The sequence below is a fragment of the Mucilaginibacter boryungensis genome (assembly GCF_015221995.1).
Taxonomy (GTDB): domain Bacteria; phylum Bacteroidota; class Bacteroidia; order Sphingobacteriales; family Sphingobacteriaceae; genus Mucilaginibacter; species Mucilaginibacter boryungensis.
The window spans coordinates 346,027-403,697 of sequence record NZ_JADFFM010000002.1 but is presented as its reverse complement, the minus strand read 5'-3'; the positions used below and the strand labels follow the sequence as shown (position 1 = coordinate 403,697).

Sequence of the window (57,671 nt, the reverse complement as noted above, 5' to 3'; positions counted from 1 at the left end):
CGGGTAATTTGCATTTAATGTAAAAGTTGAATTAGCTTCAGAGTTATTGAACACCGGATGACAGCCTGTTGTGAATAACACTTCGCTTTTGCCGTTGCCGGGATGGGTGATTTTAATAATATCTAAAGTTTTATCATAAGGTTTCGCCAGGTTGTTAGCGCCACGGCGGTTTTCGCCAATATTGGTTGTGCCGCGTGCAAAAGATATTTGTGCGGGGCCAAGGTTATCCAAAGCCTGTTCAATGGAACGGATAACCGCTTTTTTAACAATGCGGTTTAAATAATTGCTATCGGGGGTATGATAAAAATCGCCCCAGGCACTCCAGGCTTGAGTGACGGGGGCAAAGTGGGTATGACTGGCATTAATTAATAATGCGGCTTCAGGCAGTCCCCTTCTTTTAAATATCTCGGCTTTTATAGTTTTAATAAAAGTGTAGTTGAAACCGGTAACGTCAAGCGTGGTTATTACTGCGGTTTGCCTGCCCTTTTTCACTGCCAGCGAACGTACGGTAAGATCGCCTTTGGTACTGTGGTGTGCCAGGTAAAGTTTATTATCTTTTGATACGGCATATAACCGGCCATTAAGCACCAAAATATGTTTAATATGAATATTAAACGTAAACGAATTATGCCGGCCAATCTCGCGCCACTGATTATATGGTTGTCCGGGTTTGCTAAACCACAAGGTATCACCCGAATTAATATAATACACCCGCTCGCCATCATTGGCCATGCCAAGTATTCGATAAGCTTGCCCGGTATTAACCCACGTTAATTTATTTTTCCAAATAACCCCCGTTAGCAAACCATTGCTGCTGTTAGCTGCATACAATTTACCATTGATACCGGTTAGCCCGGTAATGTTATTGCTTTTGCCTATATGCAGCCAAACGATACCGTTCAAACTTAATGTTCCCTGTAATAAATCGCCTGTTGTCGTCGCTGCATATAATTTACCATTTAAAACGGTTAAGCATGTAACCGGGGCTTTATTTTCAAGGATTTTCCAGGAGATATGATCGTGTAAAAGGACGCCTTCCATTATTTCGCCGTCTTTACCGGCGGCATATAATTTGCCGTTTAGTGTAGTAATGGCTGCCGTTTCAGGTATATCGCTTATCAGCTTCCACGTAATGCTGAAACGCCCTTCGCGCGGGGCACCATACCCGGCAATCGCTACAGAATATATGCTGCTATCGGGTTCTATACTTACTACCGAACTACCTGTTAAATATTCCTGACTATAAGTGGCAGACAAACTACACAGTAATAGCGCGAGAACAACTTGGAATTTCCTGATCATGAGCATGACATTAATGCGTATTTGTAGCAGATAAGTGATCCAATGCTTTTTTTACGCTCCCTTTTTCAAGCAACAATTGTTTGGTTTGCTGGTAATCGGTTAGCTTGGCTGTTTCCATTAACATTTTTACAGCACGGTCGGTAATTTTATCGTTTATTAGCGCTACGTTCACCATTTTGTTGTCCTCAACCCGACCCAACCTAACCATGGTTGTAGTACTGATCATATCGAAGATCATTTTTTGTGCAGTAGCACATTTCATGCGGGTGCTGCCCGATATAAACTCCGGGCCGGTAATTACTTCAACAGGGAAGTCCGCCAGTGCAGCAATCGGCGAATCGGGGTTACTAACAATACAGCCAGTTGCAATGTGGTGTTCCCTGCATTTTTTTAATCCCGCTAAAACAAAAGGTGTAGTGCCACTGGCCGAAATTCCAATTACAATATCTTTTGGTGAGATGCTTGCCTCGCTTAGTTTACTCCAGGCTTCTTCGGTATCATCCTCTTTTTCTTCCAGCGCCTCTATTAAATGTTCGGCTCCGCCTGCTAATATCGAATTTACCTGACCTTTAGGGGCGCCATATGTAGTGGGGAGTTCAATAATGTCTAATACAGAAAGACGGCCGCCGCTGCCCGCCCCAAGGTAAAACATCCGTCCCCCGTGGCTAAGTTTAGTTACAACGTTGTGGATCAGTAAATTGATCTGCGGCAGGGCCTGCTCAATAGCAAAAGCTACAGTTTTATCTTCCTTGTTAATGTTAGCCGTCAATTCTTCGATAGACATTTTTTCTAAATGACGGTATTTAGATGGCTGCTCTGTAATTTTAGTCATGATAATAGTGCTGTTGAAATGAGCAATAATTTAGCTGTATGTTGTTATTTATATTTATAGGCATAGTCAGTTTCTACCTGCCGGATGCTTTCGGAAAATGTTTTTTTAGCAGATGTATATTGACCGGGGAATTCTCTTTCGAGATCCAATTGTACTTTTTTCAGATAAGCGATGTAGGCATCGGCAACCGGGCGCGAAAAAGGTGCCGACATGATACGCTTTGCATTTTCCACTACCTGGTTAAATGCAACATTGCGAACGATATTACCTGAATATAGCCGGGTGAACTCCAACAGCGCCTGCTGTTGCTTAATATTATCGGTTTGGTGCACAATAGCTTGGCCAATAGAAGTTTCGGGGTTATAGCTGATGGGATCATAAGCATAATCGGCTATGGTGAACAGGGGGATCCGGTTAATATCATTTTGCATAAAATGGGGATTTGCCATATAGCCATCAACAACGGTAGACAGCAACCGGTCACGGCCGGTCAATGGCTCCAGGTGCAGTGTTTTCCAGGCGTCGTTTACCGGATAATTATCCCATAGTATCACCCTGTGTTTAACCATACTTTTAAATTCTTCCGCATCGGCAACGGTAATGGTTGTAGGTAATACCGATTTCCCCGTCCAGAAAACGTAAACATCCTTATCAAGTATTTTGGCCACACCTTCCAGGTAAGCTTTTTCTTTAGGCACCTTGGCATCGGCATGGTAGTAAGTTGGGCAAAATATCATTTGTGCGTCCTTGTCCTTTTCGCGCAGGCGAGACAATATTCTGTTTACAAACCGCGCATGTTCTTCGCCGCTTATCCTGGTGTCCTTTTCGTTTACATCATCCAACGGTACCGAAAACCAGTGTATGCCCTTGCTTTGGGCCCAGGCATAATGCTGCCATATTGCCTCAAAATCCTTATCGCTGGATAAGTTTGCCGGCCGGGGAGAAGCTAATTGTGCATGTACTCCAAAACAAAAGGATATGCCGTATTCCCGGGCTTTTGCAAATACTCTTTCGTAGGCTTTCTTTTTAGCATCAGGGATAGGCAGCCACCATTCATTTTTTGTAGTTGTTAATTTCCAAAGGCTGTCTGCAGGCAGGGGGTGACTGAACATCGAGATATAGCAATTCATCATGAAGTTCATTTTGTATTTGGCCAGCACAGGTATCTCTGCCAGGTATTGCTCTGGTGTCCACGACCAGCCTTTGGTACCGCGAATTTTGAACCCGGTTGGGTCGGCACTCATTTCGGCTTTCTCTAAAAAAGAGTTTTTTGTTTTAGGCAGTCTTACCGGAACCTCTTTAATTGCAGGTAATGAATCCTGCATTTGCGCATATTTTAGGTTTGTTTGTTGATTATTAAACGCAAATAACCGCACGTAGCTACATGTTAGTATAACCAAAAAAACGATACGTTTTTTAGTGAACAGGTGTTGGCCCATCATAATTAAGAAGATAAAATACGATAAATAATGCTGAACGTTTACGTACACAAATATATAAAAATATATATTATCGCAAAATGTATCTAAAAAAACAGGATGAGAAAACTGTTGAGTAATTAAAATTGGAACACTAAAGATTAGCTGTAAGTCGGCGCAAATTCTTAGATCAGATGTGTGAAATTTGAAGGGATGGAATAAAGTTTGTAATAGTTTAACGTTCTAAAGGTTTAAATTATTCAAATACTTCATATGGAAACCAAGTATTATATCGACCTGCACATTAAAACTCCCCTGGGTTTCGAAACATATGGTACCTTTTATTTGGGTAACAACCGGGAAAAGGCAATAGCGATTTTTAGCCAGTTAAAAGGGACCGATTCGGTATCGGAAAAATCAATTTTACATATGGACTTTACCGAAATGAGGAATGGCATCCCGCTACCGATCCAGATATTACATTGTACCATCGATGATATTGCTATTAACGGCCGTATTATTACGCGGGATGTGTTTAAAAACCTGGCGCTTGAAGGTGGTTAAGCGCTGAAAAATTGACACCTGACTGAAAATTTTTCACTTGGGAGCTGTCGATTTTTCCTCTAAGCTGCCATATTAATCGGTGACTGAGATTTGGCATACGACTTGTAAAAAGTTAACTGGACATCAATCCAAAATTTAATAAATTCATTGTTCAATTATTTTTTAGAAATTTTTTTAAGGAGAAAGGCCATGACATTGGTTAAATTTAACAACAAAGCCAACAACGCATTATTGCCAGGCTTTAATGACGTTTTTGAATCGATTTTTAACGACACATTCTTTAACGACCGGATGGTGACCCGCGTACCAGCGGTGAACATCAGCGAATCGGCAGATCATTATCATATTGAACTGGCCGCACCGGGATTGAAAAAACAAGATTTTAAGATCAGTGTGGATGACAACCAGCTAAATATTTCTGTAGAGCAACAAGTAGAGAACAATGACCGTAAGTACAATAAGCGGGAATATAGCTACAGCTCTTTTGTCCGCTCATTTACCCTGCCCGAACTGGCTGATCAGGCGAACATCGAAGCAGCTTACGAAGATGGTATCCTGAAAATTGATGTCGCAAAAAAAGAAGAGGCCAAGACAGTGAGCCGACAGATCGAATTAAAATAATAATAATAATAACGAAATTTCAACAAAAAGACCGCCATTTATTGGCGGTCTTTTTGTTTTACGACTATATTAAAATTAGGATTAAATAAATAAAAACCCGGTTTGAATTACAAACCGGGTTAACTTATAGTTTATACGGTGGTCGTGTCGCCCCTGATGAATCCAAGGATCAGCGAAATGATCGCGATTACCAATAAAACATGTATTAAACCGCCTGCTGAATAGGCGAAAGTTCCGATAGCCCAGCCTATGATCAGGATGACAGCTATGATATACAGTAATGATCTCATATGCTTTTCTTTTTTAATGGTTAGCAGATGTTTAATTACCTGCAAATTGAATACCATAACGATATGAAGCTAAATTATTAGACCATCAGCCATATAAACCTGTATAAAAAACAAGATTTAGCGCATTATTCAGGACAGTAATAATGTCCTGTTGTTTCTTTTAAGTTAAAAATAGGATATATTCTATTAACAGGTTTGGGAAGTATAAAAGCAAACAGTAGGTAGATATTATTGTATTAGTTAAGTAAACTATAAAAACATGACCACTGCAAATAATATCCAAAGAGACGGAGAAAATGAAAGCGCCTGGCAGGCAGGTTTGAATGCAAGTATCTCCAAGGTTTATGACAATAAAGCAGATATTTTATATGATTGCCTGATAGTAGGCGGCGGGATCACCGGCCTGACTGCTGCGTTATTGTTGCAAAACGCCGGCAAGAAAACCATCATTGCCGAGGCCCATAGTGTTGGTTTCGGGACAACGGGCGGGACAAGTGCCCATATCAATACGTTTGCCGATACTACCTATAAACAGGCGGAAAGTGCCTTTGGCGAAGAAGGCGCCCAGCTGTTTGCCGATGCTATTAACGAGGGTTTCGCCCTAATCAAATCGAATATTGACGATTATCGGATCGATTGCGATTACGAAAGCAAACCAGGCTATATATATGCCGAAGATGAAAAGCAGGACCAGCAGCTGGATGAAATATATGAAGGTTCGCTTAAGGTTGGTATTGCCGTTCAGTATGCCGAACAGGTACCGACGCCTGTACCCTATACCCGAGCCCTACAATTTGACGGACAAGCCCAATTTCATCCTTTAAAATACCTGCAGGGATTACAAAAAGCCTATCTGGCAGCTGGTGGCATTATTATGGAAAATACCAAAATAGAAAAACTGGATAGCGGGGATGGCATTCATGTTGCTGAAGCAGCGGGTGTTAGTGTTCGGGCTAAAAAAGTGATCTACGCTACACATATGCCACCCAATATCAATGTGTTCAATTTTGAATGCGCGCCTTACCGCAGCTATGTTATGGCGGTTAAATTAAAGAGCGGGAAATATCCTGATGCCCTGATCTACGACATGCAGGACCCGTACCATTATGTTCGCACCCATACTATTGAGGGGCAGCAATTGCTGCTTGTAGGCGGCCTGGACCATAAAACCGCGCATGAGGATCCGGAAAAGGCTTTCGCCGATCTTGAAAAATATATCCGTAAATATTATCAGGTTTCCTCGGTTAAATACCAATGGTCATCTCAATATTATATCCCTGTTGATGGCTTGCCCTATGTTGGGCAAATGCCCTTTGCAGCTGATGGTGTTTACTGTGCAACCGGCTACAATGGTAACGGAATGATGCTGGGCAGTGTGTCGGCTAAAATACTAAGCGACCTGGTGCTGGGAAAAGCAAATGCCTATGCCGATCTGTTCAGCCCTTCCCGCCTGAAACCGATAGATGGTTTTAGCGAGTTTGTGAAGGAAAATGCCGATGTGGCCTATCATTTTGTGGCTGACCGCATTAATATCCATGAAACAGATTCATTACAAAGGATTAAACCGGGTACGGGCAAAGTAGTGGAAGTAGACGGCGAAAAAATAGCCGCCTATAGGGACGAAGACGGGGTTATTCATGCTTTGAGTCCGGTTTGCACGCATGCCAAATGTATTGTGAATTGGAACAGCTCCGAGAAAACATGGGACTGCCCTTGCCATGGTGCCCGCTACGATATTGACGGTACCGTGCTGACTGGTCCCGCAACCAAAGGCTTGCCAAAAATTACAGGATAGGTACGCACCTTATCGAATAAAATGAATAATTATTAATAATTATAACGCCTTTTTGCGGCTTTTTTCGAGTTTTTAAGAATTTTTGGCGCCCCTTTTTCATCTGGTTTAGCAAGTGATCGGGCGTATCCCCGGCTGGCAAATTTCCATCAGGATATTCCGGTTTTGTTACAATGCAGTTACCCCATCGGCCACAGCTCACGGGTTTTTTGTGACGTTTAGTGCCCGTCTAATTTAACTTTTGGTTAAATGCATTATTGACCCGGCAGAGCCATCTGCCCGGGAGCCGGTCGTGTCCGAAAAGTTATGATTTTCGGTGATAAATCTTCCCGGTTGTGAAACATAAATTCAGGATTAAGGTATTATATAGAGATTATTTTTCTAATTAAATATATAGCCTATTAGGAAATTTTATCGATAACAGACACTTATATGAATGCAACATCACCATGGATTTTAAACACAAACGCGGCGTTAAACGTCGCAAACAGGAAACCTATTTTTGAACAAGCAGCAATTGGCTATTCGTTTAAGATATATCATCTTGAGGAATCGTGCTGGCTGGTGGTCGCCTGGCCGAAAGGCAGCCGGATTGCTTTCAGGCTGGCGTATTCGCCGAACGACAAGCTTGATGTGCAGTTCCGCGAGTCGAACGGACAGGTTACATTCAAAATCAAATGCTTGCTGGGCGATTACGAAGTAAAACTGGTGCTACCCACGGAAGAACAACCGGTGTTGCGCTATACAACTACCTTAAAACCAAAAGCGCCATTGCTATTTCCGTTTTGGCCGCGGGACATTGTGCCGCTGGGGGCAGTAGGCAGCGACATACTGGCGGAAGGAAAAGTGATAGCCAGCCAGGTAGGCGCGCGTTCGGGCCAATTGTACTTTCACCTGACCAGGCCGAAGGCAGGGGCCGTCTTCTACCTGCAGAACCTGACAGCACTGGCCGACTACAACCAGCAGACAGAAACTTCTGCAGCGGATACCGTAGGGGGCGAATGGCCTGAAATTGGTTTTGCACTGCCGCCAACCATAAAAAACAAAGCGCTGGAAGCTGGCAAGGTGTATACGCTAAGCGATGCTTTTGTGGCCTTTGACGAAAACGTACCGGATAATGAGGCCGCGATGATACAGCAGTACTTAGACCTACTGGCAACCATTTACCTGGCCATGCCAAAGCCCGATACTACTTACAAGCATTGGCCGGATATCCTGCAAAAAGGATTAGATGACCTGATGGATAGTCCCGGCTGCTGGGCGCAGGTAGATGGCAACCACTATTTCAACGCCTATGTGTGCGACTATGCCACTCCGCCCGAGATTATGGTGCAATTAGCGGTGTTATTGCCGCTGGTGGATTACGTAGAATGGAACGAGTCGCAACTGTCGGTTATGAAAAAGGTAAAAGATGGTTTGCCCGCTTTTTATTCGGAGAAATACGGCACTATTATGCGCTGGCATCCTAAAACAGCCGATCAGATGAAGGGGGAGGAGGAGCATAAGAAACCGCTGGTCATGGATTCGTGGTACCTAAACCACCCTTTGCTTAACTTGTCAAGGTTGGCGCTGAAGGGGGAGAAGACGGCCGAAAAATTGTTCCTTGATTCTTTGGAATTTGCGATAAAAGTGGCTAAGCATTTTGATTATACCTGGCCGGTATTTTACAAAATGGATACCTTGGAGGTAATAAAGGCAGAAACGCAACCGGGTAAAGGGGGCGAAAAAGATGTGCCGGGACTATATGCCCACGTGATGCTGCAGGCCTGGGAACTGACAGGTAATAAACGCTACCTGGCCGAGGCGGAAAGGGCGGCGCAAAAATTACAGGGACTGGGCTTCGAACTGTTTTACCAGGCCAATAATACCGCTTTCTCTGCCGGGGCCTTATTGCGCTTATATAAAATCACCAAAAAAGAACTTTATAAAGAACTGAGCTACCTTTGCCTGGCTAATGTATTTAAAAACACCAAGCTATGGGATTGCAACTACGGCCACGGGGTAAATTTCCCAACGTTTTTTGCTTTGTATCCGCTTAGCGACGCGCCTTATACCGCGGTTTATGAAGAAGAGGAAGTTTTCTGCGCTTTCCACGATTACCTGCGGCATGCCGAAGGGCAGGAGATCCTTCCGTCTGTACGCCTGCTGATGGCCGAATATATCCGTTATGTGGTAGAACGGGCCGTGTACTATTATCCACCAAAATTACCAAAGGAAATGCTATCGGAAAACGTGAAGACCGGCGAGCTTGACCCTAACCTGTGGATAGCTTTGGAGGATATGCATGATGGCTGGGAAAAGTCGGGCGAGGTGGGACAGGAAGTGTATGGCGCGGGTAACGCGTTCGGTATACTGCCGCGACATTACATGCAGGTGCCTGGCGAGCCGTTTATGATCTATACCGATTATCCAACTTATGGGTTTTCCCCTAAAAAACATCGCCCGGTCAATTTTACACTGGCGGGCGATCCACGGCAAACCTGCCGTTTGATGCTGGTTAAAACTGACAAAGGGAAATTGCCGGATTTTACGGTGACGATTAAAGGAAGCAACGAAAAGCTGACCGGCAAAAAGCTGAAAGATGGGCACCTGGAATTTACGGTGGCCGGCGACAGCCAAATTCATATCGATTGGAAATAGGCTTGGTTCTTATATACAGGTATCCCGGTAACGGGATACCTGTAATAATAATTACTTAGGAAAATGCTAAGCCGCCGTTAATATCAATATTAGTTCCCGTAATAAACGATGAGGAATCTGATGCAAGGTAAGCCACTAGGTCGGCTACTTCCTCGGCGGCGCCTTCGCGGCGTAATGGTGTAGCGTTGCTGGTATTGGCGCGACCTTGTGCCGAACTGAAAACATCATGGAAAGTAGTGGCTATCAATCCTGGCGCTACCGCGTTTACACGGATACCTTCGGGGCCCAATTCTTTGGCTAATGACCGGGTGAAAGTCATGATAGCGCCTTTAGAGGTGGCATAAGCGCTTGCTCCCGGCCCCCCGCCATCGCGCCCAGCCAACGATGAAAAGTTAATAATAGTTGATCCCTTAGGCATAAAAGGCACCGTGGCTTTGCAAGCCAAAAAAACCGATTTAAGGTTAAGGTTGATCACCTGGTCCCAAAAATCCTCGTCCATTTCCAGCAGTTTTTTGCGGGCCACCAGTCCCCCGGCAACATTTACCAAAATGTGTATTTCCTCGCCATAAGCCTCTTTTGTTTTGGCAATAAGGTTGGCTACATCGGCAGCCAGGGTCATGTTACCGTACACTATGGTGGCTTCGCCGCCCTCGGCTTTAATAAGGGCAAGTGTATCTTTGGCCTTCTCTTCATCGTTAAAGTAATTCACTACTACTTTAGCGCCCTCGCGGGCCAGCTGCAGCGATACCGCCCTGCCTATATCCCTGGCGCCACCGGTTACAATGGCAACTTTGTTTTTTAAACGCATATTAATTTTATTATTGATTGATTTTTATTTTAGAACTCATAAACTTTACACACAGCCATGCTATAGGCACTAAAACCGCGCCCAGCACAAAAAATGATACATAGCTTGTTTGGGTAATTACCGGTACCAGCCAGGTGGTTAACAGTGTCCCGGCAACGGCTGCCGTACCGCCCATTCCCGCAACGGTGCCCACATTTTTACCGTTAAAATAATCGCTTGGCAGGGTTTGCAGGTTGCCAATTAAAAACTGGAAGCCAAATAGTACGGTGCCAATCAGTCCCATGGCCAGTATGGGGTTATCTTTTAACGACGACAGCGTGTAAACTATCCCGCCAAGGCCAATAAGCATAAATACGCAGCCAATGGTGATACCCTTTTTACGCGCGGCCTCGGGGTCGACGCCCCGTTTTATTAATTGTGAAGAGTAAAAGCCACCCAGCAAACTGCCAATAGCGGCACATAAATAGGGAGCCCAGGTAAAAGCGCCTATCTGCTTAATATCAAAATGAAACTGTTCTTTTAAAAACGTAGGCAGCCAGGTTACAAAAAGCCACCATACCGGGTCTATAAAAAAGCGGCCTAGTATAATGCCCCAGGTTTGTTTAAATGCCAGCAGCTGTTTCCAGGTTAAAACCGTGGTGTTGGCGGTTTGGCTATCCGCTGCTTGCTGGTCCGATAAGATATACTGCCGTTCCTCGTCGCTAACCCAGTTATGTTTATCGGGTGTGGCTTTGTTAATTATAAGCCAGGGGATAACCCAAAGCAAGCCCAAAGCGCCAATCATTATAAAAGTAACCTTCCAGCCAAAGGCAACGAACAGCAGGGCAATAATGGGCGCCGATATAACCGAACCTAACGATGCGCCCGCACCAAATATCCCCTGTGCAATGGCCCGTTCCTTAGCCGGGAACCATTCGGCATTGCTTTTGGTCGCGCCGGGCCAGTTCCCGGCCTCAAAAAAGCCCAGGCAGAACCGGAAAATATTGAACGAGAATATAGACCGCGCAATGGAATGGAGCGCGATGGAAATACTCCAGCCGGCAATAGATACTGCCATACCCCTGCGCGTACCAATGGAATCCATCAGCTTGCCGGTAAAGGTTTGCCCCAGCGCGTAGGCTATCATAAAAAAGGTAGTGATGAGTGCCAAGGTTCTTTTGTTGTCAACATCCGCAATACCAAACTGGTGGTAAATGTAGGGCCACATAATATTAATGGCGCTGCGGTCTATATAATTAATAACCGTAGCCAGCCCAATTAGCCCAATAATAAACCACCTTAACCCTTTTATTTTCATGTGTGATAGATGTTACTTATTGATGGATGCCTGCACTTTTCAAAAACTCCATGATCTTAGCGCTTACTACTTTCTTTTGATCAGGATCAAACTTGCCGTGCTGGCCGCCGGGCACTGTTAAAAAGTCCGACTTTACGCCCATGTCCTGGAATTTCTTATACAGATCTACCGACTGCTGATAGGGTACCACCGGGTCCGCATCGCCATGCACAATAAGGGTTGGCGGACTTGTTTTCTTTACATAAGAAATGGGCGATACCGACTGTGCGAAAGCCTGGTCCTTAGCATGCGCGCCCAGCCAGTTAACGGCCGATTTACTGGTGATATGTGTGCCGTAGCCCCAATCCCAAACATCGGCAATGCCGTATTGGTCAATAATTGCGGCTACTTTAATGGTTTTGTTGGTGGGGCAGTTGGTATCAAAGCGATGGTCGTTCTCTAACAAGCCGGCCATTAACGCCAGGTGTGCACCCGCCGAACCGCCCATGATCACAATTTTATTTACATCCACATTCAGTTCATTAGCATGTTCAATAATGTAAATAAGCATGCATCGGGTATCCTCAATGGCAGCAGGGGCGGGTGCCGCCTGTACCAGGCGGTATTCCATATTAGCCACGGCGTAACCCTTTTTAAAAAAACTTCCAAAACCGGTTTGCTCTTCTTTTTTACCATGGTTCCAGCCGCCGCCATGAATGTTAATTACCATAGGCGAGGGGCCTTTTTCCTTGGCGGGAAGGTAAAGGTCGGCCCTGCCCTCCCAACCATTGACCCGCGTATAAACCACATCAATTTGCGCGCTATAACCAGCCGGAAGAATAACCTTAGCGGGCACCTTGGCTGTATCCTGCGCAGTGGCCGCTATGGTTATCAATACCGGTAATATCATGCTTAATAATCTTTTCATCTGGAATAATTCTTTAATTGATTTGTATAAAATTGCTTTTATCGTGATAGTTGATAGTAATGGTATAAGGCTTTTCCTTCACTTTGAAAGAGAAGATGGTTTTATTTTGATCGGGTGAGATGACCGATAAACCGCTGACCGAGCTTTTTGCGCCCGACGTGGTTTCGGCAATAGGGTCAACATTTCCGTGGTTTTCTGTTACCGATACAAAGGTTTGGTTATTAGCCCTGGCCTGCGAAAGCATAAAAGCCTTCCCCTCCAGCAGGTTCATCTGCGGGTCGTTAGCGCCTATTGAAACCAGCTTAACACTAAATGGCGAGCTGCCCGCGAAGCTGGTGGTATAAAAGCTTTGGCCCTGCATTACCGTAATGTAACCACTTGCCTGCGGGATATTGTTTTGGCTGTTTAACCATAAGTGCTGGTAGCCGTAGTTGCTGCCTAAAGCTTTCAGGTTATCCTTAACAGCCTCAATTTTAAACGAGGCATCAATGATATTGCCCAGGTACCAAAAAGGCAGATCGTACTGGTGGCTGGTAGCCGATGCCGCCGTAACCACATCAACCAGTAAGGGTTTTTGTAGTTCCGCCACTTTAATTAAAGCCGATGTACGCACCATTTGCACACCGGGATAGGCATTATTTTCTTTAGCGCTCACTACCTGTATAGCGGCAGTATTGCTGAAGTATACCAACTCGGGGTGATATTTTGATGCCTCTTTTACGTTCGCTTTAAAGTCGGAGGTTTCATCTACTACCAGCGTATTGTGCGCTACGGTTTGTTTAGCCCAGCTGGTATTCTCGGGCAGGTAACCGCCGCCTCCTTTGGTTTCAATATTGATGAAGCGAGCGGCGCCATAATCAGGGAAAACCTCGCCGCCATTATCATAATACAAAATGTTCAGCCGGTCAAAATGGCCATGGCCCATGCCCTGGGCTGCTGCCTTCAATACCAGACATTGCTGCTTTTTACCTGCACCATAACGCAGGATACCGATGCCGCCCTCATCGCCGTTTTTGCCATCGCTCATCCACATAGGTTTGTAGCTGAAGGGTTGGGTTAGACCCGCGGCAATATCTTTGGCCACTTTTAAGCCGGCATCAGATACGATCACCTTTTTTTGCCGTACCGCTACATCCAGGAAACCTTTATCGCTGCTGATATCGGCGTAAGCAATGTCCACCGCGCTGATAAGCTCCGAGCTTTCAAAGGTTTTGTCCTTCATCGCATCATTAACAGGGAAGAACGCACCATTACTGTAAGTACCTTGCAGGGCAATGTTGACCGCTTTGGCCAGTAACCCGTTACGGTATTTAAATATTTGCACCTGCGGTTGGTACCGGCTGATGGCTTTAGCAAAGATCATGAAAGGTAACAAGGCATAGCGCTGATAATAAAAGCCCTCGGTATAATAGCCATCCGGCGAGAACAGCTCGTCAATCTGCTTCATAAAGCCCGTGTTGCCGCTTTTGTCCGATCCCTTTAAAGCCATTTGTACATACTCCGGTTTGTTTAAAACGTAGCCGGTTAAGCCCACAGCAGCCACCGCCCAGGTGCCATGATTATGTATCCGGTCGAACGTTTCCTTTGAATCCTCGGTAATGTATTTAACAATGGGGATAAACAAATGCTCCTCAATAGTTTTCCTGTCCGCAGCGGGAATGCCGTTATAAGCCATATCATAGCCTTGTATAGCGTTTACCTGCCAAACGCAATCGTTCAATATCTGCCAGAACATTTTGCCCGGCGGGTTGCTGTTTTCGCGTTTGGGGTGCACAGGCCATTTCTCGTACTGGGCAGCATAAGCCAGCAATATATTTTTTACGTAAGCAGCGTAGCGCGCATCCTGGGTAATGGCGTAAGCCGTGCCGCAGGCCAGTATATACTGATAATTGCGTTTGTGCTGCTCGTGCGTGAACCCGCCCCCGCCATCCTTTGGCACAGGTACGCTGATGGGATTTTTTAAAGCGTTATCGGCCTCCTGCTTCACTTCCAAATACGAGCTTTTAAGTAGCGGATAGCTATTTACGCCGCTGCGCACGGCCGGCAAATTTTGCTGGCTTAGCATAATGTTTGGGTGTACCTGTGCTTGTATCAAACTGCTGCAGCATACACAAAACATTAACATTACCACTTTTTTTAAGTAGTTCATTTTGGATTATATTTAAATTACGGCTGTGCTTAAATTGGTTAAGCCGGGTTATGTTGGTTTATTATACTTTCTAATTTATGGCCGGTCCTGCTCACTTGCAGTATATCATCAAGGTGACTGGCCATGGCGTTTTCAACCGCGTCGATATCGCCGGCATTTATGGCGTTATATATGGCGCGATGTTCGGCAATGGCTAATTTGCCACGGTTTTCACCACAAATTTTGTTCTCGGTAATGGTTTTGATCAAGTCGGGTATCAGGATCAGGATCATCGATTCGATAATCGAATTATGCGAAGCGCGAGCAATCATCATATGAAAAAGCATATCATCTTCAACCGCATCCTGGCCTGACATGGTTTTTGTTTCGTATTCCAGCATGGCCTGCTCAATAGCTTTCAGGTCTTCATCCGTCCTGCGTTCGGCAGCAAGCTTAACGGCATCCAGTTCCAGGTAGTAACGGGCCTCTATCAAAGCGCTAAAATCGTCCTTATTAAACTTAATGATATCGGTTATCAAATTATCGATCACCTTAATGCTCAGCCCCGATACATAGGTACCGCTTTGGGGATTAGTTTTAAGTAACCCGTAAAACTCCAGTTTCAAAATAGCCTCGCGTACATAGCTGCGGCCAACGCCAAACCTTTCAGATAAATGACGTTCGGCAGGCAACCTGTCGCCGGGCCTTAACTGACCGGAAATGATCAATTGCTTTAACTGCTGGATAATGGTATCAACAGGGTTCTCGGCAGTGACTGTCTGAAGGGTCTCTCTTAATGATCGCATAAATTGGTTAACCAGATTGGTTAACCAAATATCAGTGCTTTATTTTACAATTCCAAATGCTTAAAAAACTATTTTGAGAATGGAAGATACTAATAGTAATATGCCGAAGCTGGTATTTTTTGCCGATTAAACGGTGGGCCTTTCCACTCTAAATTAAATGTGCCTTTAGGGTTATAAGCGTATATTTTAAAGGCATGCAGGCCTGCCTTCAGTTTAATGGTGCTTTGTCTGGTGGTGCCCGGGGTATAGCCATAGTCGGCATCAATTAGTATGGCTTCGTGCAAACGCATAAAGGCTTTGTCGCCTGCGGATAGATAAAATGTATAATCACCATTTTCGGGGACTTTAATATATCCTTCAAAAAGGTATATATCGCCGGTTGGTGTACTGGTGATACCCGGCATATCGGCCTGGCCTGTTTTTACGGGTTTAAGGGTACTCACATCGGGCAGCCAGCTATACCTGCCATTAAAAGTTTTCCAGTTAATCCCATTAACAGTATTGCTTATCCTGTTCGCCGGGACGGCCGCATCATCATACGTGCGTTTTGCTGATGTATCAATGCGCCTTACCTGTAATACACGCTCTTTCATCAGTTGCTGCAAATCGGCCATTTTGCCATCCGCAGCCAGATTGGCGCTTTGATGGGTATCCGTAGTGATATTAAAGATCCCAAAATCATCGTCGGCCGATTTAATGTTGTACCGCAGGCCCACAAAATCGCCTATGCGTATCATTTGCATCTGGTTGCGTTGTTTTTGCCGGTTTATAGGCGCAAATTCCTTATAGTTTGGCGATTTGTTAGGTTCAAAATACTCCGCATATATTAAGCCATCGCGTTGTGTGCCGTTGCCTGTCAATGCCGGCAGCATCGATACACCATCGGTAATTACCGGCGCGGGCAAGCCTGCGGCATCGGTAAATGTTGGCAGCCAATCGTAGGATATGCTGGGTGTGGTAACAATTTTATTAGTCGCAATATGCCCCGGCCAGCGCGCAATTACCGGCATCCTTTCGCCGCCTTCCAATACGTCCCGCTTTATCCCGTCAAACGGCCCCGAACTTCCAAAAAAATTGGCAGCATAAGGTACATTGGGCTTAGGCAGGTATGCTTCTATAGATGGGCCGTTGTCCGAACTGAAGATCACCAGCGTATTATCGTCTATTTTTAAATCGGCCAGTAGTTTTAACAAGTCACCTACTTCATCATCAATGCGGCGGGTGCTGGTAGCATAGCGTTTGTAGGTATCGGGCCAGGGTATCTCAGGCGTATTGGGGTCGTTGTCGTTATCATAGGTGGCGTTGGCATAATCGGGGTGCCGGTAACTATCTATAGTACCGTTAGCGGTGTTGATCATTTCACCAGGTTTACCTAACCACTGCACACCGCCATTCAGTCCGCCGCCTTTAGGATAAGGGCCGGTCGGTAATTCAAGCACCGCGTGCGGCGTATCGTAAGCCAGGTACATAAAGAACGGCTGATCGCCTTTTTTACCCTGCTGGTGCGCCACTATCCATTTTTTGGCGGCCGCGGTCCACAAATCGCCGGTATAACATTTATCAAGGTCTTTACTTACCTCGGTGCGGTTCTCATAGACCTGTTTAGGTTTTTCGTATAAACCCTCTTTCGGATAATGCTCATGCCCGTCATTATGCCGCATATAACCATAGTAATAATCAAAGCCCCGGTTCAGGGGATGGGCGGGCCACTTCGCGCCATCTGCCGACCAGCGTTTGTCGCCCTGAAGGCCCCACTTGCCTATGGCCGCAGTTGCATAGCCTGCCTTTTGCATAACGTTTCCCAATGTATAATTATCGGCCAGGTCTTTATCAAACTGGTTATCGCGTACGCGAGCATGGCCCTGGCTTAGCCCGGTAAGGATAGAAGAGCGCGATGGCGCGCAAACCGGCGCGGCAGTATATGAATTTAGCATGACGGCGCCTTCCGCGGCCATTTTATCAAGATTTGGGGTATAAGTATAAGGTTTGCTGCGGTTATTATCCCGGGCGCGCTGGTTTTGAAAAAATACGCCTACATCGCCATAGCCAAGGTCGTCGGTAAGTATAAAAATGATGTTGGGCTTTTTAGCTGTGGCCGGTTTTGCCTGGCCATTTACCCGGTTGCTTGCTAACAAGCAGGTAATGGCCAATATGCAACAGGTATAATTCATAGAAGTTATTATAGGTATATAAAGATAAACGTAGTATTTAAAAATCAAAGCGCCCCATTTTCAATCGTCATTTGTGGCCGGTAACCCGCGCGGAATGCTTGCACAATGGAGTAAGGGGTTAACACAGTGACTTCACTCCGGGGGATGGGCAGGCTTTCATCATATCCAAATGATGTCCAACGGTGCAGTTGGTTGCCCGCCAAAAGGTAAGGCGCGCTGTTTATGTAGATAAAGGTCCCCTCCGGCAAACTCGCTGCCGCAGCGGTAAATGTTACTTTCTGATGATCGGCGCCTATTCTTTCCGTGTGGATGATGTCATCTATTTTACCGATAGCGGTTTTTATATTAAAACCATACGCCGGGTTCCCTTTAAGCCATGCGGCTTTAAATTGGTTTGCTGCATCGCGCCGGCATTCAAAGCAGGGGCGGTGCCCGGCAGCAAAAGCCGTAGCTTCGTCTAAAAAAAACAGTTCCGTCCAAAGGTTTGGGGCCATAATTTGGCGGTGCCTGTTCTTAAACTGCAGCACGCAAATTATCCAGGCCTTATGTTTAAAGGGGCGCAGTATGGTTTTGGTAGCGCCATGCAATTGTCCACGGTTACCAAGCCACGCGCCGCGGGCCTTTGTTTGTATGATATCGCCCTGTGGGTTTACACGGTTTTGCAGCATATAAATTTATTAACTAAGATAGGGATTCATCAGCAACAAGCTGTGGTATCTTTACAGGCAATTACCATAATTTATTACTTTCAAACTAAGTTTGTCACACGTTGTTAATGTTCTGTAATGAAAATAGCCACTTATAATGTAAACGGCGTTAATGGGCGCCTGCCGGTGTTGTTGCGCTGGCTTCAGGAAACCCAACCCGATGTAGTTTGCCTGCAGGAGCTGAAAGCGCCCGAGGAAAAGTTTCCCGAACAAGCAATTAACGATGCTGGCTATAAAGCTATCTGGCATGGCCAGAAAAGCTGGAACGGGGTAGCAATACTTTCGCGCTATGGCGATATCAAGGAATCAAGGCGCGGCCTGCCCGGCGATCCTGAAGATTTGCATAGCCGGTATATAGAAGCCGTTATTAATGGCATAGTGATAGGCTGCCTTTATCTGCCTAACGGTAATCCGGCACCGGGGCCAAAGTTCGATTATAAGTTAGCCTGGTTTCAGCGGCTTACCCTGCACGCCGCGCAGTTATTAAGTTATGATACACCGGTAGTTTTATGCGGCGATTATAACGTGATGCCTACCGATATTGATGTATACAAGCCCGAGCGCTGGGTGGATGATGCCCTATTCAGGCCTGAAACCCGGGCCGCCTTCCACGCATTGGTAGCTCAGGGTTGGACAGATGCCATCCGTAAACTATACCCTACAGAAAAAATTTATACTTTTTACGACTATTTCCGCAACGCCTACGGCCGCGACGCCGGTTTACGTATCGATCACTTTTTGTTAAGCCCCAAACTTGAAGGCCGGCTGGTTGCCGCAAAGGTAGACCGCCATGTGCGCGGCTGGGAAAAAACCAGCGATCATTGTCCGGTTTGGATTGAATTGACTGATAAATGACCCAGTGATATATTACTTAAAAGTTAATTATATTTGATGCCCAATTACTGCCTATGCACGTTCCAAATTTTACAGGCTTAAATTATACTAATGTTTTTTTGCAAATGCCTGTTGCTGCCTATATCTGCGATGACCATAACAACCTGGTGGCTTATAACCCGGCAGCAGAGAAATTGTGGGGTAGCATACCGGTAATAGGCAAGCCTTGTGAAAAACACAGCCAGGATGATGAATTTACCATTGTAAGGCCTGATGGTAGTAAAAGCATTGTACAGGCGCATATTACCACGCTGCCTGATACTGCAGGGACAGTAGTTATTTTAATGGATATTACCGCGCAGATAGATGATGATAACCGCGAGGCCCGTTTGGCTGCTATTATTGAATCATCTGACGATGTGATCATTAGTAAAACGCTGGGCGGCTATATTACTAGTTGGAACAAGGCGGCCGAAAAGCTGTTTGAATATACCGAAGATGAAATAATAGGTAAACATATTACCACCCTGATCCCTGAAGACCGACATGCAGAAGAGGATATAATCATCAACAGGATAAAGAACAATTTACGTGTTGACCATTTTGAAACCATCCGTATAACAAAGTCGGGTAAACTCATCCCCCTTTCTATAACCGTATCACCTATTCATAATCGTAAAGGCGAGGTAATTGGGGCCTCTAAAATAGCGCGCGACATTAGTAAGCAAAAACAATCGGAAGAACGCCTGCAGATGTATGCCGAAAACCTGGAAATACTAAACTCGGTAGGGCAGATCATCTCTGCCGACCTGGATACGCAAGGTATTTTACAAAAAGTGACTGATGCTACCACACAGCTTACCGGCGCGGCATTCGGCGCTTTTTTTCACAACGAAGTGAATGAGAAGGGCGAATCGTACATGCTGTTCACTTTATCGGGGGCGCCCCGGGAAGCATTTGAAAAATTTGGAATGCCGCGTAATACCGCTGTTTTTAAACCGACGTTTGAGGGTGAAGGTATTGTGCGGGTTGACGACATAACTAAAGACCCCCGCTATGGACATACTCCCCCGCACTATGGTATGCCTGAAGGGCATTTGCCGGTAGTAAGTTATCTTGCGGTACCTGTCATATCCAAATCAGACGGGGTAATAGGCGGCTTGTTTTTTGGCCATCCGGAACCTGGCAGATTTACCATTGAACACGAAAAACTACTGGCGGGGGTGGCGTCGCAAGCGGCAATAGCGCTTGATAACGCCAAACTTTACGAGGAAGTAAAATCACTAAATGCCAAAAAAGATGAATTTATTGGCCTGGCCAGTCACGAACTAAAAACCCCTGTTACCAGTTTAAGCGGATACCTGCAATTGATAGAACGCAATATGCCTGCAGCTGACCTGAACAATACTTTTATTAAACGCGCCCGGCAACAGGTTATTAAACTTACCTCGCTGATAGAGGACCTGCTGGATGTATCCAAAATACAAACGGGTAAATTACCCTTCAGCTTTACAACGTTTAATTTTGTGCAGTTGTTTAACGATGCTATTGAGATGATGCAGCACAATAACCCATCTCATACCATCCGTGCGGAATTTGATGCTAATCAGTTATTGATCTATGCCGATCAGCAACGTATAGAACAGGTAATTATCAACCTTATTTCTAATGCTATTAAGTATTCGCCTGATGCTGGTTTAATAATAATTAAAGGGCAGGCCACTAATAGTAAATTGAAAGTAAGCGTTCAGGATTTTGGGATAGGTATTGCAAAAGATCAGTTAAAGCGTATATTTTCGCGGTTTTACCGGGTTGAAAACCTTGCCGCGCATATGTCTGGCCTGGGTATTGGTTTATATATAAGCCACGAGATCATTCATCGCCACCATGGTAAAATATGGGCCGAGAGCGAGCTGGGCAAAGGCACAACTTTTTTCTTTGAAATACCATTACAGCAAAACGGCGATCGTTGATCATTGAAATATTAGGGAGTGGGGATGGTCCATTTTGGCACATAGCCTGTTTGTCCGTTGTAGAATACTTTATAAAAGCTTTGGCCCCTTTCCAATACTTTAACCTGCGAATGGTTTGGGATACTGGCAATTACTGCCGATGTATAGCCCGATTGCTGGTGCAGGTTAACTATACCCGTCATGTTAGCCTGTATGGTTGCGGTATAAGTTTCATTATCCGGTTCAACCACCGGCGACTTAATTATTGCCGGTTGCTTTGTGACTACCGGTTGCGTAGCTATTAAAGGCGCTTGTTTGGCAGTAACAATAACGGGTGCAACTTTTTTAATAACAGGCGTATCCCTTTTTATCTTTATTGGCCTTGCTATGGTTGTTGCAACCAGGGGAGCGGCATCTTTAGCTTTTTTCTGTAGCAGTTTCTTTTTTTTGTGATGCTTAACCTTAGCGGCGCTAAGCATTGGAGTTTTAACTACCAGGGCCTTTTTTGATCCCTTTAACGAGTTTATTACATACCAGCCAAACAAGCTGGTAAAACATGCCAGCGCAAGTGATGCGGCTACAGTAAGGTGCCTAACCCTGAACCACCAGTAAAAACGCCGCTGCTCGGCCTTCTTTAAAGCAATATCGTACTTGCGGCGACGAACAGGATCGCTTAGTAATTGGTACGCCTCTGTTATCTCACGAAAGTGGCTGTCCAGAAAATGATCATATTCGCCGCCGTCCTGGTCAAATTTTTTGGCCAGCTTCCGATAGGCCGAATTTATTTCTTGCGGCGTAGCCTTGCTGTCCGTCCCCAGCAGGTAGTAAAAGTCCTTCATGTTCAGTTATATAGCAGGCGTTTTGAGCTATTTGATTAAAAATATTAATTATAGTTTAACTAAAAAAATGAAAAAAAATTTGCGCAACCAAACAATTGCATTTATATTTGCAATCAAACGGTTGCAAATATATAGAAGAAATTATGAGAAGAGATATTTTTCAGGCCATTGCCGACCCCACACGCCGGGCAATTTTAGTACTGCTGGCAGTGCAGGCTATGACACCAAACGCCCTGGCCGAACATTTTGACAGCACCCGGCAGGCGGTATCAAAACATATTAAAATACTAACCGAATGCGAAGTGGTAAACCAGCAGCAAAGGGGCAGGGAAATTTACTATCAGCTTGATCCTGAAAAGATGAAAACAATAGACTTATGGCTTGAAAAGTTCCGCCAGTTGTGGGACGACCGGTTTAACCAGTTAGATAATTTATTAAACGATTTATAAACTGCAATTATGAAAAACAACACTGAAATTACCAAGGACCTGGCAAACAGGAAACTACATGTAGTGCGTCATTTTAATGCGCCATTAAACAAAGTATGGAAAGCATGGACTGAAAGCGAATTGTTGGATAAATGGTGGGCACCCAGGCCATGGCAGGCACAAACCAAGCTAATGGACTTTAAAGAGGGCGGTACCTGGCTTTATTGCATGGCCGGCCCACAGGGAGAAAAACATTGGTCGCGGGTTGATTTTAAAACTGTAGACCCACAAAAAAGCTTTACAACCGCCCACGCCTTTTGCGACGAGGATGGTAACCTGACCAACACTATGCCAACCAGTTATTGGGATATTGCATTCAGCGCTACAGAAACAGGATCGAAAGTTGATGTGACCCTTGAGTTTGATTCGGAAACCGATATGCAAACTTTGGTCCAAATGGGCTTCGAAGGCGGCTTTACCATGGCCCTTGGCAATTTGGACGAGTTACTGGAAGCTTAATAAACCGATGCACATGATAAAACAAAGGCTGCCCTTTTGGGGCAGCCTTTTATGTGATCTTAATTTACATTTCAAAATAATAACTAATGGTGCCCAATGGCAGAATGGTTTGATCTGTAGTTATCGGTTTTTCGGGCTTTTCATCGGCAAGGCAAGTGTAGAGCTTGCGGGGTTTGCCGCCGGGCCAGCTTAATAGCACCTTTTCAGGCTTGTCCGAAACCGACCTTACCCTTAATATCATCCCTTTACCATTGTCGCTCTGTTTTAAGGTTGATATCAGCACATTAGGGTTACCAATTTTAATCCAGTTTTTTACAGCCGGAGCCTTATCCACCGGAATAGCGATTAAAGGCCTGTTTTGCTCCAGTCCAAAACGATTGGTGGCTACGGCATCGTAAATCTGATGAGGCAGCAAGGCATAGTGGAAATTCATCACACCGCCTTGTTCTAAAGGAAAATTGGTACCCCAGTGGTTATTCAACGCCCACGAGAACATGGTTTGTGTTTTTGGCAGGGTTTTATACCAGTTTTTACGGCCATGCGCACCGCCCAGCACATTGGCCGTCATTTCGCCCATTTCAATTAAAGGGGCTTCTATACATGTCCAGGTAATACCGGTTTCGTTATTTGAAATATCAACCCAGTGCTGAAAGGTTAACCAGCTTTTATTGCTGCCGGTTATCTGGTCATATTCAGGGATCATTGTCCCCCAGGGGATATCCAGCCTGGTGTTACCATCGGGCACGTTAAAGGCAAAACCAAAATGAATGCCCTCTTTAGTGGGGGTGCTTATCTTGTCCAGTATATTGGTTATATCAACCCAGGGCTGTCCGTTTACTACCTTTACTTCACGCGTAAGCCAGTTACAGCCTTCGGCGCTTGATGATACAACTACCGAGGCTACCAGCGGGCCGTTATCTTTTATTTTTAACTTAATGTTATAAGGTTTCGAACCTATGTTGGCCGTATCCGTTTCCAGCAGGTAGCGGTAGCTGTTTAACCCGTATTTTGATTTTTTGTCTACATATTCCTGCCCGGTTTTAACCTCCTTAAGGCTGTTGATATCGCCGTTTTCGGGGTCGATATGCAGGGTGAGCAGGCCGTTTGTTAATGTATTATTGCTGATACTGCAACCATTTTTCAATTTACTTTCGCCTGTTGTAACTGTATAGGTTGCAGCGCCAAGCGCCGGTATTTGCTTAGCCATAAAAACCAGCTCGCCTGATGATAAGCGTTGCGATGGCATTTCAAGCCCTTGTTCATCCAGCACACGGTCACCGGCTTTTGATTGCTCTTTACTTAAGGTAACCAAACCATCCCTGGCCCACGATAGGGTATTGAACACCGCTATTTTATTGCTTGCTGCACTCTTGATAGTGTTGAATGTCAGATTGAGCAATTCCTGACTGTTTTTCAACGAATTTTCAAAAAACGATGCTTTGGTTTGTTCTATTTGCTTGGCCAGCGGCGCTTTAGGGTCTTGGTAGCCCCAGGTATGCTCGGCACCCAGCAAGCAGTTTTGCCAGGCGCTGTCAATTAGTTTACGTGGCGCTGGTTTAGTGTAATTCAGCATGCTCCAGGCGGTTTCGGCTTGCACAATGTTTTCGGTAGCGCGACGGTATTCACCTACGCGTTTAGCATCCGACCCCAGCCCATCTGTCCAGTACTCGCTGTAATCGCCTTTCACCTGGGGGATGATATCGCCATAACGTTTTTCATAATCATCCAAAATACGCTGCGAGCCGGATATAATTAGTTTAGGATAAGCATATTTTTCGTTCCAATTGCGCACAGCATCGGGTAGGTCGGCATCTATCAGGGCATTATCGGCTAAAGCCCATGGTATTACCAGTATGTTATAAGGCGAACGTTTGGCTTCCAGCTTCGCTATTTCATCGAACACCAGGTCACCTACAAAATTTTCATCGGGCTTGCCGGTAACGATACGATCCAGCGATGGGTCGTTACCCTGGCTTTTGTGCAGACCAATTTTCGAGCCTTTTATAGTATAGCCAAAGCCATAAGGCAGGGCCTGTAAAAAAAAGATCTTTGATTTTCCATCGGGGGCAACCCAATAGAACGGGCGGTGTTCCCAAGGGTCTCTTATGGTACCAATATTAGGATATATAAAAAAGCCGCGGATACCGTTTTGATAAGCAGCTTGCACTGTCCCCCATGATGCGCCGGCCACATCCATTTGCACCATGGTTTTAATAGGCACACCGGTAACAGCCGAAATTTCATGACCATTGTGAAACAGCCTCAGCAATTCCTCGTCGGTACAGGCGCTGGTATTTACGTTGGCATAATCGCCATCCAAACTTATCCAACCTTTTTTTACGGCATCAATAAAAATTTTCCTTTTTTCGGGCGATGCTTCTTTCAGGTAATTTTCGGTTACCCAATTAGCTTCGGGGTTCCAAACAAACCGCGACCCTTCGGGGTAGTTCTGCGTTTTTTTAGCAATATCAATCGCCACATCAATATTGCGCATGTGCAGCTTGCGCACAAATTCCTGCGTGTTGGTATAGCCAATATCCACATGCGAATGGGGATAAATGTAAACCGTCCATTGCTTTAATACCGGTACAAACACCGATTGGTACATCACATTTTTAGCAGTGGTAATAGTAACGCGTGCCTGGCATAATTTATCTAAACCAGCACCGGCAGGAAGCATTATCGTGGTGCCTTCCAGGCCTTTTTCGTTTTTAGGGATATCGGTTTCTTCAGTGGTCCCGTTACATTCCACTTTTATGGAAGCGGCTTCGTTAAGCCTGTCACCTTTAAACGCCAGGTATACGGCACGACCAGGCTTACCATCTTTACGGTATTTATAATAAGGCTGCACAACGGCATTGAATGTGAGCGATGGATTTGCCTGGGCACATCCGTTTATGCAAACCAGGTTCAAACTTAAAATAAGCAGGAAGAATCCAATAAGGGCATTGGAAATTTTATAGTTATGGCTAATACAAGCGGATTTTATGATCATCATATTTTCAGGGGTAGAATAGGGGAAGGGATATTTACACTGATAGCAAGGGTTGCAAATCAGCACTTAGCAAAATGAAAAAGGGGGCTAAATGCCCCCCTTTTTCACAAAATTTATTATTGTACTACCACCAGCTTGATGTCGCTGAAGTTGTACAACTTCGAGCCATAGTCGGTGCGTGCCGCAAGGCGGATGTACCAGTCTTTTTTAGGTAATGCGCCCGAAGACAAAGAAGTGGTAATGGTAATTGTAGTGCCAAGTAAAGCAGTACCTGTTGTACCCGAATAAGTTAAGTGTGTTGCATAACGGGTATCGTAGCTATTGGTATTGCTGCCAATGTAGGGGTATGGCGATGTATACAACCACACATCGGTAAGGTTACCCTGAAATGCTGTTTTAGTGGTACCGCGGGTAATTTTAGCCTGGGCGGTAATACTGCCATTAGCGTTTAATACAGGCGTACCAACCCATTCAACTTCCAGTAAAGGCTCTACTGTAAAATTAACTGTTGTTGTGCCCCCTTTAACTTCAACATTCTGGCTTTGGTCAACCGGTGGGGTAGCGGCCGGTTGTACCAGGGGTACAAAAGCACCCTCGGCAGAGATGTTGTAAGTTGCCGCAAACACTTTGGTGTTAATGTAAGTGCCATCAATTTTGGTAGCCAGATAAAGCGGGGTAGGGTTTGAACTCCAACTGGTTTCCAGTAATTTAATACGTGTACCCGCGCTACCTCCCGCATCGCCCGATAGATCGCTTTGCATAGGCTTGTTCGTATTAACGTCAATAATAGTACCCTGCAGCGTTTGGTCGGGCCCATCATAGTTATCGAATTTTTTGCATGAGCTGGCCGACAGAATGGCCGCGCCCAATGCTATGCTATAAAATATATTTTTCATGTTCAGTTTATCTTAATTACTAAGGTTTGGAACTACGTTAGGGCTTTTAGAGATAACAGCTGTCGGAATAGCTTCATAATACCACTTCGGATCGAAAGTGTAGGTAGTATTGCGTTCGTCGAAACGGTCATCGTAAAAATATTGTTTAGCCTGCGACGAGTAAAATCCCCACAGAACACGCCAAACAGTAGCGTTTTGCTCTTTATCAATAATGCGCCACCTTTTTAAATCCCACCAGGTTTTATTCTCGTAAGCCAGCTCTTTTCTTCTTTCCTTACGTATAATATCCACACTGGTCATATCAGCCAGGGTTGCCTGGGTAGCGCCCGCACGTTCGCGAATCAGGTTAATATTAGTAAGGGCAGTAGTTTGGTAAGCTGCACCCTGGCCGGCAGTAAACAATTCGTAAGCTGCTTCGGCCTGGTTAAGTAATACCTCTGCATAGCGCATTTCAATCCAGGCCTGGTCCGAGCGGTTAGTAGCTAAATCGGTGGTTGGCTTATTCGGATCCAGCCACTTGCGGATACTGAATCCGGAAATAGAACCTGAGGAAGAAGTACCAACGAAATAACCACTTAAGCCGCCTGGCTTCATTTTCGAACCATCGGGCAGGGTATAATCGGCCTGGTTGGCATCCGGCGCTTGTACGATATTTGTAGTAGGATAGGGGCTTTTAGAACCTGCAGGCAGCAGTTTGTTTATACCGCCTGCTGACGCGCCTGTATAAATACCACGACGGATATCAATGATCTGGTTTTTGAACAGATCGCCTGGGAATAATACTGTACCCCTTAAACGTGGTTCGGCATTGGCGAACGGATCGCCGGGGTTGTTATACATAATGTAATGGCCAGCGCCATCAAGCGTTTGGAAAGTACCATTGGCATTTTTTGGAAGCCCTTCAAACATCTCAATAAAATCAAGTGTAGGGCAGGTCTCCTGCGATTCTACACCATTCCACAACTGGCGGGGGATCATCTCTACATCGTACCAGTGTGCCGCTTCGGGATAATGGTACTGACGTACAAAAATATTTTCGCTGCTTGACTGGTCAATAAACAAGGCTGCAAAATTGTTTGCCTGGGCAGCTTTATCGGTTGCAGACCAGCTTTGCTTATACAATGAATATTTACCAATTACCTGGGCAGCGGCATCGTACGAAGCTTTGAAGTAATCAACAGCCTTTGCCGATGGAATGCCGCAAAGTTGTACACCACCTACGGTAAGGTTAATAGTATTGTACTTAGCAATAGAACCGGCATACAGCATTATACGCGATTTGAATGCCAATGCAGCCCATTTGGTTACCCGGCCTTTCTTTGTACCTGAAATATCGGGTAGCTTGGTAAAGGCATCGTCCAGATCGGAAGCTATAAAATCCCATATAGCCTGCTCGGATGAGCGTGGTATTTTAAACTTGTCAATCTCGGCTACTATGTCATCAATAGTTTCCCCTGGTTTGGTAAGCACTTTATCCACCAATGGCACACCGCCATACCGTTTAACCAATGCAAAGTAGGTCATGGCGCGGATAAACTTAGCTTCGCCCAGCCAGCTGTTTACCTGTGTTGTATTGTAATTACTTGCATAAGATGGCAGGGTTTCCATAAAATAATTACATTCACGGATAAGCGAGTAAGCATCTGCCCAATAGTTAAAGGTTTCAGTTTGCTGTTGGGTGGCGTCGCGGCTAATGGCCTCGCCGGTAATGGTGAACGGCGAGGAACGCCAGAATGATTTGAAACCGGCATTTGGCAGCCATTTAAAATCCTCGATAGGTAGTTCGCTATAAATACGCGCCATATATGCTTCTACACCCGCGGTATTACCAAATACATCAGGGTCCTGTAAAATATTAGGTGGCGGGATATCCAGGTCTTTCTTACACGAGGTAACAACGGTTACCAAAGCAAGTATCAATAAAAATATTTTCCTTTTCATCTTTCTTTATTTAAAATTTCAGGTTCACACCAAATGATAGTACCCTGTCAACCGGGTAAGCATAATCGTACTGTGTAGTAGCGGCTATGAATGTTGACGAGCCAGATGGTTTTTCCGGATCGATGTATTTAAGACCGGTAATAGTGAATACGTTATAACCATTAGCAAACAGGCGGATGCTTTTGATCCCTGCACGCGACATAAGCTTATTGGGCAAAGTATAACCTATTTCAAGGCTTTTTAACCGCACATACGAGGCGTTATGCATGTTAGCAGATGTATTAACGAAAGCTAAGGTACCTGTGTAAGCGTAGTAGCCCGGTGTCCATTGTGTATTAGGGTCATATGGGTCAGCAGCAGGGTCGGTAGGGTGCCACCTGTCTAAAAACTGCGTAAGCGCGTTACCATCGGCCCAAAGCGGTTCGTGCAATTGTTCAATATAAGTTGCATAAACCATGGCTGCCCCCTGGAACTGGGCGCTTAGATCGACCCCTTTGTATGCGGCTGAAAAGTTGAACCCAAAAGAAACCAAAGGCAAACCATACAAACCTATAGGCTGACTGTCATCAACACCTACCTGGCCGTCGCCGTTCCAATCCTGGTAGCGGTAATCTCCTACAACAGTTCCTTTACTTACGTAAATAGGGCTGTTCTCAATGGCCTTATAGCTTTCAAACTGACCGGCCGATCCGTAACCAAAATAAGCGTTATTGTATCGGTTTGCACCGGTAAGTACGTTGGCTACACTACCTTTTTGTATCCAGTTAAGGTATGAGTTACCTGCACGTGCAGCAGTATATGTACGGTTCATGGTACGGGTGTAGCCAAAGGTACCGCCTACTTCATAATTGAATTTGCCGATATGGTTACGGTGCGATACCGAGAAGTCAAAACCAAAAGTACGGTCGCTGTTCAGGTTTTGTTGCGGTAAACCTGCGCCTACCACATCTGGCAAAGATAGTAACTGGTTAGCCAAAAGGCCATCCCTATCGCGCCTGAACCAATCGAACGTAATGCCGAATAAACCATTCCATGCCTCCAAATCTACACCAGCATCCAGCGTTTTAGCGGTAAACCAGGTAATGCTGGGGTTAGGTATACCACGTGGTTGTACAGCATTGTAAAATACACCATCGAACACGGAGCCGGGAGGCTGGCCGGTTGCCGAACCGCTGGCCGGGTAGGTGAAGCCTGCAAGGTACTGGTAGGTTGATGCACCGTCGTCGCCGGTTGCACCATAGCTTGCACGTACTTTAAAGTTGTTAATAAATGACAACGCTTTAGTGTTTTTGAAGAAACCTTCTTCAGAGATCCGCCAGCCCAACTCTGCTTCAGGGAAGAAACCCCATTGCTTGTTTAGGTTGAAACGTGAGGAACCATCGTACCTGAATGATACCTGGGCAATATATTTAGACTTGTAATCGTAATTTAAACGGCCAAAGTAAGAAGTGTTTTTGTACTTGTAGAAAACACTTGGATTTGAACTGTTGCTGGCCTGGGCATTAGTACTGGTGCCTGCAAAAAGATACTCTATTGGTACAGATAATTCCCTTTGAGCATAAAAGTTATCGCCGCTTCGGTTGTTCTCTTCATAGGCCAGCAATCCCGAAATGTGATGGGTGTTATTAAAAGTATGGTCGTAATTTAAAGATAGCTGGGCCAGGCTGGCAGGATACTGATAATTCTCTTTCCTGATAGTACTTGGCGATTGCTGAACGCTACCCACTACATAAGCGTTTGTAGCTGCATTATAAGTATATAGGTTATAGGCTTTGTTATAAAGCTGGTTATCGTTTTGGGTATAATCATAGCTATATAACCCTTTAAGGTTTAACCCATTTACCCACGGAACATTATAGGTAAGGGCAGCAGATGACTGGAAATATTTGCTGGCTAAAATTTGGTAGCCGCTGGTGCTTGCATCTGCCTGCGCTAAAGGGTGCAGCGGGTTGGGTAAGGCATAGTAATAAGCCGGGTTATCATTAGCATAAACCGGGTAAATAGGCCGCTCGAACCACATGCTGCGGAAAATCCAGTAAGGCGCCTGCAGCGGTTGGTTTTTCTTATCCTGAGAACCAGACAGGTTCAAATCAAAGGTAAGATTTTTTGAAACCCTGGTACTTAAATTCGAGCGCAGGTTATAACGTGTGTAATCCAGGTCGTTAGTTTTTAGTAAACCATCCTGGCCTAACATACCAATGCTTATATAATAATTACTATTGTCGGTACCGCCGGTAGCGCTTAAATTATGCTGTTGCTGCCCCGCGTGTTTTTTCGTAGTAACATCATACCAATCTGTATTTATCTGGCTAAGGGTAGCCATTTGTGCAGCGGTATAGGTTGGGTTGCCCTTAAAGCCCACACCGGTATTGTGAACTGCTTTTTCGTTAACCAATGTCAGGTAATCTGCCGAACCAACACCTCTTGATAACCTTAAGGGGGCTTGCAGCCCATAGTTACCTACGTAATTAAGTGCAAGCTCGCCCTTTTTACCTTTTTTAGTGGTAACCAGGATGACACCGTTGGCCCCGCGTACACCATAAATAGCTGCCGAAGCATCCTTCAGGATAGAAACGCTTTCAATGTCGTTGGGGTCAAGACGGGCAAGATCAGGGCGTGGGACACCGTCTATTACGATGAGTGCACCGCCCATACCACGTATATCGTAGTTATTGGCAAATGAGCCAGGTTCGGCTGTGTTTTGTACGTTACGGAAACCGGGAAGCTTACCCGAAAGGGTGTTTAACAAGTTTTCGTTTTTGGTAGTCACAATTTCACTGGCAGTTACCGAAGATGTAGCACTTGTTAAAGAGGCTTTCTTTTGTGTACCGTAACCCACTACTACCACCTCGTTTAATGATGAGTTAGAGGGTGTAAGGCTTACCGAAAGTGTTTTTTGATTGCCTACAACTACCTGGCTGGGGCTGTAGCCAACCATGCTGAATACCAGCGTTGTCCCCGGATTTGCAGTGAGTGAAAACTTGCCGTTAACATCAGTTTGGGTACCTGAAGTGGTGCCTTTAACTGTTACCGTTACGCCGGGCATTGCATCGCCTTTTTCATCGGTAACGGTACCCCGTATTACTGATTGCGCGTAAACTGAAAGCGACAATACAATGCCCATTAACAGGGCAAGTGCCGGCTTTTTAAACGCAGAGAAGCACTGGCTGGCCAAATGGTAAGTCCCATTGGTTACAGGTTGCCTGTGTTTTTGTTTTGTAATTTGATTATGTGAAGAAGATCTCATAAAAGTAAATACTAAATCATATTGATTGGTTTATAATGAATTAATTGATTGCCGAAGTCAGTGGTCAGGTAGGATGCTTTAAAAACCTGCTGGGCATTTTAAAACAATTTTGATTAGCGTCTGGTCTGTTTTTTATCATTGGTTTGAATTTTTAAATTCTGTAGGGGCGAAAAAATTATTGCACAAAATGTAGCCAGACTTAATTGCTAACAGCATTTTGTGCAGGTATCAGGTTTTGCTGGTATCGTTTAAACCAAGGGTTTACCAGTACCAGTTATTATAATTGTTTAATGTATGGGTACAATCATCATCAGCAACAATCGCTATTGGCCAGCACATTTCTATTTGGATGAATGATTGAGGTTTATATATGTTATAATGTACAAACATATGAATTATTTTATTATTCCAAATTTTTTTCAAAATATTTTTGGTTTAAGCTAAATCAATGCCAAGCTAATACTTGCTACGAAGTTTTAAAACCCACAAATTGACAGCCAGAACAATCGGCTATAAAGCGTTAAATATCGATATAAGGCTTGTAAACAACGTTTTAGTTTATTGGTTTGCCTGGGACGGAGAAATATTTAAATGATAATATTAATTTAATGTAATAATGTACATACATGATAATTTTTTTTATTATTGCAAAACCACTATTAACCGTATGAAATTTCAAAAACGGCTGCTGCTGATTTGTGTATTGGCATCGTATTTTAATGTTTACGCCCAAAAAACGGCGCCAGGCTCAACAAAACGGCCCAATATTATATTCATACTAGCCGACGATCACGCATATCAGGCCATTAGCGCTTATGGAAGTAAGCTGATAAAAACACCTAATATCGATAGGATTGCACGCGAAGGCGCATTAATGCAGTCGGCCTATGTAACAAACTCCGTATGCAGCCCCAGCAGGGCAGTAATTTTAACCGGCAAGTATTCGCACCTGAACGGGATGAAGGATAATGGCACCTATTTTAACGGTGCGCAGCAAACCCTGCCAAAAATATTTAAACAATACGGATATCAAACGGCTATAGTGGGTAAGTGGCACTTATTCAGCACGCCAACCGGCTTCGATTACTGGAACATCCTGCCCGACCAGGGTAATTATTATCATCCTAAGTTTATTAAAATGGGTAAGGATACCATGTATAGCGGGTATGTGACGGATATTATCACCAACCTGGCTATCAACTGGATAGGCGACCATAAAGGCAAGCCTTTTTTCCTGATGCTGCATCATAAAGCGCCGCACCGTAATGCCATGCCGCCTATAAAATACCTGGATAAGTTTAACGATGTGAAATTCCAGCTGCCTTATAGTTTTTATGATGATTATAAAGACAAAGTCGGGCTGCAACGCCAAAGCATCACCATAAAAAACGATCTGGATATCCGTTATGATAGTAAGATACCTTGCGATACGTGTCCCGTCACTAAAATAAACAACTGGGCTCCGGCCGAATACCAGCGCGAGCTTGCCGGCCTGACGCCGCAGGAACGCACTATATGGGATAAAGCCTATCAGAAAAAGTATGAACTGTTTAAGACCCTGCATACCAAAGAGGAGATAACCCGGTTCCAATATCAGCGCTACATGGAAGATTATCTGCGGTGTGTGATGTCGCTGGACGATAACGTTGGGCATGTGCTTAAATATCTGGACAAGATGGGGTTGGCTAAAAATACTATCGTAGTATATATGTCCGACCAGGGCTTTTACCTGGGCGAACATGGTTTGTATGATAAGCGTTTTATGTACGAAGAATCGTTCCGCACACCAATGATGATCCGTTACCCCAAAGCGGTAAAGCCGGGTAATAAACTAAACCAGTTTGTACTAAACCTTGATATAGCCCCTACGCTGCTTGATCTGGCGGGGATAAAACCGCCCGATGATATGCAGGGCGAATCGATGAAACGGTTGCTGGCTAAACAGCCGTTGGTTAAAAAATGGCGCGATGAGATCTACTACCATTACTACGAACTTTCATTTAACCTGACGGCCCATTATGGTATCCGTACCAGGCAATACGCCCTGATGCATTTTTATAACCCGGTTGATGGCTGGGAACTGTATGACCTCAGGAAAGATCCTTACGAAATGACTAATATTTATTATAAGCCTGAATACCAGCAGGTTGTTACTGATTTAAAGGCACGGTTGAAAGCGTTACAGGTAAAGTATAAAGATGAAGAAAGTACTTTTTTGAAGAAGAAATAAACGAAGTGTCATCCCAAACATGTTTCAGGAGAGAAGATATTAAAGATAACTTTTGGTTAAGTTAAATTGGTGTAGAAAGGGGTAGCTTAGGCTACTCCCTTCTGCTTTCTATGGTGTAGATAAATGCATCGGCACGGTAGTAGCCCAGGTTAAATTCAATGGGGCGGTCGCCCTGGTCGTACACAAACCTTTTGCGGAATAATATCGGGCTGCCATGTTCAATCTCCAGCTTAGCGGCAATAAACTTATCGGCGGCCTTGGCGCTGATCTCTTCTTTCGACAGGTTGGCAATAGCCGAGTAATCTTTTTCCAGTATCTCGTACAAAGGGCGTTTAAAATCCTCCTCGCCGGTAAGTCCTACCCGTGGGTGGAAGTAAGATACAAAATATACAAAAGGGCCTTCCAGCCGGCCACGCAGCCTTTCCAGCTTTAATATTTTTTTATCGGTGCTTATTTCAAAAAAGTTGGCTATCTGCTCATCGGGGTTAACCCAGCTAATATGCAGTTCGAAATTTTTAATAGGGATGCCCCGTGCTGCCATTTCCTGCGAAAAGCTAAGCCAGTTGTTTGATTTTGAGCTAACCGACGCCCCTGCCACTTTAGTGCCAATACCTTTTTTGCGTATCAGTAAACCTTCATAAACCAGCTTGTTCAACGCTTGCCTTAGCGTAGTGCGCGATATGGCCAGTTGCTTGGCCAGGTCAACCTCGTTCGGCAAAAACTTACCGTCTACGTACTGGGGGTCTTTTATAATGTTGCGTAAAAGCTCTTCGGCTTGTAAGTGCAGTGGGACCGGGCTTTTATGATTGATCGAGAATTTCATTTTAAATTCGGTTATCGGCAGCCATAAATATTGGCTTGCTTTAATTCAGGTTTATGTTGTTTGTATGCCGTTTGTTTTAATTCTTTAATCAATGTTAAAACAAATTTAAAAAAATATTTTGTTAATTATGTACATGTTTATATGTTTGTACATATTAACTACATGATATTATCTGCCTGTTTATAAAACCAATTGTAAAATTTGAACTTGCCGCATGTGCATTTTTTGAAGTCCGAAGGCAACCGTGGGCTTAATATATGCATACATATTGGCGGTGTATCTGATTAAACAAGGATATACAAACGTGTGAGACTAATACTGTAAATTACAATTCTATATGGATATAAGCTTAAACATACCAAAAAATAAAAACACGGCAGATTGGAGAACAGGTATGCAGCCGCTAATGCCTGTAAAGGCTGGTGGCGGTAAGCCGCAGGGATATAATATATTTCCTTATCACTCAATTGGCGAAGGCAAAATATTTAATGGCTACCCCGCGCTTGCCGAATGGATAGTTGATAAAAAGTTTGTGGCTTTGGATGGTTATGCCGGTGTTTTTTGGAATGATATTAAGCAATGTCTTGAAGAAGAATTTGAGAAACAGGGTTTAGCTGTAAACTGGATAAACACGGCCGATTATTTAAAACCGGTTGATGTTGTTCAAAAGATGGTAGCCCCTTACCTGGGTACCCAAAATTCGGTATGGGGTACAAAAACGTCACTGCAGTTAATCGATTTTTATAATTTCAACCAGCAGGCAGAGCCAGGCGGTGACTATAAACTAACCATTGTTATCGGTACAGCCGCAGGCTTATTGGCCAATAAAGCGCATTTGGTATACTTTGACCTGCCTAAAAACGAACTACAATTAAGGATGCGTGCAGCCAGCATTACCAATTTAGGCAACAACGCCCCCGAAAGCCCGGCCGAAATGTATAAGCGCTTCTACTTTGTAGATTGGGTGGTGCTGAATAATTATAAAAAATCTATCCTGGATAAGATCGAAATTATCGCCGATGCGCAATGGAAAGAGGATTTGAACTGGATGCATTCGGCCGATTTTAAACAGGCTTTACAACAGCTGGGCAAAACAGCTTTCCGGGTGCGCCCCTGGTTTGAGCCCGGTGCCTGGGGCGGTCAATGGATTAAAGAACATATCGACGGTATCAACAAAAATGAGGTGAATTATGCATGGTCGTTTGAATTGATCGTACCTGAGAATGGTTTGGTGTTTGAAAGTGATGGTAACCTGCTGGAAGTATCTTTCGATTTCCTGATGTTTGCCCGGCGCAATGATGTGTTAGGTAAGCATGCTGAGAAATTTGGCGACGAATTCCCTATCCGGTTCGATTTCCTGGATACCTGGGAGGGCGGGAACCTGTCTATTCAATGCCATCCATCGGTAGATTATATACAAAAGAACTTTGGCGAGACCATTACCCAGGATGAGACTTATTACATACTGGATTGCGAAGAGCAGGCTAATGTATATATGGGTTTCCAGGATGATATTGACCCTGAAGCGTTCCGGAAGGAGCTGGAAAAAAGCCGTGACTTTGGCACGGAGATAGGAATTACTAAATATGTGCAATCGCACCAGGCTAAAAAGCACGATCTGTTTCTGCTGCCTAACGGTACCGTACATAGTGCCGGCGCTGGTAATATGGTGCTGGAGATTAGCGCGACCCCATACATTTTTACCTTTAAAATGTACGATTGGCTGCGCCTTGACCTGAACGGCGAGCCACGTGCCATTAATATTGAGCACGCGTTCAACAACCTGAAATTCGACCGTAAAGGCGAGAAGGTTACCCGCGAATTGATCTCGAAACAATCGGTTATTGAAAAAGGCGAGGACTGGGAGTTGGTGCATGTGCCCACACACCAGGAACATTTTTATGATGTGCACCGCGTAGAATTTGATTCAGTCATCACTATAGAAACCGAGGATGTGTGCCATGTGCTGATGCTGGTTGAAGGTATATCCATTGACGTGGTAACCGCCGATGGGCGCAAAACCACCTACCATTATGCCGAAACATTTGTAATCCCGGCTGCGGCCAACACTTATACCATGTATAATAATGGCGCCAAACGCGCTAAAGTGATCAAAGCATTCCTTAAATCGTAAACATCGAACCCATGATACCGACATTAAAAAGATCCTTGCTGTTCCCCACCCTTATTTGTGCCACGCTGTTAGCGGCAAACGCACAACAAAAGAAACAACCGGTAGATTATGCTGACCCGCTGTTGGGTACATCAGAATCGCGCTGGATGCTGAATCCCGGCGCCACCATGCCCTTCGGGATGGTACAATTGGCGCCCGATAACCAGGAAGGGGTTTGGAAATCGGGTTACGAATATTCGATAAACAATATCGGCGGTTTCAGTCATATCCACTCCTGGACGATGGCCGGCCTGTCAGTAATGCCTACAGTGGGTGCGCTGAATATCAAACGCGGTTCGGCTGATAACCCAACAACCGGATGGACCACCGGCTACCGTTCGCGCATTTATAAAGAAACCGAAAAGGCAAGTCCGGGCTACTACGCTGTAAAGCTGATGAACGGTGATATTACTACCGAGCTGACCAGCACCACGCGCGCAGGCTTCTTCCGGTTCAGTTACCCAACCGATGAGCAGGCGCACATTTTGATGAACCTGGACGTTCCGTTTGAAAATACAGCTGAGATTTTAGAAGCCAAATTCACCAAGGTGAACGACCATGAAATAGAAGGCTACTCGCACCAAAAATGGAGCTGGCAAGATTATACAGTACACTTTGTTATTCGCTTTGACCACAAGATAGAAGGCAATGGCGGCTGGATAGGCAATAAAATATCTAAAGATGTTAAAGAGTTGAGCGGTAAAGGCAAAATGGGCTATTATGTTGATTTTGACGCGAAGAAAGGGGAAGTGATACAAATGCAAACGGCTATATCGCTGGTTAGTATTGATGATGCCCGCCTGAACTTGGAAACCGAAATGGATCCGTTTAAATGGAGCTTTGACGCCGTGCATAACAATGCCCGCAACGTTTGGAACAACCTGCTAAGCAAAATAAAAGTTGAAGGCAGCACCGAGGTAAATAAAAAGAAATTCTATAGCAATTTATACCGGTCGTATGTGGCACGCACCATTTGGAGCGATGTGAATGGAAAATGGATCGATCCGAACGAGAAAGAGCGCCAAACCGACCCCAACACACCAATATTAGGCTCGGATGCTTTCTGGAACACCTTTTGGAACCTGAACCAATTGTGGACGCTGGTTAACCCCGATGTAGCCAGCAAATGGACGCGGTCGTTCCTGGAGATTTATAAAGCCGGGGGCTGGTTACCCAAAGGCCCGGCAGGTATCGAATACTCGGGTATTATGGAGGCATCGCACGAGATTGCGTTAATTACCAGTTCCTACCAAAAAGGTATCCGCGATTTTGACGCTAATTTGGCTTTTGAAGCAATGATGCATCAGCAAACTACACCAGGCGTAAAAACCCCTGAAGGCGGCTTTGCGGGGAATAAGTTTTACGAATCGTACTTAAAGCTGGGTTATGTGCCCAATGAGGAGGGGCAGGTTTCTAATACCCTGGAATATGCTTATGACGATTGGTGCGTGGCACAATTTTGCAAAGCTTTGGGTAAAACCAAAGAATACGAAATGTTTATGAAACGTGCCGATAACTTTAAAAACGTGTGGGACCCATCGGTTAAATATATCCGCATGAAAAACCGCGATGGCAGCTGGGTGAAAGACTGGAGCCCTTATTGCTGCACCGCGTTTGGCGGCCCGGGTTATTTGGAAGGGAATGCCTGGCAGTATAGCTTTTTTAACCCGCATGATGTGCAGGGGATTATTAACCTGATGGGTAAAAATGAGTTTAACGACCGCCTGAACACTGGTTTCGAAAAATCGGTTAAATTTAACTTTAATGCCGATGGCGATATGTACGACCAGGTGCCAATTAACCAGGGTAACCAGCCTAATATGCAGGCAGCGTGGTTATTCAACTATTCGGGCAAACCCTGGTTAACCCAAAAATGGACGCGCGAGATTATGAACCGCTACTATGGTGCAACCCCATACCATGGCTGGCTGGGCGACGAGGACGAGGGCCAGATGGGATCGTGGTTTGTAATGGCTTCAATGGGCCTGTTTGAAACCGATGGCGGGGCATCAACCAAACCTTTTTATGAGATAGGCAGTCCGCTTTTCGCAAAAACCACTATCACGCTTGATAACCATTATTATAAGGGTAAAACTTTTACTATCGAAGCAAAAAACACTTCGGATGTAAACCGTTATATCCAATCGGCAACATTTAATGGTAAACCGCTTACCAAACCCTGGATATATCACCAGGATGTTGTAAATGGTGGTAGTTTGGTATTGGTAATGGGGCCAAAACCCAATATGAACTGGGGCAGCAAACCTGGTGATACGCCCCCATCCATGTCGGCACCAACAAAATAATTAAACCAACCAATTAAAACCAATAGAAGATGAAAGATAAAAGCATTAGCTTAAGTACCATTACCATTGTGGCCTCGCTGGGCGGCTTTCTGTTTGGTTTTGATATGGCTGTAATTTCGGGTGTATTACCCTTTGTTGAAAAACAATTCAGTTTAAGCCCGGTACAGGAAGGCTGGTTTGTATCGGTAGCCCTGCTGGGCTGTATTATTGGCGTAGCATTTTCGGGCGAATTGAGCGACAGGCTGGGCCGCAGGAAGCCTTTGCTGCTTTCGGCGGCATTGTTCCTGTTATCGGCCATAGGCTGCGCGTTTTTACCATCACTTTCGCTGGTTATTGTGTCGCGTTTGTTGGGTGGTATCGGGATAGGTATCGCATCAAATGTGGTGCCTTTGTACATCTCGGAGATCGCTCCTGCTAAAATCAGGGGCCGGTTGGTTACCTATTACCAGTTCGCGCTCACCTTCGGTATCCTGGTGGCTTATTTAACAAATGCCGGGTTGGTAAATTATGCTGCCGGCTCAAGTGCCGATAGCCCTTTTCATAATGAAATATGGCGTGCTATGTTTGGCCTGGGTGCTATTCCGGCCTTTTTCTTTTTAGCCGGATTATTCATAGTACCCGAAAGCCCGCGTTGGCTGATACAAAAAGGACGTGAAGCTGAAGGGCTGGATATTATTAGCCGGATAGCCGGTCACGAAGCCAACGAAGCATCTGCAGACCAAACCCCTCATCGTGAAGGATCTTATAAAGAACTGTTTGCACCGGGTATGCGCAAAGCCCTGCTGATCGGTATTTTATTACCCCTGTTCTCGCAGTTTAGCGGCATTAATGCAATTATTTACTATGGCCCTAAAATTTTAAGCAATGCGGGCATCTCGTTAAGCAATTCGTTAATGAGCCAGGTTATTTTTGGTCTGGCTAATATGCTATTCACCTTATTTGCCATTTGGAAAGTGGATAGCTGGGGCCGTCGGCCATTGTATTTATGGGGAACGGCGGGTGCGGCTATTACTTTAATAGCTACAGGCTTGTGTTTCCATTTTGGTGTTACTTCAAGCATTTTGCTGCTGGTTTGTGTACTGGCATTTTTGGCCTGCTTCGCTTTTTCTATAGGGCCGCTGAAATTTGTAGTGGCTTCAGAGATATTTCCCAATGCTATCAGGGGCCGCGCGCTGGCTATCAGTATCATGACCATGTGGGTGGCCGATACCATTGTGGGGCAGTTGACACCAATACTACTGAAAGATTTTGGCAGCGCAGGCACCTTCTGGTTTTTCGCGTTCTTTTGCATAGTGGCTTTTGCAGTAGTTTATAAAATGCTGCCCGAAACCAAAGGCCAATCGTTGGAACATATTGAAAATTACTGGAAAGCAAAAGGTTGGGATGCAGCAACGCAGCAAACCAATGACCAGCATATGCCTATACATTAATTACTCTCCCCAGCCCTCTTCAAAGGAGAGGGAATGGAATGAATATAATTCGGATACCTATGAGATCAATCTTTGAACTTTCGCTTTTACGTGCCGCGTTTGTGCTGGCATTGGCTATGCCATTTGCTGTAAAAGCCCAAAAACAGCAAACCGATCTGACTAAATATGTCGAGCCGCGCATTGGCACGGCTCATTCGCGTTGGTTTTTCTTTACGCCGGGTGCGTCACCATTTGGGATGGCCAAGCCGGGCGCATCAACCAATGGTAGTTATGGCAGTCCACGTGGCTGGGACGCCGTGGGGTACGATTATCGCCAGACATCAATAGAAGGTTTTGCCAATTTTCACGAGTTCCAGGTAGGTGGGGTAGTATTCGCTCCCATTACCGGTAAACTGCAAACTACTCCCGGTAAACTGGAGCACCCTGAAGATGGCTACCGTTCCAACTTCGACCGTAAGGATGAATATGCTACAGCCGGTTACTATTCGGTGTTGCTGAAAGATTATGGTATTAAGGCCGAGCTAACCTCGACCCCGCGTGTGGCTTTTCACCGTTATACATTCCCGGCAGGAAAAGAATCGCATATATTGTTTGATATTGGTAACAAGCAGGGCGAAAGCGGTGAGGTGAAGGATGCAAAAGTATATATTACCTCTGATGGCCATATAGAGGGCTATGTGATCACTAAACCGGTTTACGTATTGAAATATCAACCCGAAGCGCAGGTAGCTATGTATTTCTCGGCCGTATTGGATAAGAAACCTGATGCCTGGGGCACATTTAAAGGGGCAGAAATTGTAGCGGGTCAAAAAGAAACAAGTGGTAAGGGGGCAGGCTTATATTTGAGTTTTACCACCAAAGCGCAGGAAAGCATCACCATAAAAGCAGGTTTATCCTATACCTCAATTGAAAATGCTCGTCTGAACCTGGAACGTGAGGCAACCGGCCTATCGTTCGATGCGGCTAAAAATAAACTGTATACCATTTGGAATGAATACCTGCACCGTGTTGAGGTAGAAGGTGGTAATCACGAAGATAAAGTAAAGTTTTATACCGGGTTATATCATGCGCTTTTGGGCCGCGGCCTGGCCAGTGACGTAAACGGCGCATACCCTAAAAATGATGGTACGGTGGGGCAGATCCCATTGGATAAATTTAAGCACCCGCAATATAACCACTACAATACCGATGCTATTTGGGGCGGCTTTTGGAACCTTACCCAGCTTTGGGCCATGGCTTATCCCGAATACTATTCCGATTTTATTAAAAGCCAGCTACTGGTTTATAAAGATTCGGGCTGGCTGGCCGATGGTATTGCCAACAGCGCCTATGTTTCGGGCGTGGGCACCAACTTTGTGAGTTTGGTAATTGCCAGTGCCTATATGGCAGGTATCCGCGATTTTGATATCAAGGAAGGCTACGCGGCAGCGTTAAAAAACGAGATCGATGGCGAAAACCGTCCGCATGGTGCGGGTAAGTCGGACGTAGCCAGTTTCGTGAAATATGGTTATGTTCCACATCTTGACAAAGGCAAAGGTGGTGGCGAGTTATGGCAATTCTCCGCATCACACACGCTGGAATATGCTTTTAGCAGTTACGCTGTAGCGCAATGGGCTAAGCTTTTGGGCAAAACCCGGGACTACGAATTGTTATCACGCTTATCAAAAGGCTGGGAAAACATCTTCGACCCGAAACTGAAACTAATGCACCCTAAACTGGCTAACGGCGAGTTTATCGACAACTTTAAACCTAAAGAAGTTTGGCGTGGTTTCCAGGAAGGTAATGCCCAGCAATACACTTACTACGTACCGCAAGACCCCATCGGTTTGATCAATAAGGTCGGTAAGGACGAATTTAACCAGCGCCTGGATAGTGTATTTACCGTATCGCAAAAAGGGGCGTTTGGCGGCGGCAAAACCTTAGATGCGTTCTCAGGACTGGATGCGCCTTATAACCAGGGCAATCAACCAAACCTGCATATCGCGTGGATGTTCAATTTCTCGGGCAAGCCATCGCTTACACAGAAATGGGTGCGTGCCATTTGCAACGAGTTTTATGGTGTAGACGGCATTCACGGCTATGGTTACGGGCAGGATGAAGATCAGGGGCAGTTAGGCTCATGGTATGTGATATCAAGCATGGGCTTGTTTGATGTGAAGGGCTTAACAGATATTCATCCAAAGCTTGGTATTGGTAGCCCGTTGTTTAACAAGATCACCATCAGGCTCAGCAAAAAATATTATACGGGCAAACAATTTGTTATTGAAGCGCGGGGTAATAGCGCTACAAATATGTATGTGCAAAGTATAAAGCTAAATGGCAAGTCGCTGCATGCCCCGTTCATGCAGTTTTCAGACCTGACCAAAGGCGGGAAACTTATTTTGCAAATGGGTAAGAAACCAACAGATTTTTATTAATTTAGCCAGACTATTAACAGGTTCCGCCCATTAATGCCCTGTTAACAGTTATAGGCGTTAGCATGGATACGAGCTTCGCTGTTTGCAGCGAGAGCGCTATTGCTGTTATTACAATCCCTTAAACAAGCGTCTGAATATTAATAACAATTTATTTAAACTTGATGGATAAATACCTTTGCAGGCCCAAAGCACTGTTAAGCTTCGCCTTATTATTAATTACTTGTTTTGCTAATGCGCAATTAAAGCTGCCCAATGTAATTGGCAGCAATATGGTTTTACAGCGCGGGCAATCCTTGCCTATATGGGGTTGGGCTGATAAAGAAAGCACGGTTATAGTAAGTTTTGCCGGACAGCAAAAGAAAACACAGGCCAATGCCGACGGATATTGGAAAGTACAGTTATCAGCATTAAAGGCATCGGCAGCACCGGCGCAAATGCTTATTGTTTCGGGTAAAGACAGTGTCCGTTTAAATAATATCCTGGTGGGCGAGGTTTGGGTATGTTCGGGGCAATCGAACATGGAATATATTATGAAAAATGCCTATGCCAAACCTGTAAAAACGGCTGATAGCGTGGCGTTGGAACTCTCGGCCAATAAACCACTGATACGGCTATTTAAGGTAGGTAAAAAGCTTGGCGTAACTGATGTGGTTACGAATGGCTGGCAGGAATGTAATGGCGATGCGCTGGCCCAATTTTCGGCCGCGGGGTATTTTTTTGCTAAGGATATCCAGGAAAAACTTAATGTGCCTGTGGGGATGATCAATACAACATGGGGCGGAACGCCAATTGAATTTTGGACACCAACGCAGGCTTATCTTAATGATCCCGTTTACAAAGGCGAAATAGATGAAACAGCCAATAAACTAAAAAACCTGGCAGTTGGGCAAATTTATACAAGCATGGTTAAGCCACTGGCCCCGTTTGCCATAAAAGGCTTTTTATGGTACCAGGGCGAGAATAATGTGATTATACACGACGGCATGCATTATGCCGATAAAATGAAAACGCTGGTAAAAAGCTGGCGCGAAACCTGGGGCAATACCAAACTGCCGTTTTACTATGTAACCCTGGCGCCTAATTATTACACGCACCGTAAAGATCCTATTAAACACGATAGCGAAACCTTGCCATTAGTTTGGGAAGCGCAAACTGCTGCTTTAGCCATCCCCAATACCGAAATGATACCCATCAGCGATTTGGTAGATGATCTAAACAATATCCACCCGCCTTATAAATGGATAGTAGGCCGCAGACTGGCCAACCTGGCTTTAGCAAAACAGTATGGTTACAAAGGGTTGGAGTATGCCGGTCCACGATATAAAAGTATGAAAGTATCGGACGGTAAAATAAGCCTTAGCTTCACCCATGCCGAGGGTTTAAAAACAAGCGATAACCAGGCGCCAAACTGGTTTGAGATTGCCGGTAAGGATGGGATATACAAACCTGCCACAGCAGAAATAAAGGGCAATAAAGTAGTGCTATCTAATCCCGAAATAAACGATCCGGAGCACGCACGTTTGGGCTGGAATGAAATTGCCCAGCCTAACCTGGTAAATAGCGTGGGGTTGCCTGCAATGTCGTTCAGGAGTAATTGACTATAGTAATTGTTTCGCTATCAATCTTTTATAAAACTCAACTCCACATCCTTATAGGCCGGTTTTTGCAATTGCAGTTTTAACTTTTTAAAACTTTGGGTAGGCCCCTCCGCAGCAAACATATTTACCAGCCAGGCAGGAATAGCGCCGCCGGGATCAACCTGGAGGGTATAGCTTACATGGACACGTTTTTCGCCTACAGGGGTGATAACCCATTTTCCAATAGAATGATCTATCCTTACAATTCCTTTTTTAACAGGTACCATGCCGGGTATAGCGGGGCCGTCCATATACACAACTTTGGTTTCGGGGTTTTGGGTGACGGTTAGGTGCGCTACAAAATCGCGGTTTTGGGCCGGCCAGGGAATATTAATTTCGGAATAATAATATAATTCTGATGGGGATACACGCTTCAATAGCGTGCACGATTTAGTGCTGTAAACCCACTCGGTACAGGTCTTCACGTCAAGCAATACAGCTATCAATTGTGATAGTGTGGCATTATAGTCGCATTCAACCTTTAAGGCTTTCACTTTTGATTCAACTACCGGCGCGCTGTAAACCTTAATGCCGTCAGTCTCACTATCTAACTTCCAGTTATGCTGTGCTGAAGCATGCAAGCCGCAACATAATAAGGAAAAAAGTAATATTCTATACATTAAATTAAATATACATGGATAACTAATTGATAGTTTGCCCGACTTGAAATATTACATTTCATAAACTTGCAAGCCCGCATCATTTATTAATAGAGTGCAGGTATGTAAGTTGGTTTAATTGCAGAATAGCAGATTTTTTAAGTAATTGCCGCTGATATGATCAAAAAGTTTATTGCCATTGTTGTAGTTAGTGCTATTATAAGGCTGCCTGTATTAAGTAGTTTTGGCCAATCTGTTTCCACCATAACTGTGCCGCTGGGTGGCAACGGCTGGGTTAGTAAGGGCTCAAAAGCGGTTATTGACGCAAAAGGGCTAACCGGCTGGTCATCTGTAAACGATAAAATAAGTGTGTATGTAAGGACTGAACAGGCCGGCAGATTAAACATAGCTTTAAAACTAATTGTGCCTGGCGGTAAAAGCACTATAAAGGTCATTATTAATAAAACGGTACTAACCAAAGAAGTAAGTAACCGCGATACTGCTACTGTAAATTTTGGCAGCGTTACTATCCCCTATGCCGGCTACCAGCAAATTGTGTTCGAAGGGGTTAATAAAACAGACCCTGTTTATGCCGCGGTGTCCGACCTTATTCTAAGTGGCCCGGCATTGGCGAAGGGCGCCGCTTATGTAAAGGATAATCATGGCAATTATTTTTACTGGGGGCATCGCGGCCCATCGGTACATTTAAATTATCAGTTGCCCGATGCGGTTAAAGATAAAGCCGAATGGTTTTACAATGAAGTTACCGTACCGGAAGGCAACGATGTAGAGGGATCATACTTTATGGCTGATGGTTTTAACGGCGGGTATTTCGGCATGCAGGTAAACTCGCCTACTGAACGCCACATCCTGTTCTCTATCTGGAGCCCGTTTGAAACGGATGACCCCAAGAGTATCCCTGATAGTTTAAAGACCATATTGCTAAAAAAGGGCGACAAAGTGCATGCGGGCGAATTTGGCACTGAAGGCAGCGGCGGGCAAAGCTATCTTAATTATCCCTGGGTGGCCGGAAAAACTTATGCCTTTTTGGTGCGTGCACAGGCTGATAGCAAAGCAAAGACCACCATATTCACCGCGTATTTTAAAGAAAAAGGTGACGATAACTGGAAACTGATAGCCAGCTTCAAACGCCCGCGGTCTGGGTTCAATTTAAAAGGCTTATACTCCTTCCTGGAAAACTTTGAACCCGAAAAAGGTGATGTTACCCGCCAGGTTTATTTTGGCAGCCAATGGGTGATAGATTCCGATGGCAAATGGTACCCAATTAACCGGGCATTATTTACCGGCGACGCGACGGCCAATGTTAACTATCGTAAGGATTATAGCGGCGGTGTGCAACTGGATAAGTTTTATCTGCGTAACTGCGGCTTTTTTAATGATTATACCACATTAAAAACCATGCTGGAGCGCGGGCCGTCAACAGCACCACACCCTGAAATAGATTTTAACAAGCTACCCTGATTACGGCAAACTGATCTTATCGGCAACAGGGTGCTCTGCGGTGAATTTTGTTCCTAACAGACTGGCTATAGTTTGCGCCAATTGTTGTTGATAGTATTGCCCGCTTTGCTTCATTTCGCCTTTGGCAGTAATACCCGGGCCCATTACGGCAAACCAAATTTGATTAGCACCCGGTATTTTTTGCCCGTGACTGGTCCATTGGCTATCTGTGCCGCGGCCATGGTCGGTAGTAATAATTAAGGCAGTTTGGTTTTTGTAAAATGGGTCGTTTTGTATATAATTCCAAATGTCGCTTAACCATTTATCCACCTGGTGCACTGCGTTCAAATAAGAATAATAGTTGCCCGCGTGCGCCCATTCATCTGTCTCGCCGTAGCTAATGTATAATACCCGCGGTTTATTTTGCTTTAAATATTCCATGGCTGCATAATGGGTAAATACATCTAAACATTCCTCATCGCCAAATGGCCGGTAACTATCTTCCAGCATTTTGTTTATCATGCTTTCATTAGCGGTAGGGTGCAGGCCGCCGGTCTTTTCAAATGCAGCGGTAACCGGAAAATTGGCCCTGGGCTTATTTAGTATCCTGTCAAAGGCGCCCCAGGCGGCAAACGCAGCAACCTTGCCTTTAAACTGCGGCTGTTTGTTCAAATATTCCAGTATGGTAGTATTAGGGTTATTTTTATAATTGTTGCTGTTAACTGCGGTATCGGGGTAGCCGGTCAGTATTTCATTATAACCGGGATACGAGAACCAGTATGGGTTGGCAGTATTTACCTTGTTATCTAAATTACGGTTACCATAAATTTGACCCTGCCGGGCTATAGCCCCCCACAAAAAGGGCATCATTTTGGCCCGGGCGACCTCCTGGTTTTTATCCCAGTATTTTTTCAATATCGCCACCGAATCGCCATGACTAAAAGTTTTGCTGGTAGCTAACGCGCGATCGGCACCATTAAATATTTCCTGCCATCTAAAGCCATCGGTAGTTACAATAATAATGTTTTTAATTTTTGACTGCGCGCTGCCTGTCTGCACCAGGCCGGTTAAAAATATAACCGTTAAAAACTTAGTAAGTGTGTTCATTTGCGGGTAAATGTATTACTGTTGCATCAAACCTAACCATTATCAGCAAATTTTTCATCGCGAAAATTGCCTCTTTCGTCTAAATTTTTGTTGCTTTTGTCGCTTATCTAAGCCTTGTATTTATAGTCTGGCTATATTTATATCTAAATGGAGCTGAAAAAACTATACTCAAATAAATATTTGCAGCCCGCAATACATGTTTTGTTTTGGGGGCTCATCATTATATCGCCGTACCTTTTCCGTAACCCCAACACCTGGAAAGGGTTTAATAACTGGCAGTACAAACTAATGCTAAACAATGCCTTCCTGGCAGCATTCTTTTACTTTAATGCTTACTTTTTATACCCGGTATTGTATAAGCGCAAAAAGGTACTATTATATATTATTTTGCTAGTAGCTACCGTGGTTGGGGTAATGTTCCTGTCACGGTTTATTGATAATCTTTTATTTCCACCGCCAGCCAGGCGTGCGGGTATGCCCAGTATTGGTCAGCATTTACCGGGTGGCGGCAATGGCATGCACAAGTTTGCCCCACATGGCCCGCGCGGCCGCCGCGATTGGGACCGTGGCTGGTTTGGTTGGTACTTTACTAATATTATTACCTATATCTTTATAATAGGCATTAGTATCAGCTATCGTATCATCCTGGATAATTCAAAACTGGAAAAGATCCGGAAGGAAAAGGAAAATGAAAACCTGAAAACCGAATTAAGTTTTTTACGCTCGCAGGTTAGTCCGCACTTTATTTTCAACATACTTAACAACATGGTAGCGCTGGCCCGCAAAAAATCGGACATGCTGGAACCATCTTTGATAGAACTATCAAAACTAATGCGTTACATGCTGTATGAGAATGATGACGAACGCGTATCGCTGGCCCGTGAGGTGGAATATCTAAAAAGTTACATTGCTTTACAGCTATTGCGCTTTGGCGACGATGTAACAATTATGTTCAGCCCCCCTGATGATATAAATGCTTATTATATTGAGCCGATGTTACTGGCGCCCTTTGTAGAGAATGCGTTTAAGCATGGGGTAGGTATGGTTGAAGACCCTCAGATCAACATCAGCATAAGTATAGATAAAGCTACCGGCTGGCTTGATTTTAAGGTGATGAATACCATAGCCCCCCAACAGCATACAAAGGACAAAAGCTCGGGTATTGGATTGGCTAATGTGCGCAGACGGTTGGAACTGTTATATAAAGACGATTATACGCTGGATATTATGCAAAACGATAATGTATTTATTGCCGGTTTAAAGCTTAAACTTAGATAATGATACGCTGTTTACTGGTTGACGACGAAAAACTGGCGCTTGAGCTAATGGAGGATAACGTGGCTAAAGTGCCGTATCTGAAGTTGCAGGGCAAATGCAAAAACGCTATGGAAGCCATGGATTTTATGCGGCGGGAACCTGTTGACCTGATTTTTTTAGATGTACAAATGCCGGGTATATCGGGCATACAGTTTTTAAACAGCCTTACCAACCCACCCATGGTAATAATGGTTACCGCGTACGAGAATTATGCACTGGAAGGCTTTAACTTTGATGTGGTTGATTATTTAGTGAAGCCGGTAGCATTTGAACGTTTTTTGAAAGCAGTAAACAAAGCATATGAATTAATGGGCCTGCGCCGGCAAAAAGATAACCCGGCGCAGCAAGTACAAGCAAAAACAACGCCCGATACGAGCTATATTTTTGTAAATGCCGATTATTCGGTAGTGCGTATTAACATACCCGATGTGCTTTATATAGAAGGATTAAAAGATTATGTAAAAATATACTTACACAATGCAACCAAACCGGTAATTACCCGTCTAAGTATGCGGTTTATGGAAGAAAAGCTGCCTGCTGAAGGTTTTGCCCGCGTGCAAAAATCGTTTATTGTAGCTTTGGATAAAATAACAGCCTATAAAAAGAACCGTTTGATGCTTGGCGAAACAGAGATACCGGTAAGCGATAATTATAAAGACAAGATATTGGCTTATATAGGCCAGCATGAAAATGATAGCAATTAATACCCTTAAAAAATGAAAAGCAAGATGAATACTAACGCTAAAACATTAATTAAAACCAGCCTGCTTACTTTAAGCATTAGCCTGGGTTTATTAGCTGCAAAAGCGCAAAATGTGCAGGCCGGCAGTGTGTGGGCACCTGCAAATATTAAGGTTGACGGAAAGCTTACCGAGTGGAATAACTCGTTAGAAGCCAACAACAAAACCGTAAATGTTAACTATACCATAGCCAACGACGATAAGAACCTGTACCTGGCCGTTAAGTCTGCCGATCAGCAAACTACTGCTAAAATATTGGCAGGTGGGGTCGATTTTACTATAAATACCGAAGGCAAAAAGAAAGATAAGGATGCCTTTGTAATAGTGTTCCCGGTAATTAACCGTGCAGCTATGCGTGGGCAGGGAGGCCGCCAGCGTGGGCAGGGTGGTTTTGGCGGTGGCCAGCAAGGCCCGCCTGATTCGGCAACTATTGCCGCTCAGCGTGCGCAAGCCATTGCCAGCATTAAAGAAATTAAACTGCGTGGTTTTAAAGATATCCCCGATAGCGTAATATCTATCTATAATGAATATAGTATTAAAGCAGCAGTTGCTTATGATGCTAACGGTAACCTGGTGTATGAAATAGCTGTACCGCTTAGCCAATTAGGTTTATCGGTAGATAAATCAAAAGAGATTGCTTACAACCTGAAGGTGAATGGCATACAATTTAACCGTAACCGCGATGACCGTAACGGCGGCGACCGTAATGGTGGTGGTAATAACGGCAACATTCAGGCCGATGGCGGCGGTAACGCTGGCTTTGGTGGTGGCAACCGTGGCGGTGGCGGCGGTGGTAATCGCGGCTTTGGCGGTGGTGGCGGCAACCGGGGTGGCGGCGGTGGTGGTAACCGTGGCGGCTTTGGCGGCGGTTTTAACATACAGGATATGATGACCCCGACTGATTTTTGGGGTAAATATACCCTGGCTAAAAAAGCACAATAATTAGCTCATATCACAAGTAAAACTTAAAAGCCCTGTTTGCACAGACAGGCAGGGCGCTTATTGCACTATTCAACTTATCACTGATGAAACGATCACTACTTATATTAATTACCTTATTATTTGCCGCTACAGTATACGCGCAGGTGCCTGCACAAAATGGTCAGCGGTCGCAATCATTGCCCCCGCCTTTGCCATCAAGGCAGGTAAGTGGTATAGTTAAAGATTCGACCGATACTACCCTGCCGGGAGCGGTAGTTAAATTAACATCGCCGCACGATACCCTTAGTACTGCTACTAATGCGGATGGTATCTTCATATTTAAAAATGTAAAATCGGCCACGTTTGTACTTAGTGTAAGTAGTTTAGGTTATCGCCCACAAGTAAAACGATTATTAAATAACGATGCGGTACCGCGTTTAACGCTTGATCCTATTGTACTGAAGTCCGAAGCGCAGCAGCTTAAAGAAGTAGTGATTAACGGTACCCCAAGCATCACTTATAAGGTTGACACGATAGAGTACCGCGCCAGCGATTATAAAGTACGCCCCAACGCTACTTTAGATGAGTTACTGAAAAAAATGGAAGGTTTTGAAGTAGGTAGCGATGGGAGTGTAACCCACCAGGGACAGGCTATTACCAAGGTGAAACTGAACGGTAAAGATTATGCCGGGGGCGATGTAGCCCAGGCTGTACAAAACCTGCCTGCCGAAATTATTGAAAAAGCCCAGGTAGTTGATGATTACGGGGATGCTGCCGCGCATAGCGGCATTAAAGACGGCGATCCGCAAAAGATATTGAACGTAACCACCAAGGCCGATAGATCTGTAGGTACAACGGGGCGTTTAATTGGGCAGGCAGGTAATAACGACAGGTATAACGGCAACCTTTTCCTGCAGCGCATTAATGGTAACCAACAAATTGGTGTTATTGCTAACTTCAGGAACACAGTAACCGGTGTACAGTCAACAGGGTTAGCCAGCAGCGCCAATGGCGGTGGCGGGGGTGGCAACAGTAATCCGGGCACCACCCAAAGTTTTGCACCTTCCATCAATTACCGCGACCAGCTAAACAAAAAAATACAAATAAACAGCAGTGCTACCTATGGTTTTACTAAAAATAACTCGGTTAGCGAAAGTTACGGTACCAATAGCAGTACGGTTGTTAAAAGCAGCGATTTTACCAACAATGGCACATCGCAGCGTAATTCGTTCAGAAGAGGGGCCAGTTTTGAGTTAGATTATGATATCGACAGCTTAAATTATTTGCAGGTGCAGCCGAGCTATTCTTATTCTACCTCAGAAAATGAAACAACATCATCACGAAACGCAAGCACCCATTATAAAGATGGCAGCTATGAACATCAGGTAGTTAACGGTACAACCTCTAACAAAACGCCAACTACCACCTACGGCGCCCTGGCATTATTTAATCACCGTTTCAGAAAGCCGGGCCGCAACTTTTCAACTCAGTTAAGCTATAACCATACCGACAGTAAATCTAACGGAACAAACCAAAGCCACACTATCAACTATGCCGATAGTACGTTCAATAATCTGCAACAGGACTTGTTTGCAAATTTGATCACCATAAAAAATAACACCACTAACACGTTTCGCGGTAGTATGACCTATTCTGAGCCACTGGGCGGTTTATCACGTTTGGAGTTGAACGCCCAGATGACACGTAATTCGCATAGTACAGATAACGTCACCGACTCCATTCAAGCCGCCGGAACTAAGGAAACGGACCTGATATTTAACTATAACACTACCGAAACCCGCATGGCATTGAATTATCGTTACAACGGTACCAAGGTTAACATGTCATTAGGTACTACGTTAATGCCTTATCATTTAGACGGCACTAAACTGGATAATAATTCGCAAAGCTTTGTACCAACCGAGATCAGTATCTTCAGGGTGTTACCAATATTCCGCTTTTCATATGCATGGTCGCGCACGCAAAGACTGAACATTTTTTACACCGGTACTAATGAAGAGCCGCAGTTTCAACAGATACAACCTTTTATTGATAATACCGACCCTAATAATATTGTAGTAGGTAATCCTAAATTAAAGGCCGGGTTAAACAACCAGGTAACCATTCAGTACAACAATTATTTCCCTAACTCGCGTTTTAATATCTCATTAAATGGTAACGCTAACTATTATACTGATGATATTACCACTAATACGGTCACACAACTGGTACCTATTCCGGGCAGCCCTACAGGCAGTAAACGATCAATCCGTTATATAAACTATGTGAACATCAGTGGTTCAAAAGGGTTAGGTGGTAACTATGTTATATCGAAACAATTAGCCGATAGGCGTTATAACCTAAACCTGATAGGCCGTGTAAACTATGGTTATACGATGGCCATGAGCCAGGGCGTGCTTTACCATCAAACATCATGGAACTTTAATGAGCGTTTTGGTCCGCGTATTACCCCGACTGATAATGTTGAGTTTAACCCATTCTTTGGCACAAGTCTGTCACGTGGTTTTAACTCGGCCGATGGTTCTTCAAGCAAAGCAGTAACTAATTCGTTTGGTTTGGATGGACGGTTCTACTTCTTTAAAACCTACCAGGTGCATTACGATGCTTCAAAACAATTTATTAATCAAACTATTTCGCCTAACGTAAGCAATGTACCGCAAAGCAAAGCCACACCTTTGGTAATCGATGCCGGTTTTCAAAAGGAGTTTGGCGCGCGGCGTCAGTTTACACTTACATTCGATGTGTTCGACTTGCTGCACCAGAATAATTATATTACCCAATCGGCTACCGTTACAGGTGTAACCAATACGGTATCAAGTTCACTAAGCCGTTACTTCCTGGTAGGGTTCCGTCTTAACCTGCAAAAATGGAGCGGCAGGCCAACACGTAACGGCCGCAACCTGCAACGCCGCGGCGATGGCAGTTTTATTTATAATTGATATAAAGATTAGAGGTTGAAGATTAAAGATTAGTTCTCCCAGCCTTTTAATAAAAAAATCCAATGCTGAAAAGCATTGGATTTTTTTTGTGAACCTATTGCCTAATCTTTAACCTTCAATCTCCAATCTCTCACCCCAAACAAACCTTTACAATATCATGTTAATATTTTGATACTGAATTGATCATATTTGTTGCTATAATAGCTGATATTTGACTTCAGTTCAACCACCTATCTAACTAAGCATGAAAAAAACTACCGGGCAATTAAATGTGCTCTCTATTGATGTTGGCGGCTCGCATGTAAAAGCCACCGTCCTGAATAAACAAGGCGACTTGACTATGGAGTATGAAAAGATAGAGACACCCATGCCGTCGACACCTGAAAATATGCTGAAGGCTATTAAGCGCCTGGTGAAAAATTTTCCTGCTTACGATAAAATTTCAGTTGGCTTTCCTGGCTATATCAAAAACGGTGTGGTAGTTACTGCCCCCAATTTGGGTAATAAAGCCTGGAGCGGGTTTGATTTGCAAACAGAATTACAAACCCAGCTGGGTAAACCCGCACGTGTAGTTAATGATGCCGATATGGCGGGCCTTGGTGTGGTTGATGGCAAAGGCTTTGAAATGGTGATCACGTTGGGTACAGGTTTTGGTACGGCGTTCTTTTTAGACGGGATATTATTGCCTCACCTTGAAATTTCACATCACCCGGTAGCAAAAGGAAAGGATTATGATGTTTATATCGGCGATATAGCGCTTGACGACCTGGGTGTTAAAAAGTGGAACAAGCGTATGAAGAAGGTTTTTAAAATATTAAAAACAGTATTCAATTACGACTATTTATATATAGGCGGTGGCAACGCACGCAAGCTTGACATGAAGCTGGATAAAAACATGAAACTGGTTACCAACGAACAGGGGATCAAAGGTGGGGCAAGGCTTTGGCAGGAAAAAGAATTAAAAGGCACAGCAGTAGCTGCCAAAAAATAAATCACATTTACATCACGAAAAGCAAATTATGTCGTTAGATAAGAACATTGAAACATTAGCCATTGATACAGTAAGGATATTATCGGCCGATGCGGTACAAAAAGCAAATTCAGGTCACCCCGGTACGCCTATGGCGCTGGCCCCAATGGGTCATGTGTTATGGAAAGAGTTTATCAACTTTAACCCTAAAAACCCTGATTGGGCTAACCGCGACAGGTTTATACTTTCGGCAGGGCATGCCTGTATGTTGCAATACAGCTTTTTACACTTATTGGGTTACGATATCAGCCTGGATGATATAAAGAACTTTCGCCAAATGAACAGCAAAACTGCCGGTCACCCCGAATATGGCCTGGCGCCGGGTATTGATGTTACAACCGGCCCGCTGGGGCAAGGGTTTGCCAATGGTGTAGGCTTCGCTATAGCCCAAAAGCATTTGGCGGCCCGTTATAATAAACCAAATTTCCCCATATTCGACTATCATATTTATGCCATATGCAGTGATGGCGATATGATGGAAGGGGTAACCTCTGAAGCGGCTTCATTAGCCGGGCATTTGGAGTTGGGCAACCTTATTTACCTGTATGATGATAACCACATTTCAATAGAAGGCAGCACCGATATTGCTTTTAACGAGGATGTGAGCAAACGCTTTGAAGCCTATGGCTGGCATGTGCAGTTTGTTGATGATGTTAACGATATTCATGCTTTACAATTAGCCATTATTAACGCTAAGGCCGAAACACAAAAGCCGTCATTAATTAGGGTACGTTCGCTTATTGCTTATGGCAGCCCCAATAAATCGGGTACGGCAGGGTCGCACGGCGCGCCGCTGGGCGAAGAGGAAATGAAGCTGGTGAAGGAATTTTTCGGATTCGACCCCAATAAGAACTTCAATATTCCGCCTGAAGTGGCTAAATATTATAAGCAAATAGGCGAGGAGAAAGGCAAAAAAGAAGACGACTGGAACGAGCTTTTTGCCGAATATAAAGATAAGTTCCCTGAACTGGCAGCTGAATATGAACAAGCGGCCGCAGGCAAACTACCTAAAGGCTGGCTTGATAAGCTGCCAACCTTTGAACCATCTGATAAAAAGATGGCCACCCGCCAGGCATCGGGAAAGGTGCTGAACGCTATTGCTGAATGCCTGCCGCATTTGATAGGCGGCGCAGCCGATTTGGCGCCATCAACAGAAACTAACCTGAAAGAATTTGATTCGTTCACCAGCGAGAACCGCGATGGGCGTAATTTCCATTTCGGCATTCGTGAACATGCTATGGGCTCGGCCCTGAATGGGATGGCTTTAACCAAAGGTGTAATACCTTTTGGCGCTACCTTCCTGATATTCTCTGAATACATGCGCCCGCCCATCCGTTTGGCTGCTATCATGAAGATTAGGCCAATATTTGTATATACGCACGATAGCATTGGTTTGGGTGAGGATGGCACCACCCACCAGCCAATTGAACAACTGATATCATTACGGTCTATTCCTAACATTACATTAATACGCCCCGCCGATGCCAATGAAACAGCGCAAGCCTGGCGTGTAGCATTAGAACACCAGGGCGGCCCCGTAATATTGGTATTCACCCGGCAAGGGCTGCCAATTATGGATCAAAACAAATACAGCAAAGCCACGGGTTTGGAGCAGGGCGCCTACATACTATCAGAAGCCAGTAAAACACCCGATTTGATATTAATAGCGACTGGATCGGAAGTATCGCTGATATTGGATGCGCAGGCACAATTGGAAAAAGACGGTATATCAACCCGTGTGGTAAGCATGCCATCGTGGGAATTGTTTGAAAAACAGGATGCCGCCTACAAGGAAAAAGTGTTCCCTAAAGCAAACAAGAAGCGTTTGGCTGTAGAAATGGCATCACCACTGGGCTGGCACAAATATGTGACAGATGAAGGTGATATTTTAGGTATGACCACCTTCGGCGAATCGGCCCCGGCGGAAGACCTGTATAAACATTTTGGATATACAGTTGATAATGTAGTAAAAAGGGCTAAAGCACTATTATAAAATAATCAGGAGTTTAGCGCCGCGAACCAGAGTATATAACGGTTCCGGATTTGTCATAGCTAATGGAAAATAGTTTAATTAATAACCTGGAGTGGCCCGCCGAGATCACTAACCGCAACGGAAAAGAAAAGGTAGCGGCCGAGATAGCGGCGAAGGTGAAGGATGGCGACGTGCTGGGCGTAGGTTCGGGGTCAACATCCTACCTGGCCTTGCTGGCTATTGCTGAGCGGGTTAAAAAGGAAAAGCTGAATATTAGGGCTATCCCAACATCACTGGAAATTTCCATGTTTTGCAGTAAATGGGGTATACCCTTAACTACTTTATTTGAGCATAAACCCAACTGGCTGTTTGATGGCGCGGATGAGGTTGATCCCAACAAAAGCCTGATAAAAGGACGGGGCGGCGCTATGTTTAAAGAGAAATTATTGATGAGTTGCAGCCCAATTAATTATATTATAGTTGATGAATCAAAAATTGTAGATAAATTAGGCACGAATTTTCCGGTACCTATTGAAGTATTCCCCCAAGCTTTATTGCATGTAGAGGAAGAATTGAAGAAAATTGGTGCAAATGAAATAGTTTTAAGGCCGGCA

At 44.6% G+C, this 57,671-nt stretch carries 41 protein-coding genes (2 of these 41 only partly in view); 22 read left to right on the top strand and 19 right to left on the bottom strand.

What is annotated here, in order from left to right; all coding sequences use genetic code 11:
- The 3 genes in view from IRJ18_RS14590 to IRJ18_RS14580 are tightly spaced (at most 44 nt apart) and all read right to left on the bottom strand, a layout consistent with a single transcriptional unit that may run on beyond the window.
- Positions 1-1,302 carry the 5' portion of a hypothetical protein gene (locus IRJ18_RS14590; protein WP_194107056.1) on the bottom strand. The gene continues 690 nt to the left of window position 1, outside the view, so only the first 1,302 of its 1,992 coding nucleotides appear in the window; the start codon lies at positions 1,300-1,302; the stop codon falls past the left edge of the window.
- Positions 1,303-1,312: 10 nt separating this feature from the next.
- Positions 1,313-2,134 (bottom strand): N-acetylmuramic acid 6-phosphate etherase, encoded by an 822-nt coding sequence (locus IRJ18_RS14585; RefSeq protein WP_194107055.1) that lies wholly within the window; start codon positions 2,132-2,134, stop codon positions 1,313-1,315.
- A 44-nt stretch (positions 2,135-2,178) separates the two neighbouring features.
- The gene (locus IRJ18_RS14580) at positions 2,179-3,459 is read right to left on the bottom strand and encodes a beta-N-acetylglucosaminidase domain-containing protein (RefSeq protein WP_194107054.1); all 1,281 of its coding nucleotides are present in this window, start codon (positions 3,457-3,459) and stop codon (positions 2,179-2,181) included.
- Between the two features lie 366 nt (positions 3,460-3,825).
- Between IRJ18_RS14580 and IRJ18_RS14575 the strand changes: the two genes are divergently transcribed.
- Positions 3,826-4,116 carry a hypothetical protein gene (locus IRJ18_RS14575; RefSeq protein ID WP_194107053.1) on the top strand — a complete coding sequence of 97 codons (291 nt, stop codon included), beginning with the start codon at positions 3,826-3,828 and terminating at the stop codon, positions 4,114-4,116.
- A 189-nt stretch (positions 4,117-4,305) separates the two neighbouring features.
- Entirely contained in the window at positions 4,306-4,737 is a 432-nt protein-coding gene (locus tag IRJ18_RS14570) for an Hsp20/alpha crystallin family protein (RefSeq protein WP_194107052.1), read from the top strand.
- Positions 4,738-4,868: 131 nt separating this feature from the next.
- On the opposite strand, the gene IRJ18_RS14565 is transcribed toward IRJ18_RS14570, so the two are convergent.
- Positions 4,869-5,027 (bottom strand): lmo0937 family membrane protein, encoded by a 159-nt coding sequence (locus IRJ18_RS14565; protein ID WP_194107051.1) that lies wholly within the window; start codon positions 5,025-5,027, stop codon positions 4,869-4,871.
- A gap of 259 nt (positions 5,028-5,286) precedes the next feature.
- Here IRJ18_RS14565 and IRJ18_RS14560 point away from each other — a divergent pair, with 259 nt between their 5' ends.
- Positions 5,287-6,822 carry an FAD-dependent oxidoreductase gene (locus tag IRJ18_RS14560; RefSeq protein ID WP_194107050.1) on the top strand — a complete coding sequence of 512 codons (1,536 nt, stop codon included), beginning with the start codon at positions 5,287-5,289 and terminating at the stop codon, positions 6,820-6,822.
- Between the two features lie 429 nt (positions 6,823-7,251).
- A complete protein-coding gene (locus tag IRJ18_RS14555; RefSeq protein ID WP_194107049.1) occupies positions 7,252-9,459 on the top strand; it encodes a hypothetical protein in 2,208 nt (735 codons plus the stop codon).
- Between the two features lie 55 nt (positions 9,460-9,514).
- Here IRJ18_RS14555 and IRJ18_RS14550 read toward each other — a convergent pair whose 3' ends face one another.
- From IRJ18_RS14550 to IRJ18_RS14520, 7 genes are all read right to left on the bottom strand, one after another.
- Entirely contained in the window at positions 9,515-10,267 is a 753-nt protein-coding gene (locus IRJ18_RS14550; protein ID WP_194107048.1) for an SDR family NAD(P)-dependent oxidoreductase, read from the bottom strand.
- Positions 10,268-10,277: 10 nt separating this feature from the next.
- The gene (locus tag IRJ18_RS14545; protein WP_194107047.1) at positions 10,278-11,564 is read right to left on the bottom strand and encodes an MFS transporter; all 1,287 of its coding nucleotides are present in this window, start codon (positions 11,562-11,564) and stop codon (positions 10,278-10,280) included.
- A gap of 16 nt (positions 11,565-11,580) precedes the next feature.
- Positions 11,581-12,471 carry an alpha/beta hydrolase gene (locus IRJ18_RS14540; protein WP_194107046.1) on the bottom strand — a complete coding sequence of 297 codons (891 nt, stop codon included), beginning with the start codon at positions 12,469-12,471 and terminating at the stop codon, positions 11,581-11,583.
- A gap of 13 nt (positions 12,472-12,484) precedes the next feature.
- Entirely contained in the window at positions 12,485-14,620 is a 2,136-nt protein-coding gene (locus IRJ18_RS14535; RefSeq protein ID WP_194107045.1) for a heparinase II/III domain-containing protein, read from the bottom strand.
- A gap of 38 nt (positions 14,621-14,658) precedes the next feature.
- Positions 14,659-15,405, bottom strand: coding sequence for a FadR/GntR family transcriptional regulator (locus IRJ18_RS14530; RefSeq protein ID WP_194107044.1), 747 nt, complete (start codon positions 15,403-15,405; stop codon positions 14,659-14,661).
- Between the two features lie 89 nt (positions 15,406-15,494).
- On the bottom strand, positions 15,495-17,576 hold the full coding sequence (locus tag IRJ18_RS14525; protein ID WP_194107043.1) for a sulfatase-like hydrolase/transferase: 2,082 nt from the start codon (positions 17,574-17,576) through the stop codon (positions 15,495-15,497).
- A gap of 44 nt (positions 17,577-17,620) precedes the next feature.
- Positions 17,621-18,244 (bottom strand): hypothetical protein, encoded by a 624-nt coding sequence (locus IRJ18_RS14520; protein ID WP_194107042.1) that lies wholly within the window; start codon positions 18,242-18,244, stop codon positions 17,621-17,623.
- 117 nt (positions 18,245-18,361) lie between these two features.
- On the opposite strand from IRJ18_RS14520, the gene xth reads away from it, so the two are divergent.
- Positions 18,362-19,138 carry an exodeoxyribonuclease III gene (gene xth, locus IRJ18_RS14515; protein ID WP_194107041.1) on the top strand — a complete coding sequence of 259 codons (777 nt, stop codon included), beginning with the start codon at positions 18,362-18,364 and terminating at the stop codon, positions 19,136-19,138.
- A gap of 53 nt (positions 19,139-19,191) precedes the next feature.
- A complete protein-coding gene (locus IRJ18_RS14510; protein WP_194107040.1) occupies positions 19,192-21,090 on the top strand; it encodes a PAS domain S-box protein in 1,899 nt (632 codons plus the stop codon).
- Between the two features lie 11 nt (positions 21,091-21,101).
- Here IRJ18_RS14510 and IRJ18_RS14505 read toward each other — a convergent pair whose 3' ends face one another.
- Positions 21,102-21,908 carry an SH3 domain-containing protein gene (locus IRJ18_RS14505; protein ID WP_194107039.1) on the bottom strand — a complete coding sequence of 269 codons (807 nt, stop codon included), beginning with the start codon at positions 21,906-21,908 and terminating at the stop codon, positions 21,102-21,104.
- 143 nt (positions 21,909-22,051) lie between these two features.
- Between IRJ18_RS14505 and IRJ18_RS14500 the strand changes: the two genes are divergently transcribed.
- Together IRJ18_RS14500 and IRJ18_RS14495 are read left to right on the top strand one after the other, a co-directional pair.
- Positions 22,052-22,357 (top strand): ArsR/SmtB family transcription factor, encoded by a 306-nt coding sequence (locus tag IRJ18_RS14500; RefSeq protein ID WP_194107038.1) that lies wholly within the window; start codon positions 22,052-22,054, stop codon positions 22,355-22,357.
- 9 nt (positions 22,358-22,366) lie between these two features.
- Positions 22,367-22,855, top strand: a complete 489-nt coding sequence (locus IRJ18_RS14495) for an SRPBCC family protein (protein ID WP_194107037.1) — start codon at positions 22,367-22,369, stop codon at positions 22,853-22,855.
- A gap of 64 nt (positions 22,856-22,919) precedes the next feature.
- Here IRJ18_RS14495 and IRJ18_RS14490 read toward each other — a convergent pair whose 3' ends face one another.
- The 4 genes from IRJ18_RS14490 to IRJ18_RS14475 all read right to left on the bottom strand — a co-directional run bounded on the left by IRJ18_RS14490 (position 22,920) and on the right by IRJ18_RS14475 (position 31,934).
- Positions 22,920-25,853: a glycoside hydrolase family 38 N-terminal domain-containing protein gene (locus IRJ18_RS14490; protein ID WP_194107036.1), complete on the bottom strand. Its 2,934-nt coding sequence runs from the start codon at positions 25,851-25,853 to the stop codon at positions 22,920-22,922.
- A gap of 113 nt (positions 25,854-25,966) precedes the next feature.
- Positions 25,967-26,746 (bottom strand): DUF3823 domain-containing protein, encoded by a 780-nt coding sequence (locus tag IRJ18_RS14485; protein ID WP_194107035.1) that lies wholly within the window; start codon positions 26,744-26,746, stop codon positions 25,967-25,969.
- 12 nt (positions 26,747-26,758) lie between these two features.
- Positions 26,759-28,687, bottom strand: coding sequence for a RagB/SusD family nutrient uptake outer membrane protein (locus IRJ18_RS14480; protein ID WP_194107034.1), 1,929 nt, complete (start codon positions 28,685-28,687; stop codon positions 26,759-26,761).
- Positions 28,688-28,697: 10 nt separating this feature from the next.
- A complete protein-coding gene (locus IRJ18_RS14475) occupies positions 28,698-31,934 on the bottom strand; it encodes a SusC/RagA family TonB-linked outer membrane protein (protein ID WP_194107033.1) in 3,237 nt (1,078 codons plus the stop codon).
- Positions 31,935-32,601: 667 nt separating this feature from the next.
- Here IRJ18_RS14475 and IRJ18_RS14470 point away from each other — a divergent pair.
- Positions 32,602-34,164, top strand: coding sequence for a sulfatase family protein (locus IRJ18_RS14470; protein WP_194107032.1), 1,563 nt, complete (start codon positions 32,602-32,604; stop codon positions 34,162-34,164).
- A gap of 91 nt (positions 34,165-34,255) precedes the next feature.
- On the opposite strand, the gene IRJ18_RS14465 is transcribed toward IRJ18_RS14470, so the two are convergent.
- Complete coding sequence (locus IRJ18_RS14465) at positions 34,256-34,987, bottom strand: GntR family transcriptional regulator (protein ID WP_194107031.1); 732 nt, start codon at positions 34,985-34,987, stop codon at positions 34,256-34,258.
- Between the two features lie 337 nt (positions 34,988-35,324).
- Between IRJ18_RS14465 and IRJ18_RS14460 the strand changes: the two genes are divergently transcribed.
- The 5 genes from IRJ18_RS14460 (at position 35,325) to IRJ18_RS14440 (ending at position 44,911) form a co-directional block, all read left to right on the top strand.
- A complete protein-coding gene (locus IRJ18_RS14460; protein ID WP_194107030.1) occupies positions 35,325-37,121 on the top strand; it encodes a class I mannose-6-phosphate isomerase in 1,797 nt (598 codons plus the stop codon).
- A gap of 11 nt (positions 37,122-37,132) precedes the next feature.
- On the top strand, positions 37,133-39,466 hold the full coding sequence (locus tag IRJ18_RS14455) for a GH92 family glycosyl hydrolase (RefSeq protein ID WP_194107029.1): 2,334 nt from the start codon (positions 37,133-37,135) through the stop codon (positions 39,464-39,466).
- Between the two features lie 29 nt (positions 39,467-39,495).
- Positions 39,496-40,896: a sugar porter family MFS transporter gene (locus tag IRJ18_RS14450; RefSeq protein ID WP_194107028.1), complete on the top strand. Its 1,401-nt coding sequence runs from the start codon at positions 39,496-39,498 to the stop codon at positions 40,894-40,896.
- 59 nt (positions 40,897-40,955) lie between these two features.
- Positions 40,956-43,313 carry a GH92 family glycosyl hydrolase gene (locus tag IRJ18_RS14445; protein ID WP_194107027.1) on the top strand — a complete coding sequence of 786 codons (2,358 nt, stop codon included), beginning with the start codon at positions 40,956-40,958 and terminating at the stop codon, positions 43,311-43,313.
- 161 nt (positions 43,314-43,474) lie between these two features.
- Positions 43,475-44,911, top strand: a complete 1,437-nt coding sequence (locus tag IRJ18_RS14440) for a sialate O-acetylesterase (RefSeq protein WP_194107026.1) — start codon at positions 43,475-43,477, stop codon at positions 44,909-44,911.
- A gap of 20 nt (positions 44,912-44,931) precedes the next feature.
- Here IRJ18_RS14440 and IRJ18_RS14435 read toward each other — a convergent pair whose 3' ends face one another.
- Positions 44,932-45,570, bottom strand: coding sequence for an START domain-containing protein (locus IRJ18_RS14435; RefSeq protein WP_194107025.1), 639 nt, complete (start codon positions 45,568-45,570; stop codon positions 44,932-44,934).
- Between the two features lie 156 nt (positions 45,571-45,726).
- Here IRJ18_RS14435 and IRJ18_RS14430 point away from each other — a divergent pair, with 156 nt between their 5' ends.
- Positions 45,727-47,031: a DUF3472 domain-containing protein gene (locus IRJ18_RS14430; RefSeq protein WP_194107024.1), complete on the top strand. Its 1,305-nt coding sequence runs from the start codon at positions 45,727-45,729 to the stop codon at positions 47,029-47,031.
- Here the strand turns inward: IRJ18_RS14430 and IRJ18_RS14425 are convergent, their stop codons facing one another.
- Entirely contained in the window at positions 47,032-48,117 is a 1,086-nt protein-coding gene (locus IRJ18_RS14425) for a sulfatase-like hydrolase/transferase (RefSeq protein ID WP_194107023.1), read from the bottom strand. It lies immediately after the preceding gene.
- A gap of 147 nt (positions 48,118-48,264) precedes the next feature.
- On the opposite strand from IRJ18_RS14425, the gene IRJ18_RS14420 reads away from it, so the two are divergent.
- The 7 genes from IRJ18_RS14420 to rpiA all read left to right on the top strand — a co-directional run.
- Positions 48,265-49,395 (top strand): sensor histidine kinase, encoded by a 1,131-nt coding sequence (locus tag IRJ18_RS14420; protein WP_194107022.1) that lies wholly within the window; start codon positions 48,265-48,267, stop codon positions 49,393-49,395.
- The gene (locus tag IRJ18_RS14415; RefSeq protein ID WP_194107021.1) at positions 49,395-50,138 is read left to right on the top strand and encodes a LytR/AlgR family response regulator transcription factor; all 744 of its coding nucleotides are present in this window, start codon (positions 49,395-49,397) and stop codon (positions 50,136-50,138) included. Before IRJ18_RS14420 ends, IRJ18_RS14415 begins: the two co-directional genes overlap by 1 nt.
- A 12-nt stretch (positions 50,139-50,150) precedes the next feature.
- Positions 50,151-51,116, top strand: a complete 966-nt coding sequence (locus tag IRJ18_RS14410) for a hypothetical protein (RefSeq protein WP_228072872.1) — start codon at positions 50,151-50,153, stop codon at positions 51,114-51,116.
- Between the two features lie 83 nt (positions 51,117-51,199).
- Positions 51,200-54,055, top strand: coding sequence for an outer membrane beta-barrel protein (locus tag IRJ18_RS14405; RefSeq protein ID WP_194107020.1), 2,856 nt, complete (start codon positions 51,200-51,202; stop codon positions 54,053-54,055).
- Between the two features lie 244 nt (positions 54,056-54,299).
- Complete coding sequence (locus IRJ18_RS14400; protein WP_194107019.1) at positions 54,300-55,046, top strand: ROK family protein; 747 nt, start codon at positions 54,300-54,302, stop codon at positions 55,044-55,046.
- A 28-nt stretch (positions 55,047-55,074) separates the two neighbouring features.
- The gene (tkt, locus tag IRJ18_RS14395; protein WP_228072870.1) at positions 55,075-57,078 is read left to right on the top strand and encodes a transketolase; all 2,004 of its coding nucleotides are present in this window, start codon (positions 55,075-55,077) and stop codon (positions 57,076-57,078) included.
- A 62-nt stretch (positions 57,079-57,140) separates the two neighbouring features.
- On the top strand, positions 57,141-57,671 hold the 5' portion of the coding sequence (gene rpiA, locus IRJ18_RS14390; protein ID WP_194107018.1) for a ribose 5-phosphate isomerase A. The gene runs 171 nt beyond the window's last position; the window shows 531 of its 702 coding nt (coding positions 1-531); the start codon lies at positions 57,141-57,143; the stop codon falls past the right edge of the window.

What these genes read in the sequence shown, in the direction of transcription:
- IRJ18_RS14585 (WP_194107055.1), bottom strand. Translation starts at nt 2,134, where the DNA reads ATGACTAAAATTACAGAGCAGCCATCTAAATACCGTCATTTAGAAAAA.
- IRJ18_RS14580 (WP_194107054.1), bottom strand. Translation starts at nt 3,459, where the DNA reads ATGCAGGATTCATTACCTGCAATTAAAGAGGTTCCGGTAAGACTGCCT.
- IRJ18_RS14575 (WP_194107053.1), top strand. Translation starts at nt 3,826, where the DNA reads ATGGAAACCAAGTATTATATCGACCTGCACATTAAAACTCCCCTGGGT.
- IRJ18_RS14570 (WP_194107052.1), top strand. Translation starts at nt 4,306, where the DNA reads ATGACATTGGTTAAATTTAACAACAAAGCCAACAACGCATTATTGCCA.
- IRJ18_RS14565 (WP_194107051.1), bottom strand. Translation starts at nt 5,027, where the DNA reads ATGAGATCATTACTGTATATCATAGCTGTCATCCTGATCATAGGCTGG.
- IRJ18_RS14560 (WP_194107050.1), top strand. Translation starts at nt 5,287, where the DNA reads ATGACCACTGCAAATAATATCCAAAGAGACGGAGAAAATGAAAGCGCC.
- IRJ18_RS14555 (WP_194107049.1), top strand. Translation starts at nt 7,252, where the DNA reads ATGAATGCAACATCACCATGGATTTTAAACACAAACGCGGCGTTAAAC.
- IRJ18_RS14550 (WP_194107048.1), bottom strand. Translation starts at nt 10,267, where the DNA reads ATGCGTTTAAAAAACAAAGTTGCCATTGTAACCGGTGGCGCCAGGGAT.
- IRJ18_RS14545 (WP_194107047.1), bottom strand. Translation starts at nt 11,564, where the DNA reads ATGAAAATAAAAGGGTTAAGGTGGTTTATTATTGGGCTAATTGGGCTG.
- IRJ18_RS14540 (WP_194107046.1), bottom strand. Translation starts at nt 12,471, where the DNA reads ATGAAAAGATTATTAAGCATGATATTACCGGTATTGATAACCATAGCG.
- IRJ18_RS14535 (WP_194107045.1), bottom strand. Translation starts at nt 14,620, where the DNA reads ATGAACTACTTAAAAAAAGTGGTAATGTTAATGTTTTGTGTATGCTGC.
- IRJ18_RS14530 (WP_194107044.1), bottom strand. Translation starts at nt 15,405, where the DNA reads ATGCGATCATTAAGAGAGACCCTTCAGACAGTCACTGCCGAGAACCCT.
- IRJ18_RS14525 (WP_194107043.1), bottom strand. Translation starts at nt 17,576, where the DNA reads ATGAATTATACCTGTTGCATATTGGCCATTACCTGCTTGTTAGCAAGC.
- IRJ18_RS14520 (WP_194107042.1), bottom strand. Translation starts at nt 18,244, where the DNA reads ATGCTGCAAAACCGTGTAAACCCACAGGGCGATATCATACAAACAAAG.
- xth (WP_194107041.1), top strand. Translation starts at nt 18,362, where the DNA reads ATGAAAATAGCCACTTATAATGTAAACGGCGTTAATGGGCGCCTGCCG.
- IRJ18_RS14510 (WP_194107040.1), top strand. Translation starts at nt 19,192, where the DNA reads ATGCACGTTCCAAATTTTACAGGCTTAAATTATACTAATGTTTTTTTG.
- IRJ18_RS14505 (WP_194107039.1), bottom strand. Translation starts at nt 21,908, where the DNA reads ATGAAGGACTTTTACTACCTGCTGGGGACGGACAGCAAGGCTACGCCG.
- IRJ18_RS14500 (WP_194107038.1), top strand. Translation starts at nt 22,052, where the DNA reads ATGAGAAGAGATATTTTTCAGGCCATTGCCGACCCCACACGCCGGGCA.
- IRJ18_RS14495 (WP_194107037.1), top strand. Translation starts at nt 22,367, where the DNA reads ATGAAAAACAACACTGAAATTACCAAGGACCTGGCAAACAGGAAACTA.
- IRJ18_RS14490 (WP_194107036.1), bottom strand. Translation starts at nt 25,853, where the DNA reads ATGATGATCATAAAATCCGCTTGTATTAGCCATAACTATAAAATTTCC.
- IRJ18_RS14485 (WP_194107035.1), bottom strand. Translation starts at nt 26,746, where the DNA reads ATGAAAAATATATTTTATAGCATAGCATTGGGCGCGGCCATTCTGTCG.
- IRJ18_RS14480 (WP_194107034.1), bottom strand. Translation starts at nt 28,687, where the DNA reads ATGAAAAGGAAAATATTTTTATTGATACTTGCTTTGGTAACCGTTGTT.
- IRJ18_RS14475 (WP_194107033.1), bottom strand. Translation starts at nt 31,934, where the DNA reads ATGAGATCTTCTTCACATAATCAAATTACAAAACAAAAACACAGGCAA.
- IRJ18_RS14470 (WP_194107032.1), top strand. Translation starts at nt 32,602, where the DNA reads ATGAAATTTCAAAAACGGCTGCTGCTGATTTGTGTATTGGCATCGTAT.
- IRJ18_RS14465 (WP_194107031.1), bottom strand. Translation starts at nt 34,987, where the DNA reads ATGAAATTCTCGATCAATCATAAAAGCCCGGTCCCACTGCACTTACAA.
- IRJ18_RS14460 (WP_194107030.1), top strand. Translation starts at nt 35,325, where the DNA reads ATGGATATAAGCTTAAACATACCAAAAAATAAAAACACGGCAGATTGG.
- IRJ18_RS14455 (WP_194107029.1), top strand. Translation starts at nt 37,133, where the DNA reads ATGATACCGACATTAAAAAGATCCTTGCTGTTCCCCACCCTTATTTGT.
- IRJ18_RS14450 (WP_194107028.1), top strand. Translation starts at nt 39,496, where the DNA reads ATGAAAGATAAAAGCATTAGCTTAAGTACCATTACCATTGTGGCCTCG.
- IRJ18_RS14445 (WP_194107027.1), top strand. Translation starts at nt 40,956, where the DNA reads ATGAGATCAATCTTTGAACTTTCGCTTTTACGTGCCGCGTTTGTGCTG.
- IRJ18_RS14440 (WP_194107026.1), top strand. Translation starts at nt 43,475, where the DNA reads ATGGATAAATACCTTTGCAGGCCCAAAGCACTGTTAAGCTTCGCCTTA.
- IRJ18_RS14435 (WP_194107025.1), bottom strand. Translation starts at nt 45,570, where the DNA reads ATGTATAGAATATTACTTTTTTCCTTATTATGTTGCGGCTTGCATGCT.
- IRJ18_RS14430 (WP_194107024.1), top strand. Translation starts at nt 45,727, where the DNA reads ATGATCAAAAAGTTTATTGCCATTGTTGTAGTTAGTGCTATTATAAGG.
- IRJ18_RS14425 (WP_194107023.1), bottom strand. Translation starts at nt 48,117, where the DNA reads ATGAACACACTTACTAAGTTTTTAACGGTTATATTTTTAACCGGCCTG.
- IRJ18_RS14420 (WP_194107022.1), top strand. Translation starts at nt 48,265, where the DNA reads ATGGAGCTGAAAAAACTATACTCAAATAAATATTTGCAGCCCGCAATA.
- IRJ18_RS14415 (WP_194107021.1), top strand. Translation starts at nt 49,395, where the DNA reads ATGATACGCTGTTTACTGGTTGACGACGAAAAACTGGCGCTTGAGCTA.
- IRJ18_RS14410 (WP_228072872.1), top strand. Translation starts at nt 50,151, where the DNA reads ATGAAAAGCAAGATGAATACTAACGCTAAAACATTAATTAAAACCAGC.
- IRJ18_RS14405 (WP_194107020.1), top strand. Translation starts at nt 51,200, where the DNA reads ATGAAACGATCACTACTTATATTAATTACCTTATTATTTGCCGCTACA.
- IRJ18_RS14400 (WP_194107019.1), top strand. Translation starts at nt 54,300, where the DNA reads ATGAAAAAAACTACCGGGCAATTAAATGTGCTCTCTATTGATGTTGGC.
- tkt (WP_228072870.1), top strand. Translation starts at nt 55,075, where the DNA reads ATGTCGTTAGATAAGAACATTGAAACATTAGCCATTGATACAGTAAGG.